The organism is Streptomyces sp. AC512_CC834 (genome assembly GCF_019049325.1).
GTDB lineage: Bacteria > Actinomycetota > Actinomycetes > Streptomycetales > Streptomycetaceae > Streptomyces.
This window is the reverse complement of record NZ_JAGMUO010000024.1, coordinates 113,553-169,669: the sequence shown is the minus strand read 5'-3', so window position 1 is coordinate 169,669 and position 56,117 is coordinate 113,553. Positions and strand designations below refer to the sequence as shown.

The 56,117-nt window shown below is 71.1% G+C and carries 53 protein-coding genes and 2 pseudogenes (1 of these 55 only partly in view); 20 read left to right on the top strand and 35 right to left on the bottom strand.

All coding sequences use genetic code 11. The features are described from left to right. Both KUM40_RS09725 and KUM40_RS09720 read left to right on the top strand, forming a co-directional pair. A protein-coding gene (locus KUM40_RS09725) for a magnesium and cobalt transport protein CorA (protein WP_217165096.1) crosses the window boundary here: on the top strand, positions 1-768 show its 3' portion. 348 nt of this gene lie to the left of the window's left edge; only the last 768 of its 1,116 coding nucleotides appear in the window; the start codon falls outside the window, past its left edge; the stop codon is at positions 766-768. A 40-nt stretch (positions 769-808) separates the two neighbouring features. Next, positions 809-1,330 carry a hypothetical protein gene (locus KUM40_RS09720; RefSeq protein WP_217165093.1) on the top strand — a complete coding sequence of 174 codons (522 nt, stop codon included), beginning with the start codon at positions 809-811 and terminating at the stop codon, positions 1,328-1,330. 21 nt (positions 1,331-1,351) lie between these two features. Here the strand turns inward: KUM40_RS09720 and KUM40_RS09715 are convergent, their stop codons facing one another. Beyond that, positions 1,352-2,053 (bottom strand): hypothetical protein, encoded by a 702-nt coding sequence (locus tag KUM40_RS09715; protein ID WP_254394828.1) that lies wholly within the window; start codon positions 2,051-2,053, stop codon positions 1,352-1,354. Between the two features lie 381 nt (positions 2,054-2,434). Between KUM40_RS09715 and KUM40_RS09710 the strand changes: the two genes are divergently transcribed. Genes KUM40_RS09710 through KUM40_RS09700 form a run of 3 tightly spaced genes read left to right on the top strand, consistent with a single transcriptional unit; the run spans position 2,435 to position 5,508 of the window. Continuing rightward, the gene (locus tag KUM40_RS09710; protein WP_217165089.1) at positions 2,435-3,742 is read left to right on the top strand and encodes a magnesium transporter MgtE N-terminal domain-containing protein; all 1,308 of its coding nucleotides are present in this window, start codon (positions 2,435-2,437) and stop codon (positions 3,740-3,742) included. Next, the gene (locus KUM40_RS09705; RefSeq protein WP_217165081.1) at positions 3,732-4,331 is read left to right on the top strand and encodes a DUF1003 domain-containing protein; all 600 of its coding nucleotides are present in this window, start codon (positions 3,732-3,734) and stop codon (positions 4,329-4,331) included. Before KUM40_RS09710 ends, KUM40_RS09705 begins: the two co-directional genes overlap by 11 nt. A gap of 43 nt (positions 4,332-4,374) precedes the next feature. Then, the gene (locus tag KUM40_RS09700) at positions 4,375-5,508 is read left to right on the top strand and encodes an Mrp/NBP35 family ATP-binding protein (protein WP_217165079.1); all 1,134 of its coding nucleotides are present in this window, start codon (positions 4,375-4,377) and stop codon (positions 5,506-5,508) included. 93 nt (positions 5,509-5,601) lie between these two features. Here the strand turns inward: KUM40_RS09700 and KUM40_RS09695 are convergent, their stop codons facing one another. The 5 genes from KUM40_RS09695 to sigE form a co-directional block, all read right to left on the bottom strand. Then, positions 5,602-6,273 (bottom strand): hypothetical protein, encoded by a 672-nt coding sequence (locus tag KUM40_RS09695; RefSeq protein WP_217165077.1) that lies wholly within the window; start codon positions 6,271-6,273, stop codon positions 5,602-5,604. Between the two features lie 245 nt (positions 6,274-6,518). Further along, positions 6,519-6,977, bottom strand: a complete 459-nt coding sequence (locus tag KUM40_RS09690; RefSeq protein ID WP_217165076.1) for a sec-independent translocase — start codon at positions 6,975-6,977, stop codon at positions 6,519-6,521. Between the two features lie 147 nt (positions 6,978-7,124). Then, complete coding sequence (locus KUM40_RS09685; RefSeq protein ID WP_308401102.1) at positions 7,125-9,467, bottom strand: trypsin-like peptidase domain-containing protein; 2,343 nt, start codon at positions 9,465-9,467, stop codon at positions 7,125-7,127. Between the two features lie 94 nt (positions 9,468-9,561). Further along, the gene (locus KUM40_RS09675) at positions 9,562-10,560 is read right to left on the bottom strand and encodes a zf-HC2 domain-containing protein (protein WP_217165074.1); all 999 of its coding nucleotides are present in this window, start codon (positions 10,558-10,560) and stop codon (positions 9,562-9,564) included. Then, positions 10,557-11,231, bottom strand: coding sequence for an RNA polymerase sigma factor SigE (gene sigE / locus KUM40_RS09670; RefSeq protein WP_217165072.1), 675 nt, complete (start codon positions 11,229-11,231; stop codon positions 10,557-10,559). The genes KUM40_RS09675 and sigE overlap by 4 nt, the downstream gene beginning before the upstream one ends. Before the next feature lie 289 nt (positions 11,232-11,520). Between sigE and KUM40_RS09665 the strand changes: the two genes are divergently transcribed. Further along, on the top strand, positions 11,521-12,219 hold the full coding sequence (locus KUM40_RS09665; protein ID WP_308401103.1) for an O-methyltransferase: 699 nt from the start codon (positions 11,521-11,523) through the stop codon (positions 12,217-12,219). Positions 12,220-12,416: 197 nt separating this feature from the next. On the opposite strand, the gene KUM40_RS09660 is transcribed toward KUM40_RS09665, so the two are convergent. After that, positions 12,417-12,584, bottom strand: coding sequence for a DUF3117 domain-containing protein (locus tag KUM40_RS09660; RefSeq protein WP_003966491.1), 168 nt, complete (start codon positions 12,582-12,584; stop codon positions 12,417-12,419). Positions 12,585-12,933: 349 nt separating this feature from the next. Here KUM40_RS09660 and KUM40_RS09655 point away from each other — a divergent pair, with 349 nt between their 5' ends. Then, the gene (locus KUM40_RS09655; RefSeq protein WP_217165064.1) at positions 12,934-13,737 is read left to right on the top strand and encodes an enoyl-CoA hydratase/isomerase family protein; all 804 of its coding nucleotides are present in this window, start codon (positions 12,934-12,936) and stop codon (positions 13,735-13,737) included. A gap of 79 nt (positions 13,738-13,816) precedes the next feature. On the opposite strand, the gene KUM40_RS09650 is transcribed toward KUM40_RS09655, so the two are convergent. Continuing rightward, positions 13,817-14,401 carry a DNA-3-methyladenine glycosylase I gene (locus KUM40_RS09650; RefSeq protein ID WP_217165062.1) on the bottom strand — a complete coding sequence of 195 codons (585 nt, stop codon included), beginning with the start codon at positions 14,399-14,401 and terminating at the stop codon, positions 13,817-13,819. Beyond that, a complete protein-coding gene (locus tag KUM40_RS09645) occupies positions 14,398-14,766 on the bottom strand; it encodes a DivIVA domain-containing protein (RefSeq protein ID WP_217165143.1) in 369 nt (122 codons plus the stop codon). Before KUM40_RS09645 ends, KUM40_RS09650 begins: the two co-directional genes overlap by 4 nt. A 251-nt stretch (positions 14,767-15,017) precedes the next feature. On the opposite strand from KUM40_RS09645, the gene folP reads away from it, so the two are divergent. Next, complete coding sequence (gene folP / locus KUM40_RS09640; RefSeq protein ID WP_217165141.1) at positions 15,018-15,878, top strand: dihydropteroate synthase; 861 nt, start codon at positions 15,018-15,020, stop codon at positions 15,876-15,878. 44 nt (positions 15,879-15,922) lie between these two features. On the opposite strand, the gene KUM40_RS09635 is transcribed toward folP, so the two are convergent. Both KUM40_RS09635 and dapE read right to left on the bottom strand, forming a co-directional pair. Beyond that, positions 15,923-16,681 (bottom strand): TIGR00730 family Rossman fold protein, encoded by a 759-nt coding sequence (locus KUM40_RS09635; RefSeq protein ID WP_217165060.1) that lies wholly within the window; start codon positions 16,679-16,681, stop codon positions 15,923-15,925. Between the two features lie 132 nt (positions 16,682-16,813). Then, complete coding sequence (gene dapE, locus KUM40_RS09630) at positions 16,814-17,893, bottom strand: succinyl-diaminopimelate desuccinylase (RefSeq protein ID WP_217165058.1); 1,080 nt, start codon at positions 17,891-17,893, stop codon at positions 16,814-16,816. Positions 17,894-17,977: 84 nt separating this feature from the next. Between dapE and KUM40_RS09625 the strand changes: the two genes are divergently transcribed. Continuing rightward, positions 17,978-19,000, top strand: a complete 1,023-nt coding sequence (locus tag KUM40_RS09625; RefSeq protein WP_217165056.1) for a heavy metal transporter — start codon at positions 17,978-17,980, stop codon at positions 18,998-19,000. A gap of 340 nt (positions 19,001-19,340) precedes the next feature. After that, positions 19,341-19,772, top strand: a complete 432-nt coding sequence (locus KUM40_RS09620; protein ID WP_217165054.1) for an ATP-binding protein — start codon at positions 19,341-19,343, stop codon at positions 19,770-19,772. An 89-nt stretch (positions 19,773-19,861) separates the two neighbouring features. Here KUM40_RS09620 and KUM40_RS09615 read toward each other — a convergent pair whose 3' ends face one another. Both KUM40_RS09615 and fdxA read right to left on the bottom strand, forming a co-directional pair. Next, positions 19,862-20,953, bottom strand: coding sequence for a bifunctional succinyldiaminopimelate transaminase/glutamate-prephenate aminotransferase (locus tag KUM40_RS09615; protein WP_217165052.1), 1,092 nt, complete (start codon positions 20,951-20,953; stop codon positions 19,862-19,864). A 135-nt stretch (positions 20,954-21,088) separates the two neighbouring features. Continuing rightward, the gene (fdxA, locus tag KUM40_RS09610) at positions 21,089-21,409 is read right to left on the bottom strand and encodes a ferredoxin (protein ID WP_217165050.1); all 321 of its coding nucleotides are present in this window, start codon (positions 21,407-21,409) and stop codon (positions 21,089-21,091) included. A 140-nt stretch (positions 21,410-21,549) separates the two neighbouring features. Here fdxA and KUM40_RS09605 point away from each other — a divergent pair, with 140 nt between their 5' ends. Both KUM40_RS09605 and KUM40_RS09600 read left to right on the top strand, forming a co-directional pair. Continuing rightward, positions 21,550-22,560 carry a GNAT family N-acetyltransferase gene (locus tag KUM40_RS09605; protein WP_217165048.1) on the top strand — a complete coding sequence of 337 codons (1,011 nt, stop codon included), beginning with the start codon at positions 21,550-21,552 and terminating at the stop codon, positions 22,558-22,560. 79 nt (positions 22,561-22,639) lie between these two features. After that, on the top strand, positions 22,640-23,521 hold the full coding sequence (locus tag KUM40_RS09600) for a transglutaminase-like domain-containing protein (RefSeq protein ID WP_217165046.1): 882 nt from the start codon (positions 22,640-22,642) through the stop codon (positions 23,519-23,521). Between the two features lie 9 nt (positions 23,522-23,530). Here the strand turns inward: KUM40_RS09600 and KUM40_RS09595 are convergent, their stop codons facing one another. The 7 genes from KUM40_RS09595 to mshB all read right to left on the bottom strand — a co-directional run bounded on the left by KUM40_RS09595 (position 23,531) and on the right by mshB (position 31,154). Continuing rightward, positions 23,531-24,145 (bottom strand): response regulator transcription factor, encoded by a 615-nt coding sequence (locus KUM40_RS09595; protein ID WP_217165044.1) that lies wholly within the window; start codon positions 24,143-24,145, stop codon positions 23,531-23,533. After that, positions 24,142-25,332, bottom strand: a complete 1,191-nt coding sequence (locus tag KUM40_RS09590) for a histidine kinase (protein WP_217165043.1) — start codon at positions 25,330-25,332, stop codon at positions 24,142-24,144. Before KUM40_RS09590 ends, KUM40_RS09595 begins: the two co-directional genes overlap by 4 nt. Next, the gene (locus KUM40_RS09585; RefSeq protein ID WP_217165041.1) at positions 25,329-26,069 is read right to left on the bottom strand and encodes an ABC transporter permease; all 741 of its coding nucleotides are present in this window, start codon (positions 26,067-26,069) and stop codon (positions 25,329-25,331) included. The genes KUM40_RS09590 and KUM40_RS09585 overlap by 4 nt, the downstream gene beginning before the upstream one ends. Beyond that, entirely contained in the window at positions 26,066-27,019 is a 954-nt protein-coding gene (locus KUM40_RS09580) for an ABC transporter ATP-binding protein (RefSeq protein WP_217165039.1), read from the bottom strand. The genes KUM40_RS09585 and KUM40_RS09580 overlap by 4 nt, the downstream gene beginning before the upstream one ends. 167 nt (positions 27,020-27,186) lie before the next feature. Further along, complete coding sequence (locus KUM40_RS09575) at positions 27,187-29,685, bottom strand: hypothetical protein (RefSeq protein ID WP_217165037.1); 2,499 nt, start codon at positions 29,683-29,685, stop codon at positions 27,187-27,189. A gap of 156 nt (positions 29,686-29,841) precedes the next feature. Then, on the bottom strand, positions 29,842-30,264 hold the full coding sequence (locus KUM40_RS09570; RefSeq protein WP_217165034.1) for a DUF6113 family protein: 423 nt from the start codon (positions 30,262-30,264) through the stop codon (positions 29,842-29,844). After that, on the bottom strand, positions 30,261-31,154 hold the full coding sequence (gene mshB, locus KUM40_RS09565) for an N-acetyl-1-D-myo-inositol-2-amino-2-deoxy-alpha-D-glucopyranoside deacetylase (protein WP_217165033.1): 894 nt from the start codon (positions 31,152-31,154) through the stop codon (positions 30,261-30,263). The genes KUM40_RS09570 and mshB overlap by 4 nt, the downstream gene beginning before the upstream one ends. A 226-nt stretch (positions 31,155-31,380) precedes the next feature. On the opposite strand from mshB, the gene KUM40_RS09560 reads away from it, so the two are divergent. After that, positions 31,381-32,442 (top strand): intradiol ring-cleavage dioxygenase, encoded by a 1,062-nt coding sequence (locus KUM40_RS09560; protein WP_217165023.1) that lies wholly within the window; start codon positions 31,381-31,383, stop codon positions 32,440-32,442. A gap of 28 nt (positions 32,443-32,470) precedes the next feature. Here KUM40_RS09560 and KUM40_RS09555 read toward each other — a convergent pair whose 3' ends face one another. The 3 genes and pseudogenes from KUM40_RS09555 to KUM40_RS09545 all read right to left on the bottom strand — a co-directional run. Further along, positions 32,471-34,705, bottom strand: a complete 2,235-nt coding sequence (locus KUM40_RS09555; RefSeq protein WP_308401101.1) for a DUF6351 family protein — start codon at positions 34,703-34,705, stop codon at positions 32,471-32,473. Between the two features lie 113 nt (positions 34,706-34,818). Then, positions 34,819-35,178, bottom strand: a complete 360-nt coding sequence (locus tag KUM40_RS09550; protein ID WP_374227361.1) for a hypothetical protein — start codon at positions 35,176-35,178, stop codon at positions 34,819-34,821. Positions 35,179-35,252: 74 nt separating this feature from the next. Next, positions 35,253-35,429: pseudogene (locus tag KUM40_RS09545) on the bottom strand (helix-turn-helix domain-containing protein); the annotation flags it as partial. 76 nt (positions 35,430-35,505) lie between these two features. Here KUM40_RS09545 and KUM40_RS09540 point away from each other — a divergent pair. From KUM40_RS09540 to KUM40_RS41175, 6 genes and pseudogenes are all read left to right on the top strand, one after another. After that, the gene (locus tag KUM40_RS09540; RefSeq protein WP_217165019.1) at positions 35,506-36,078 is read left to right on the top strand and encodes an IS607 family transposase; all 573 of its coding nucleotides are present in this window, start codon (positions 35,506-35,508) and stop codon (positions 36,076-36,078) included. Beyond that, positions 36,079-37,533, top strand: coding sequence for an IS607 family element RNA-guided endonuclease TnpB (gene tnpB, locus KUM40_RS09535; RefSeq protein WP_217165017.1), 1,455 nt, complete (start codon positions 36,079-36,081; stop codon positions 37,531-37,533). It abuts the gene before it with no gap. 606 nt (positions 37,534-38,139) lie between these two features. Next, positions 38,140-38,475: a hypothetical protein gene (locus tag KUM40_RS09530; protein ID WP_217165015.1), complete on the top strand. Its 336-nt coding sequence runs from the start codon at positions 38,140-38,142 to the stop codon at positions 38,473-38,475. A gap of 30 nt (positions 38,476-38,505) precedes the next feature. After that, positions 38,506-38,853, top strand: coding sequence for a hypothetical protein (locus tag KUM40_RS09525; RefSeq protein WP_217165013.1), 348 nt, complete (start codon positions 38,506-38,508; stop codon positions 38,851-38,853). Further along, positions 38,850-39,173, top strand: a complete 324-nt coding sequence (locus KUM40_RS09520) for a hypothetical protein (protein ID WP_217165011.1) — start codon at positions 38,850-38,852, stop codon at positions 39,171-39,173. Before KUM40_RS09525 ends, KUM40_RS09520 begins: the two co-directional genes overlap by 4 nt. Before the next feature lie 240 nt (positions 39,174-39,413). Then, positions 39,414-39,512: pseudogene (locus KUM40_RS41175) on the top strand (transcriptional regulator); the annotation flags it as partial. Between the two features lie 273 nt (positions 39,513-39,785). On the opposite strand, the gene KUM40_RS09515 reads toward KUM40_RS41175, so the two are convergent. Both KUM40_RS09515 and KUM40_RS09510 read right to left on the bottom strand, forming a co-directional pair. Next, entirely contained in the window at positions 39,786-40,196 is a 411-nt protein-coding gene (locus KUM40_RS09515; protein ID WP_217165009.1) for a DUF3592 domain-containing protein, read from the bottom strand. A 79-nt stretch (positions 40,197-40,275) separates the two neighbouring features. Continuing rightward, positions 40,276-40,470: a hypothetical protein gene (locus KUM40_RS09510; protein ID WP_217165007.1), complete on the bottom strand. Its 195-nt coding sequence runs from the start codon at positions 40,468-40,470 to the stop codon at positions 40,276-40,278. 198 nt (positions 40,471-40,668) lie between these two features. Here KUM40_RS09510 and KUM40_RS09505 point away from each other — a divergent pair, with 198 nt between their 5' ends. Further along, positions 40,669-42,792: a S9 family peptidase gene (locus KUM40_RS09505; RefSeq protein WP_217165005.1), complete on the top strand. Its 2,124-nt coding sequence runs from the start codon at positions 40,669-40,671 to the stop codon at positions 42,790-42,792. 80 nt (positions 42,793-42,872) lie between these two features. Here the strand turns inward: KUM40_RS09505 and KUM40_RS09500 are convergent, their stop codons facing one another. The 10 genes from KUM40_RS09500 to KUM40_RS09455 form a co-directional block, all read right to left on the bottom strand. Further along, positions 42,873-43,973, bottom strand: a complete 1,101-nt coding sequence (locus tag KUM40_RS09500; RefSeq protein ID WP_217165003.1) for an ABC transporter ATP-binding protein — start codon at positions 43,971-43,973, stop codon at positions 42,873-42,875. Then, on the bottom strand, positions 43,966-44,949 hold the full coding sequence (locus tag KUM40_RS09495; protein ID WP_217165001.1) for an ABC transporter ATP-binding protein: 984 nt from the start codon (positions 44,947-44,949) through the stop codon (positions 43,966-43,968). The genes KUM40_RS09500 and KUM40_RS09495 overlap by 8 nt, the downstream gene beginning before the upstream one ends. Positions 44,950-44,958: 9 nt before the next feature. Beyond that, the gene (locus KUM40_RS09490) at positions 44,959-45,939 is read right to left on the bottom strand and encodes an ABC transporter permease (protein ID WP_217164998.1); all 981 of its coding nucleotides are present in this window, start codon (positions 45,937-45,939) and stop codon (positions 44,959-44,961) included. Beyond that, entirely contained in the window at positions 45,932-46,855 is a 924-nt protein-coding gene (locus KUM40_RS09485) for an ABC transporter permease (RefSeq protein ID WP_217164996.1), read from the bottom strand. The genes KUM40_RS09490 and KUM40_RS09485 overlap by 8 nt, the downstream gene beginning before the upstream one ends. A 14-nt stretch (positions 46,856-46,869) precedes the next feature. Then, positions 46,870-48,507 carry an ABC transporter substrate-binding protein gene (locus KUM40_RS09480; protein ID WP_217164994.1) on the bottom strand — a complete coding sequence of 546 codons (1,638 nt, stop codon included), beginning with the start codon at positions 48,505-48,507 and terminating at the stop codon, positions 46,870-46,872. An 872-nt stretch (positions 48,508-49,379) separates the two neighbouring features. Further along, positions 49,380-50,525: an ABC transporter ATP-binding protein gene (locus tag KUM40_RS09475; protein WP_217164992.1), complete on the bottom strand. Its 1,146-nt coding sequence runs from the start codon at positions 50,523-50,525 to the stop codon at positions 49,380-49,382. A 27-nt stretch (positions 50,526-50,552) separates the two neighbouring features. Beyond that, a complete protein-coding gene (locus tag KUM40_RS09470) occupies positions 50,553-51,614 on the bottom strand; it encodes an ABC transporter ATP-binding protein (protein ID WP_217164990.1) in 1,062 nt (353 codons plus the stop codon). A gap of 10 nt (positions 51,615-51,624) precedes the next feature. Continuing rightward, positions 51,625-52,602 carry an ABC transporter permease gene (locus KUM40_RS09465; RefSeq protein ID WP_217164988.1) on the bottom strand — a complete coding sequence of 326 codons (978 nt, stop codon included), beginning with the start codon at positions 52,600-52,602 and terminating at the stop codon, positions 51,625-51,627. Between the two features lie 114 nt (positions 52,603-52,716). Continuing rightward, positions 52,717-54,519 carry an ABC transporter substrate-binding protein gene (locus tag KUM40_RS09460; RefSeq protein ID WP_217164986.1) on the bottom strand — a complete coding sequence of 601 codons (1,803 nt, stop codon included), beginning with the start codon at positions 54,517-54,519 and terminating at the stop codon, positions 52,717-52,719. Positions 54,520-54,630: 111 nt separating this feature from the next. Continuing rightward, positions 54,631-55,662: an ABC transporter permease gene (locus KUM40_RS09455; protein WP_217164985.1), complete on the bottom strand. Its 1,032-nt coding sequence runs from the start codon at positions 55,660-55,662 to the stop codon at positions 54,631-54,633. Positions 55,663-56,117 lie beyond the last annotated feature (455 nt).

Sequence of the window (56,117 nt, the reverse complement as noted above, 5' to 3'; positions counted from 1 at the left end):
TTCACGGTCTTCAAGACCATCCACTACGTCGACCACGCCCAGCTCACCGCCAGCAGCGAGGTCGTCGAGACCGGCGAGGTCATGTGCTTCACCGGCCGGGACTTCTTCATCACCGTCCGGCACGGCGGCAAGGGCTCGCTGCGCACGCTGCGGCACCGGCTCCAGGAGGACCCCGAGCTGCTGCTCAAGGGCCCCTCCGCGGTGCTGCACGCCATCGCCGACCATGTCGTGGACGGCTACATCGCGGTCGCCGACGCGGTGCAGGACGACATCGACGAGGTCGAGACGGAGGTGTTCTCGCCGGGCCGCAAGGGCACACCGCGCGGCTCCGACGCCGGCCGGATCTACCAACTCAAGCGCGAGGTGCTGGAGTTCAAGCGTGCGGTGGCGCCGCTGCTGCGCCCCATGCAGTTGCTCAGCGAGCGGCCGATGCGGCTGATCGACCCGGAGATCCAGAAGTACTTCCGGGACGTCGCCGACCACGTGGCGCGGGTGCAGGAGCAGGTCGTCGGCTTCGACGAGCTGCTGAACTCCATCCTCCAGGCCAATCTCGCCCAGGCGTCCGTCGCGCAGAACGAGGACATGCGCAAGATCACCTCGTGGGCCGCGATCATCGCCGTACCGACGATGGTCTGCGGCGTGTACGGCATGAACTTCGACCACATGCCGGAGACGCACTGGAAGTTCGGCTACCCGCTCGTCCTGTCGGTCACGGTCGTCATCTGCCTGGGCATCCACCGCACGCTCAAGCGCAACGGCTGGCTCTGACCGGGCCGAAGGACGAAGCGGGCTGGATAGGCTGACCGGCATGACAAGCGAGCTGCTCGACAAGGCCCTCGTCGAGGAGGCCACGAAGAAGTCCGGCCTCGTCTGGGTCAAGGGCCCCGGCGTGCCCGCGCGGGCGCTGTGGCACATCTGGCACGAGGGCGCGGCCTGCGTCGTCGGCGACGGGCCCGGCGAGCAGCCGCTGCCGGGGCTGGCCGACGGGGCGGCGGCCGAGGTGACGGTGCGCAGCAAGGACAAGGGCGGCCGGCTGGTCTCCTGGACCGCCCGGGTCGTGGAGCTGCCGCCCGGTTCCGAGGCGTGGCAGGCCGCGGTCGCCGACCTCAAGGGCAAGCGGCTGAACGCCCCGGACGGCGAGGCCATGACCGGCCGCTGGGCCCGCGAGTGCCGGGTACTGCGCCTGGAGCCGACGGGGGCCACGGCGCCGTTGTCCGACGCCTCGCTGGCCGAGGCACCGCTGCCGAGCCCGGCGACGACCCGGGAGCCGGCGCCGGCTGGGCTGCCGCGCCTGCTGCTGAAGCGCCGCAAACGCCGCAAACGCCGTTAGAAGACCTGTCCGGCGGATGCCCTACGACGTCGGCAGTTGCTTGCCGTAGTCGAGGGTGTCGTCCTTCGGCGGCTGCTCCAGCGTGAAGTCCTTGTTCCAGTCGGAGAAGCTGAGCGTGCCCGCGCTGCCCGCCCGCACCAGGCGCAGCGGGTACGGCGTGCCCTCCAGGGAGACGTCGAGCGAACTGCCGCGGCCCTGGTCGCCGGTGATCCGGATGGTGCGCACGCCCGCCTGCTCGTGGCGGCCGTCCGTCTTCAGCGTGCCGTGCAGGGTCAGCAGACCGCCGAGGAGGACGTCCTTGTCCGTGAAGCCGCTGAACTTCTTGTACACGGGGTCGCTCTGCGGCACCTTCACGTACTTGCCGGCCAGTTTGTCGGCCGCCTTGGCGTCGCCGCCGTCATGGCTCCAGAACCCGGCGTCGGCCTTGAGGAAGAGCTGGTCGCCGACGCGCAGCAGCCCGAACGTCGTCCCCTCGGCGGCGACCGACCCGGTCCCTCCGTCGGCCTTCAGCCGCATGTCGAGGGTGTACGTGTCGCCGCCGGCGTCCACCGTGCCGTGCAGACGTACCGTGTCGGCGACCTCGGCGGCCGTGCCGGCCTTGGCGTGGATCTTGTCGGCCGGGAGCTTGCCGAGGCCGTTGGTGCCCGCGTCGGGGTCCTCGCTGCTGCATCCCGTCAGCCCCGCTCCCGTCACCGTCACCGCCAGGGCGCACACCGCGCCCATCCAAGCGGCCCTGCGGATTCGGCGCCGGGGAGTCACAGACACAGGTGGGACTGCCTTTCTGACAGAGCTGACAGAGGTTGACACGGCTGACACGGCTGACAGGCACCGGCCCGGAGCTGACCGGGGTCCGAGCGGGCGTACCGCAGCGTACCGGGGCCGCGGACGGCGAACGGAGCCAGTCCGTCCGGACCGGCCGCCGGGGCGAGGGCGATCGGGACGGGCTAGCCTGAAGCCCGTCCGAGCGGGCAATTCGGAGAAGAGACACCGGAAAGAGACACCCGAACAGACACCAGGAAGAGACACCGGCAAGGGACACCGTACGAATCAGCTCTCACGCACCCTGACGCACGCTAACGGAGCTTGAGGAAAGGAGCCGCGGCCATGGCAGCGGGCGCCCCCCGGATCTTCGTCTCGCACCTCTCCGGCATCGCCGTGTTCGACCCGGCCGGTGACCAGGTGGGACGCGTGCGCGATCTGGTCGTCATGCTCCGCGTCGCCCGCAAGCCCCCACGGGTGCTCGGCCTGGTCGTCGAACTCACCACCCGCCGTCGCATCTTCCTGCCGATGACCCGGGTCACCGGCATCGAGTCGGGCCAGGTCATCACCACCGGCGTGGTCAACGTCCGGCGCTTCGAGCAGCGGCCGACCGAGCGCCTCGTCTTCGGCGAGCTGCTCGACCGACGGGTCACGCTCACCGAAACGGGTGAGGAGGTCACCGTGCTGGATTTGTCGGTGCAGCAGTTGCCCGCCCGCCGGGACTGGGAGATCGACAAGGTCTTCGTCCGCAAGGGCAGGAAGGGCGGCGCCTTCCGGCGTGCCAAGGGCGAGACGCTGACCGTGGAGTGGTCCGGCGTCACCGGCTTCTCCGTGGAGGAGCAGGGCCAGGGCGCGGAGAACCTGCTGGCCACCTTCGAGCAGTTGCGCCCCGCCGACCTCGCGAACGTCCTGCACCACCTGTCCGCCAAGCGCCGCGCCGAGGTAGCCGCCGCCCTCGACGACGACCGCCTGGCCGACGTACTGGAGGAGCTGCCGGAGGACGACCAGATCGAGATCCTCGGCAAGCTCAAGGAGGAGCGCGCCGCGGACGTGCTGGAGGCGATGGACCCGGACGACGCGGCCGACCTGCTCGGCGAGCTGCCGGAGGAGGACAAGGAGCGGCTGCTGAGCCTGATGCAGCCCGACGACGCGGCCGACATGCGGCGCCTGATGGCGTACGAGGAGCACACGGCCGGCGGTCTGATGACGACCGAGCCGATCGTGCTGCGGCCCGACGCGACCGTCGCCGACGCCCTGGCCCGCATCCGCAACCGCGACCTGTCCCCGGCGCACGCCGCGCAGGTCTACGTCTGCCGCCCGCCCGAGGAGACCCCGACCGGCAAGTACCTGGGCACGGTCCACTTCCAGCGCCTGCTGCGGGACCCCCCGTACACGCTGGTCGGCTCGATCATCGACGACGATCTGCAGCCCCTGGATCCGGACGCCGCGCTGCCGGTGGTCGCCGGGTTCTTCGCCGCGTACGACATGGTCGCGGCGCCCGTCGTCGACGATTCCGGGGCGCTGCTCGGCGCGGTCACCGTGGACGACGTACTGGACCACATGCTGCCCGACGACTGGCGGGAGACCGAGTACCACCTGGACGAGACGACGACCGGGGAGACGACGGGGGAGGTGGGCGCCGATGGTGCCTGAGCGCGAGACGCCGACCCGTGAGCGCGCCGCGTCGGGGGCCACCGCGTCCTCCCGTGCCCGGACCCGCCTCGACCAGCCCCGCCCGCCGCGCCGCAGGCTGCTGCCCGAGTGGGACCCGGAGTCCTTCGGCAGGCTGTCCGAGCGCGTCGCGCGCTTCCTCGGCACCGGGCGGTTCATCGTCTGGATGACGGTCGTCATCATCCTGTGGGTGGTGTGGAACGTGTCGGCGCCGAGCGGTCTGCGCTTCGACGAGTACCCGTTCATCTTCCTGACGCTGATGCTCTCGCTGCAGGCTTCCTACGCGGCCCCTTTGATCCTGCTCGCGCAGAACCGGCAGGACGACCGGGACCGGGTCAATCTGGAGCAGGACCGCAAGCAGAACGAGCGGTCGATCGCCGACACCGAGTACCTGACGCGCGAGATCGCGTCCCTGCGCATCGGCCTGGGCGAGGTCGCGACGCGGGACTGGATCCGCTCCGAGCTGCAGGACGTGCTCAGGGACCTGGAGGAGCGGCAGAACGGCCATCACCCCGACCGCGGGGTATTCCCGGCGGAACGGTCGCCGGGGCGTGACGTACACGACCGCTGACGGGGCTTTCCGTGTCCCGTGTGCGGCGCCGTACCATCGACCCATGGCTACGGAAGACGCGGTGCGTGAAGCACTGGCGACGGTGAACGACCCCGAGATCAACCGGCCCATCACCGAGCTGGGGATGGTCAAGTCGGTGGAGATCGGCGCGGACGGAGCGGTCGCGGTCGCCGTGTACCTGACGGTCTCCGGCTGCCCCATGCGGGACACCATCACGCAGCGCGTGACGGACGCGGTGTCGAGCGTCGAGGGTGTCACGCGCGTCGACGTCGAGCTGGACGTGATGAGCGACGAGCAGCGCAAGGAGCTGGCCACCGCTCTGCGCGGCGGGCAGACCGAGCGCGAGGTGCCCTTCGCCAAGCCGGGCAGTCTGACCCGGGTGTACGCGGTGGCGTCCGGCAAGGGCGGCGTCGGCAAGTCGTCGGTGACGGTGAACCTGGCGGCCTCGATGGCGGCGGACGGTCTGAAGGTCGGTGTCGTCGACGCCGACATCTACGGCCACTCCGTGCCGCGCATGCTGGGCGCCGACGGGCGTCCCACCCAGGTCGAGAACATGATCATGCCGCCTTCGGCCAACGGGGTGAAGGTCATCTCGATCGGCATGTTCACCCCGGGCAACGCGCCGGTCGTGTGGCGCGGTCCGATGCTGCACCGCGCGCTGCAGCAGTTCCTGGCGGACGTGTACTGGGGCGACCTGGACGTCCTGCTGCTCGACCTGCCGCCCGGCACCGGTGACATCGCGATCTCCGTCGCGCAGCTCGTGCCGAACGCCGAGATCCTGGTCGTGACGACCCCTCAGCAGGCCGCCGCCGAGGTGGCGGAGCGGGCCGGCGCCATCGCCGTGCAGACCCACCAGAAGATCGTCGGCGTGGTCGAGAACATGTCCGGGCTGCCCTGCCCGCACTGCGGCGAGATGGTCGACGTCTTCGGCACCGGCGGCGGCCAGTCGGTCGCCGACGGCCTGACCCGCACCACCGGCGCGTCGGTCCCGGTCCTCGGCTCCATCCCGATCGACGTCCGCCTGCGCGAGGGCGGCGACGAGGGCAAGCCCGTCGTCCTGACCGACCCGGACTCCCCGGCGGGCGCGGCGCTGCGCTCCATCGCCGGCAAGCTGGGCGGACGGCAGCGGGGGCTTGCGGGGCTGTCGCTGGGGATCACGCCGAAGAACAAGTTCTGACGCCTCGTACGGACTCGTACGGACTGGGGGCGCTGTCCGGGTGGACGGCGCCCCTTCGTCGTATCGCCCTGTCGCCGTATCGCCGTATCGGCGTCAGGCGTACGCGGCGATGTCCTTGACGACGGCGAAAGCCAGCCCGTACGCGCTCATGCCCCGTCCGTACGCCCCGAGGTGCACCCCCTGCTCGGTGGAGCCGGCGAGCACCCAGCCGAACTCGGACTCCCGGTAGTGGAAGGACGTCGGCACGCCGTCCACGGGCAGGGACAGGGTCGTCCAGTCCTCGCCGTCGAGGTCGTCGGCGAGGACCCACGCGGTCTCCGTCTGCTGCTCCAGCCAGTCGTCGCGCAGCGAGTGGTCCATCTGGCCGGGCCAGGTGAAGGACAGCAGCCCCACACCGGCCAGCCAGGCCGCCGAGGACACCGAGGTGGCCTCCAGCAGGCCCGTGCCGTCGGCGCTGCGCCGGTCGGGGTTGGCCGCGACGGTCACGACGACCGCGAACTTCTCCTTGGCGTCCTGCTCGTCGCCCGCCACGTGCTCGTTGCGCACCGACGGTTCGTCGCCGTGCCCGATCGAACCGTGCTCCACGGCCCCGTCGGCCGCCTCACCGATCTGCATCAGTCTGCGCCGCCCCGTGAAGGCCTCGTCGAGGCCGTACCACGGGAAGGGCGCGCGCAGGTAGCCGTCGACCGCACTCCGGCCGGGGGCGGACTGTGGTCCACCCTCCGCGGCCGGCGTCTGCGCGACTGCCCGACTCGTCGTCTCCATGTACCCGGACGCCTCCTCGCTCTCGTCGGACCGGCCCGGCCCGCCCCCCTTCGGGCGCACTCGTCCGGTCCGCACAACAACTCGGGCAGCATAGCCACACCACTGGCGGCAGCCGGGAAACGCCCGGCGCGTGGGTCGCGCGAACGTCGCCTTCACGGCTTGTGCGCCCCGTCCGGAGTATGAGACGCGTCACGTTCGCGGCCGGCGGGCCGGAATCAGGAGGGGACGGGATCAGGGGGACGGGATCAGGTGGCGTCCGCGTCGAAGGGCGGGCGGTCGTCGTCGGCCGCGGGCTTCTCGGACTTCTCGGGCTTCTTCGACATGTCGATCCGACCGCTGTCGGAACCGGACGAGGAGGACCCGGACGGCGAGGATTCCGTGTCGCGGCCGTGGACCGCGTCCGTGACCTCGGCCATCTCCTTCTTCAGGTCGAAGCCGTTGCGGAGCTCCTTGAGCCCCAGCTCGTCGTTGTCCAACTGCTTGCGGATGAAAGTCTTGGGGTTGAGATCCTCGAACTCGAAGTCCTTGAACTCGGGGCCCAGCTCCGAGCGGATGTCCTGCTTGGCGCTGTCCGAGAACTCCCGGATCTTCCGGATGGTGCGCGTCACGTCCTGGATAACCTTGGGGAGCTTGTCCGGACCGAAGACGAGCACGGCGAGGACGACGAGCGTCACCAGCTCTAGTGCGCCTATGTCATTGAACACCTGAAGCTCCTTGGGATGTCCGGGCCGCCACCACGGTACCCGCCGACCCCGTCCGACCGGTACCGTCCCGTGAGCCCCGAGTGGGTGTATGCGGGCGCTTTCCGAATTGTTTGCCTTCCTGGTGCCTTGTCGGGCCCGCGCGACGGGTCAGTCGCCGCCGGAGGAGCCCAGCACCAGTGAGACCTTGGTCTCCTTGCCGCCGCGCTCGAGGGTCAGCTCCAGACGGTCGCCGGGGCGGTGGGCGCGGGTCTTGACGATGAGTTCCTCGCCGGAGTGCACGCGTTGTCCGTCGATCGCGGTGATCACGTCCCCGGGCTTGATGCCGGCCTCGGCGCCGGGGCCGCCCTTGGTGACCGCCGGTCCGCCGTCGCTGCCCTTGGCGCCCACGCGGGCGCCGTCGCCCGTGTAGCTCATGTCGAGGGTGATGCCGATGACGGGGTGGGTGGCCTTGCCGGTGTTGATCAGTTCCTCGGCGACGCGCTTGCCCTGGTTGATGGGGATGGCGAAGCCGAGGCCTATGGAACCGGCCTGGCCGCCGTCCGGCTCGGCGCCGCCGCTGTCGGCGGAGCGGATGGCGGAGTTGATGCCGATGGCCCGGCCCTGGGCGTCCAGGAGGGGGCCGCCGGAGTTGCCGGGGTTGATGGGCGCGTCGGTCTGCAGGGCGTCCACGTACGAGATGTCGCTGCCGTCACCCTCCTCGCCGCCCGCGGTGATGGGCCGTTCCTTGGCGCTGATGATGCCGGAGGTGACCGTGCCGGCCAGGTCGAAGGGGGCGCCGATGGCGACGACGGGGTCGCCGACCCGCACGTTGTCGGAGTTGCCGAGCGGCATGGGGGTGAGGCCGCTGACGCCCTTGACCTTCACGACGGCGAGGTCGTATCCGCTGTCGCGGCCGACGACGGTGGCCTCGGCGGTGTCGCCGCTGTTGAAGGTCACGGTTATCTCGCCGCCGGATCCTGCGGGCTCCACGACGTGGTTGTTGGTCAGGATGTGGCCCCGGTCGTCGAGTACGAAGCCGGTGCCGGTGCCGGCCGCCTCGCTGCCGTTCACGTGCAGGGTCACGACGCTGGGCAGGGCCCGCGCGGCGATGCCGGCGACGCTGTCCGGCGCCCGCTTGGCCGCCTCGTGGCCGGCCTGCGGGAGCTCGATCGTCCCCACGCCTCCGTTGCGCTCCAGGTACGCGCCCATGGCGCCGCCGATGCCACCGGATACCAGGGCGACGAGCAGCGCCCCGCCGACGAGCGCCTTCGCCGTCCGCCCGCGTCGCCGCTTCGGCGGCCGGCCGGCCGCGTCGGCGTGGTGAAGGGGCGCGGCAGCGGCCGAGGCGGCCCAGGGGTCGTAACGCCCCCAGGGATCGGAGACGGGCTCGGCGCCCTGCCCCGGGGCCGTCGACCCCGCCCACGGGTCGGAGGCTCCCGTCGGCGACGGGCCGGAAGGCGGGGCGTCCGCCAGAGCCGGGACGGCGGGCGCGGCAGAGGCTGCGTGGGCCACCGCGTCCTGCCCCGGTGGCGCCGCCGGATGCTGCGCCGGCGGTACCGGAGGCGGGGCATCCGCGAACGACGGATCGGCCACCGCACCCGAAGGCGCCACCACCGACCCCGGCGCGAACGGAGCCGACGAGGCCCCGGCCGGGTCGTGCGGCACTGACGCGTCCGGACCCGCCGTCACCGCGCCGGACGCGGGCACAGCCGAGGCGGGCGGCACCGACGCGTGCGGGCTCGAGGTAACCGTGCCGTGCGAGGGCGCGGCCGGGGCCGAGGCGTCCGGCCCCGGCGTCACCATGCCAGACGCCGGGGCGGCCGGGGCGGGCGAGGCCGCCGTCACCGCGCCGGGCGCGGCCGGGGCGAGCGGCGCCGACGCGGGCGGACCCGGCGTCACCATGCTGGGCCCGGGGATGCCCGTGCCGGGCGCCGACGGGGCCGGGGACGTGGACGGGGCGGGCGAGGTGGGCGTCGCCGTGCCGTGTGCCGGTGTCGTCGCCGGGTGCTGGACCGGGGGCGCGGGGGCCCAGGGGCCCGGCTCACCGTAGGGCGGGGTGCTGTACGGGTCGGGTTCGTGCAGCGGCTTGGGACGCTCGGCTGCGGTCTCGACGTCGGGACCGCCCTGCCGGTGCGAGCCCGCACCCTCCGCCGAGGCAGCGTCGGAACCGCCCTGCCAGTTCGAACCCGCACCCTCCACCGAGGCGACGTCGGTGTCCGGCCGTGGTGGCGGAGTGGGGTTCGCGGGGGCGTCCGGGGCGGTCAGGGGGAGGTCCAGCTCGTAGTCCCCGTCGCCGTCCCCGTGCCCGTCCCTGTCCGCCCCGTCGGCGACGCGGGGCGGTGCCGGGCGTTCCAGCTCGAAGTCGCCCCCGTCGGTCTCCCGGGCGCCGGCACTCGTGCCGGTGGCTTGCGTCGGGTCGGGGCGCTTCAGTTCGAAGTCGCCGTCGGGCGTGTCTTCGGACGAGCGGGGACGACTCCACCACTTCGCCTTCGTGGACTTCCCCTCGTTCATGTTCTCCCCCGCACCCGGCCGCAGTTCGTCGGCTCCAAGGGCTCTGGCGCCAACCCGGATTCAATCAGGTTCACGGGCCGGCGCGCAGATCCGGTCAGCGAACCGAAGGGTAGGAGGCGGCCGGGGAAGCCGCCGGGTAGGGGGACGGAGCCGGGCCGGGGGCGGCGAGCAGGCTGGGCGGCCTGACCTCGGGAGCCGCCGACCAGGAGGTCAGGGCGAGCGGCGGAACGGCCTCCAGCGGACGTATCAGCGGGGACATGGCGGCGGCACCGGCCGTCACCGGAGCGGTCAGCGCGCGCATGGCCTGCTCCCGCGCATCGCGCGCGGCGGGGGCCGGCGGCATCCCGGGCAGCAGCGGCGCGGAGGCCGTGGTGGGCGCGACGGCGGCGTCGCCCTGCGACCGCTGGCCCTGTCCGAGCAGCGGACCGCCCGTGCGGCGGCGCTGGCTCTCGGGGCTGGTGGCCGCTCCCGAGCCCTGGGTGCGCATCGGCGTCACATTGCTGCCGCTGCCCGAGCCGCGTGCCTCGGCGGTGGTGGTGTCCGGCGTGCCGAGGGTGACGCCGCCCAGCGCGATCGCGGCCAGCGACACCGCCCCGGCGGCGGCGAAGGCGAACCGCATGCCGCGCGAGGCCGACCGCTCGGACTCCTGCCTGCTCACGTCGTGGATCCGGAAGCCCCGCCCCGGTGCGGACGGCGCCAGTACCGAGGCGTGCGGCGACCGGGCGGGGACGTAGTCGAACTCGAACCGCTCGCCCCGCTTGGTGCCGAAGACGCCAGCGCCCCCGGAGGTGTTGAACCCTCCGGACAGCCCGGCGAGCGGCGAGCCGCCGCCGTCGGTGTCACCGCCCCCGGGGAGCCCCTGGAGGCGGGCCAGGAAACTCTCCGACGGGGCCGGCGGGGCCGACTCCGCGAAGACGTTCTTCAACCGGCGCTGCGCGTCGACCTCCGACTTGCACTTCGGGCAGGTGGCCACGTGCGCCAGTACGCGCTCACGCGCGTCATGACCGAGCTCTCCGTCCACCAGGGCGGAGAGTCGGTCTCCCAGATGCTGCTCTGCGAGGTGTCCCTCGGGCTCAGGCCGTGACCCACTCACGCGCTCGTGCCCCCTCCTCCCAGTGCGGGCACACCGGCCGCGAACGAGCGACGCTCGGCACGCGCCTTGGGCGAACGGTGCGCGAGGGCCTTGCGCAACTGCGAGCGGCCGCGGTGGATACGGGAGCGGACCGTGCCGAGCTTGACGCCGAGAGTCGCGGCGATCTCCTCGTACGACAGCCCCTCGATGTCGCACAGGACGACGGCGGCCCGGAACTCGGGCGCGAGGGTGTCCAGCGCCTGCTGGACGTCCGCGTCGAAGTGGGCGTCGTGGAAGAGCTGCTGCGGGGTGGGCTCCTTGCTGGGCAGGCGCTCGGCCGCGTCGTCGCCGAGCGCGTCGAACCTGATGCGCTGCTTGCGGCGGACCATGTCCAGGAAGAGATTGGTGGTGATGCGGTGCAGCCAGCCCTCGAAGGTGCCCGGCGTGTAGGTCGACAGGGACCGGAAGACGCGGACGAAGACCTCCTGGGTGAGGTCCTCGGCGTCGTGCTGGTTGCCCGTGAGTCGGTAGGCGAGGCGGTAGACCCGGCCGCTGTGGGTGCTGACGATCTCCTCCCAGGTGGGCGGAGTCCACGCCTGCCCGTCCGCGTCGGTGGAGAAGGTCGCGGTCTGGGTGTGTCCCGTGGTGGCGGGACCGTCGGCGTGGCTGTGGTCAGCAGCGGTGTCGTTCACGGATTTCGGCCTGCCTGCCGATCCGAGGAAGCGCCTGAGCACTCCGCCCCGATCCGCGGGTACGGCCGCACCTCCCCTGTCGGCTCTGGTGGTGTCCAGTGGAGCCCCTACCATAGCCACCTCGCCCGTTAGCTCCGGATAAGCGGTTTTACGAGAATTTGATCTGGGCCGGCACGGCTCGTACGGCCGCGCCGGCAGTTGCCCGACACCCTGACCCATGCGCCGCCCCCCGTCGCGGCCCCGGCCGCTCAGTCGCCTCTTCGCTCTCCCCTTTTGAACGACTGGTCCCATCTGCGGGTTCCCGACGGCAGCGGATACAGTCACGCCGAGGCAACAACGGGGACAGGAGAGGGTCATTACCGGCAACCGGCAGACGAGCTGGGCGTTCGCCGACGCCTATGTCGCCGAGGACGACGCGCTGCTCTGGGCACGCGACCGGGCCCGCGAGGCGGGCCTGCGCTCGGTGACCCCCGGCACGGGTTCCGCCCTGGGGTTGCTCGCCGCCACCGTGGACGCCAAGGCGGTCGCGGAGATCGGCACCGGTTGCGGCGTCTCCGGGATCCATCTGCTGTACGGAATGCGGCCGGACGGCGTACTGACCACGGTCGACCCGGAGCCGGAACACCAGCAGTTCGCGCGTCAGGCCTTCCGGGCCGCGGGCTTCGCCAGCAACCGGGCCCGGTTCATTCCCGGGCGCGCCCTGGATGTGCTGCCCCGGCTCGCGGACGCCGGCTACGACCTCGTCTTCTGCGACGGCGACCGGCTGGAGTACCTGGACTATCTCGATGAATCGTTGCGCCTGCTGCGCCCCGGAGGTCTCGTCGCCTTCGAGGGCGTCTTCGGCGCCGGCCGGACGATCGACTCCGGTCCGCAGCCCACCGAGGTGCTGCGGCTGCGGGAACTCCTGCGCGCGGTGCGGGAGAGCCAGGAACTGGTGCCGTCGCTGCTTCCGGTGGGCGACGGGCTGCTGTGCGCCGTCAAGCGCTGAGGCCCGGCGCCGGAGAAACGTGCGGCGCCGAAGAGGCCGTGAACCACTGGAGAGGCGCTGAAGAGGCGCTGACGAAGCGCTGACGAGACGTGAAGAACCGTGAGGCGCTGAAGGAAATCGCCGGGCGCCGAAGAAAACAATCGCCCCGGCACCATGTCCGGTACCGGGGCGACTGAACGGGTATGGTCGCTCGCGCGTCAGCCGACGACCTTCTTGAGGGCGTCGCCGAGCGCGTCGGCCTCATCGGGGGTCAGCTCGACGACGAGCCGCCCGCCGCCTTCGAGCGGAACGCGCATGACGATGCCCCGCCCCTCCTTTGTCACCTCGAGCGGGCCATCGCCCGTCCGCGGCTTCATGGCCGCCATGCTCGTTCCCCTTCCTGATACCAGCTCACCGTCACCGCCGACGGCCCGTGAGGGCACGCGCAGTCCGGCTTGGACGCGCGACACCGGCATCGAACACATTGCTTCCCAGCCATTATCCCGCATCCCAGGACCCGATGACCAACATCGGTCGGCATCGCTTGGGCAACGCGCGCGAGCAAAACCACTCAATTCGGCGATGTGACTGCGATACTGCGCCCCTTCGCGCACTTCCGCCGAATGGATACGGACCGGAATTCTTTGACGCAGGTCACATCTCCCGAGCGATCCGTCGCCGGTGATCTCCGTCATGCTGTCTGCGGACACACGCCACTACGCGGAGGGGATTTCCATGGCCGACACCGTGCTCTACGAGGTGAGCGACGGGCTCGCGACGATCACGCTGAACCGCCCCGAGGCGATGAACGCGCTGAACATCGAGACCAAGGTCGCGCTCCGGGACGCGGTGCGCTCCGCGGCGGCCGACGACGCCGTACGGGCCGTGCTGCTGACGGCGGCCGGGGAGCGGGCGTTCTGTGTCGGTCAGGACCTCAAGGAACACATCGGGCTGCTGGCCGCCGACCGGGAGACCGGCTCGGGGCAGACCATGAGCACGGTGCGCGAGCACTACAACCCGATCGTGCGGGCGCTCGCCGGGGCCGAGAAGCCGGTGGTCGCCGCCGTGAACGGCGTGGCGGCGGGGGCGGGCCTCGGTTTCGCGCTGGCGGCGGACTACCGGATCGTCGCGGACACGGCGGCGTTCAACACGTCCTTCGCGGGGGTGGCGCTCACCGCCGACTCCGGCATCTCCTGGACGCTCCCGCGTGTCGTGGGCCCCGGGCGCGCCGCGGACCTGCTGCTCTTCCCGCGCAGCATCGGCGCGCAGGAGGCGTACGAGCTGGGCATCGCCACCCGGGTCGTGCCCGCCGGCGAGCTGCGCGCCGAGGCCGAGAAGACGGCGCGGGCGCTGGCCGAGGGGCCGACGGTGGCGTACGCGGCGCTGAAGGAGGCGATGGCGTACGGGCTGACGCACTCGCTCTCCGAGACGCTGGACAAGGAGGAGGAGCTGCAGTCGCGGGCGGGCTCCTCGGAGGATCACGCGATCGCCGTGCAGGCGTTCGTCAACAAGGAGAAGCCGCGCTACCTGGGCCGATGAGCGGCAGTCCCCAGGCCGGGCAGCCCTGGTTCGGCCTGGTCCGGCCCAGTCCCTACCCCCCGGCCCTTAGCCCCTGGCCCTAGCCCCGGCGGGCCACGCACGTCGCCAGGTGGTCGTCGACCAGTCCGCACGCCTGCATCAGCGCGTACGCCGTCGTCGGGCCGACGAAGCGCAGGCCCCGCTTCTTCAGGGCCTTGGACAGCGCCGTGGACTCGGGTGTGACGGCCGGGACGTCGGCGAGGGTCTTCGGGGCCGGTCGCCCGGCCGGGTCCGGGGCGTGCGACCAGATCAGCTCGTCCAGGTCGCCGGGGACCCACTCGGCCAGCACGCGCGCGTTGGCGAGGGTCGCGTCGATCTTGGCGCGGTTGCGGATGATGCCGGCGTCGGCGAGCAGGCGCTCGCGGTCCTCGTCGGTGAAGGCCGCCACCTTGACGATCTCGAAGTCGGCGAAGGCGGCACGGAACCCGGTGCGGCGGCGCAGGATGGTGATCCAGGACAGGCCCGACTGGAAGGCCTCCAGGCTGAGCCGCTCGAACAGGGCGTCGTCACCGTGGACCGGGCGGCCCCACTCGTCGTCGTGATACGTGACGTAGTCCGCGGTGGACAGGGCCCACGGGCAGCGCGGCGCGCCGTCGGGGCCCGCGACGGCCTCCCCGGCGCTCACTGCTGCTCCTCCTGGGCCGGCTTGTCCATGACGACGTGGCGGTCGTGGCGGTGGGCCACCGCGGCCCGGGCGCCCGCCAGCGCGGACTCCAGGTCGGCGATCCGGGCGTCGCGCTCGGACAGCTCGGCGCCGAGGCGGCCGAGGGCGTCGTCGACCTCCGCCATGCGGTAGCCGCGGACCACGAGCGGGAAGCGCAGCCGCTCCACGTCGCCGCGGCCCACCGGGCGGTCCGGGGGCAGGGAGTCCCGCAACCGCTCGGGTTCGGCGTCGGGCAGCGGCCCGCTGTCGCCGCCGCCCACCACGGCGAGCGTCACCGCGGCCACCACCACGGCCAGCGCGATGACGAGGAACAGGAACATGACCATCGCTGGGGCCCCCATGGTCGGGTCGGGTCGGATCGGGTCGAGCGCGGCGACCGCGTCGACCGCGTCGGTGCGGCGCATCGCCTGCTGGTTGGTCTGAGTCGGAGTCGAGTCGGAGTCGGTTGTGCCGGGTCCGATCGTGCCATGCGAGTCTGACAGTCGGGGCCGCGGCCGTCGAAGGACGTGTATCCGAGGTCGAGAGCGGGACGAGAGTACGACGAGAGAACGGTGTGGACGAGGAGATGTCACAGGGGATGCTCAGGCTGGGCAGGCGTGAATTCGCGGCGCACGAGCCGGTGATCATGGCGATCGTGAACCGGACCCCGGACTCCTTCTACGACCAGGGGGCGACCTTCCGCGACGAGCCCGCCCTCGCGCGCGTGGAGCAGGCGGTGGCCGAGGGCGCCGCGATCATCGACATCGGCGGCGTGAAGGCCGGCCCCGGGGACGAGGTGTCGGCCGAGGAGGAGGCGCGGCGGACGGTGGGGTTCGTCGCGGAGGTGCGGCGGCGCTTCCCGGACGTCGTGATCAGCGTGGACACGTGGCGGCACGACGTCGGCGAGGCCGTGTGCGAGGCGGGGGCGGACCTGCTGAACGACGCGTGGGGCGGCGTCGACCCGAAGCTCGCGGAGGTCGCGGCGCGGTACGGGGTGGGGCTGGTGTGCACGCACGCCGGCGGCGCCGAGCCGCGCACCCGGCCGCACCGGGTGACGTACGACGACGTCGTGGCCGACATCCTCGAGGTGACGTCGGGCCTGGCGGAGCGGGCGGTGGGGCTGGGGGTGCCGCGGGAGTCGGTGCTGATCGATCCGGGGCACGACTTCGGGAAGAACACGCGGCACAGCCTGGAGGCGACCCGGCGGCTCGAGGAGATGGTGGAGACGGGGTGGCCGGTGCTGGTGTCCCTGTCCAACAAGGACTTCGTCGGGGAGACGCTGGACCGCCCGGTGAAGGAGCGGGTGATCGGCACGCTGGCGACGACGGCGGTGTCGGCGTGGCTGGGGGCGCGGGTGTACCGGGTGCACGAGGTGGCGGAGACGCGGCAGGTGCTGGACATGGTGGCGACGATCGCCGGTCACCGGGCGCCCGCGGTGGCCCGGCGGGGGTTGGCGTAGGCAGGCGGGAGCACCGCCCCCGCCACGCCGCCGGTGTGCTCCCGCTACCGGCCCGCCTCCTTGGAGACCAGGGCCACCGCCTCGTCGACGTCGTCCGTGACGTGGAAGAGCAGGAGGTCCTTCTCCGCGGCCTTGCCCTCGGCCACCAGGGTGCCCCGGAGCCAGTCGACCAGGCCGCCCCAGTACTCGGAGCCGAACAGGACGATGGGGAAGCGGGTCACCTTCTGGGTCTGTACCAGGGTGAGGGCCTCGAAGAGTTCGTCGAGCGTGCCGAGGCCGCCGGGCAGGACGACGAAGCCCTGCGCGTACTTCACGAACATCATCTTGCGGACGAAGAAGTACCGGAAGTTCAGGCCGATGTCGACGTAGGGGTTGAGACCCTGCTCGAAGGGCAGTTCGATACCGAGGCCGACCGAGGTGCCCTTGGCCTCCAGGGCGCCCTTGTTGGCCGCCTCCATGGCGCCGGGCCCGCCGCCGGTGATGACGGCGAAACCCGCCTCCACCAGGCCGCGGCCCAGCCGCACGCCCGCCTCGTACTCCGGTGAGTCCACCGCCGTCCGGGCGGAGCCGAAGACGCTGATGGCGGGCGGGAGTTCGGCCAGCGTGCCGAAGCCCTCGATGAACTCCGACTGGATGCGCAGGACCCGCCAGGGGTCGGTGTGCACCCAGTCCGTCGGCGCACGCTCGTCCAGCAGCCGCTGGTCCGTGGTGCTCTTCTGGACCTGACCCCGCCGCCGGAGGACAGGGCCCAGGCGCTGCTCCTCCGGTGGCCGCTTCTTGCCCTCGGGGTTGCCGGTAGCCATGCGCGCTCCCTCCAGTTGCAGGTTCTTCCACCTCAGCGTAGATCTACGCGGGTTACGTACGAGGGACCTCAGCATGTCCGCCACGCAGCGACATAAACCCACAGTGGATCACGCCGTGAGTCATGCCGTGAGTCATGCCGTCAGCCACGATCGCAGGCGCTCCTCCCCCGCGAGGATCTTCTTCACCTCGACCCGCTCGTCGCGCTTGTGCGCCAAGTGCGGGTTGCCCGGGCCGTAGTTGACCGCCGGGACGCCGAGCGCGGAGAAACGCGACACGTCCGTCCAGCCGTACTTGGGCTGCGGGGTGCCGCCCACCGCCTCGATGAAGGCCGCCGCGGCCGGGTGGGACAGGCCGGGCAGGGCCGCGCCGCTGTGGTCGTCGACCACGAAGTCCGTCACCCCGCAGTCGGCGAAGACCTCACGCACGTGGGCGAGGGCCTCCTCGGGGCTGCGGTCCGGGGCGTAGCGGAAGTTGACCGTGACCACGCACGCGTCGGGGATGACGTTGCCCGCCACACCGCCCGTGACACCGACCGCGTTGAGGCCCTCGCGGTACTCCAGGCCGTCGATCACCGGGTAGCGGGGCTCGTACGCGGCGAGGCGCGCGAGGATCGGGGCGGCGGCGTGGATGGCGTTGGAGCCCATCCAGGAGCGCGCCGAGTGCGCCCGCTCGCCGGTCGTCTTCAGTAGCACCCGCAGCGTGCCCTGGCAGCCGCCCTCCACCTGGCCGTCGGACGGTTCGAGGAGCACCGCGAAGTCGCCCTCCAGCCACTCGGGGTGTGCCTCGGCGACGTGCTTCAGGCCGTTCAGCTCGGCGGCGACCTCCTCGTTGTCGTAGAAGACGAAGGTCAGGTCGCGGTTGGGGGCCGGGACGGTCGCCGCGATGCGCAACTGGACCGCGACGCCCGCCTTCATGTCGCAGGTGCCGCAGCCCCACAGGACGCCGTCCTCGTCCAGCCGCGAGGGGACGTTGTCGGCGATCGGCACCGTGTCGATGTGACCGGCCAGGATCACGCGTTCCGCGCGGCCCAGCTCCGTGCGGGCGACCACGTTGTTGCCGTACCGCTCGACCGACAGGTGGGGCAGCGCGCGCAGGGCGCTCTCGACCGCGTCCGCCAGCGGCTCCTCGGTGCCGCTCTCGGACGGGAAGTCGACGAGCCGCGCGGTAAGCTCGGCGGCGTCCAGCGTGAGGTCAAGCGGGGTATCGGCCATGGGCCCGACCCTAACGCCCGTGCCCTTTCGGGCACTGTGCCTACCCGGCGTACACCGGACGCTACCCTCCAGTACCTTGTACGCGTGCTTCAGCCGTCCCCACCCCGCAAACGCCATGGCCGCCTCGCCCGTTCCGGTGCCGCCTCCATGGTCCTGCTCGCGGTCGCCGGTTATCTGGTGGTGCAGTACGTCACCGGGGGCGCGGGCGCTCCGGGGTGCAAGGTGACCTCCGTCGGCGGGGGCAGCGCCCGGACGACCTACGAGTTCACGCCGGAGCAGGCGGTGAACGCGGCGACGATCACCGCCGTGGGCACGGCACGCAAGCTGCCGGAGCAGGCCGTGACGATCGCGCTGGCGACCGCGCTCCAGGAGTCGGCGCTGCGCAACCTCGACCACGGCGACAAGGACTCCCTCGGCCTGTTCCAGCAGCGGCCCTCGTGGGGGTGGGGCACGCCGGAGGAGATCATGGACCCGGCGTACTCGGCGGGCGCGTTCTACGACCACCTGGTCAAGGTGCCCGGCTACCTCGACCTGCCGGTGACCGACGCCGCCCAGCGCGTGCAGCGCAGCGGCTTCCCGGACGCGTACGCCAAGCACGAACCGGACGCCGAGCTGCTCGCCGCCGCGCTCACCGGACGGTCCGCGGCGACGCTGACCTGCGACGGGCGCCCCGGCGCGACCCGCGAGAAGGGGCCGGACGCGATACGCGCGGCGCTGGTGCGGGACTTCGGGCACACGGTGCTCCAGCCGGCCGGCACGGACGTGGACGCCGACGGCAACGGCAACGCCTCCACCGGGACCGCGGCCGGGTCCGGGTCCGGGTCCGGGTCCGACGAGCGGACCGTGACGGTGCCCGTGACCGGCGGCACCGGTGCGGGAGCCGAGCGGGAGGCCGGGCGGCGCGGCTGGCAGCTCGCGCACTGGGCGGTGGCGAACGCCTCCGCGCTGCACATCCAACGGGTCTCCTACGCGGGCCGGGAATGGACCGCGGGCAACACCGACAGCAAGTGGTATCCGACGACGGCCACCGAGGACAAAGGGGCCGACGAGGGCGGCAAGGGCGCGGAGCGGACGGCCGGGTCGGTGCGGATCACGTCAGCCCGATAGCGCTCGCCCGTCCGCGAGCGCTCGCCCGTACGATCCGTCACCCTCACGAGTTACCCGCACAGGCGCGAGGTCGACGCGGTGCACGCGTATTCGCGCCGTCACCTCCGAATGCGTGACAGCCCAGAAGACTCAAGGGGCGTAAGGATTCAGCAGACTTTCCGACCGGCGCCCTTTTGCCCGTTTTTCTGTGCACCTGATAATGCGATGCATTACCAACTCTTTACGTTGGGTCGCCGCAACCTTCGTGGCCCTCGAGCGGTAGTCACTGCGTCCGGGCCCGGTCGATCACTCGCCGGGCACGGTCGAAACACCCATCGTTGACTTCCGTCGAAGGAGCATCATGTCCCTCCCCCTGACCCGCCGGATCGCCCGTGCCGCGCTGCTCGTCGCTGCGGGAGCGGCTGCCGGGGTCGGTGCGGCCGGCTCCGCCAGCGCGGCTCCCGAACTGCCGGCCACCCCGAACCTCGGGGGACTGACCGCCCTGGACGGGGCGAATCTCGGCAACACGGTCGACTCCGCGGCCCAGAACGCCACCGGGCTCGCGGGTGAGACCGGCGGCAAGGCCGTCGAGAAGGCCGTGCCGACCGCGGGCAAGGCCGGTGGTTCGGTCGTCAAGAAGGCCACGCCGGCGGCGCAGAACGCCGCCGGGGACGCGGCGGGCTCCGCCGGGGACATCGTCGGTGACACGACGAAGACCGCCACCAAGGGCGGCCTGCCGACGGACGCGCTGGGCAAGGGCGGCCTGCCGGTTCAGGGGCTGCCGCTCGGCTGACGGCGGTCGCGCCGCGCTCGTACGGCGCCGGGGCCCGGGGTTCGTTCCCCGGGCCCCGGCGTCTCGCGTACGGCTACAGGCACTGCCGGTTACAGGCGTCGCACCGCCTCGGCGACGCGCTCGTCCGTCGCGGTCAGGGCCACCCGGACGAAGTGCTCGCCGGCCGGGCCGTAGAAGTCGCCGGGAGCCACCAGGATGCCGCGTTCGGCCAGGTGGGCGACCGTGTCCCAGCAGGACTCGTCGCGGGTGGCCCAGAGGTAGAGGCTCGCCTCGCTGTGCTCGATGCGGAAGCCGTGGCCGAGCAGGGCCTCCCGCAGCACCGCGCGGCGGGCCGTGTAGCGCTCGCGCTGGACGCGGACGTGCTCGTCGTCGCCGAGGGCGGCCACCACGGCCGCCTGGGTCGGCGCCGACGTCATCATGCCGCCGTGCTTGCGGATCTCCAGGAGCGGCCCCAGGACCGCCGGGTCGCCGGCCAGGAAGGCCGCGCGGTAGCCCGCGAGGTTGGAGCGCTTGGAGAGGGAGTGGACGGCGACCAGGCCGTCGTAGGAGCCGCCGTTGACGTCTGGGTGCAGGACCGAGACGGGGTCGGCCTCCCAGCCCAGCTCCAGGTAGCACTCGTCGGAGACGACGAGGACGCCGTGCTCGCGGGCCCAGGCCACGATCCGGGTCAGGTCGGCCTTGGACAGGACCCTGCCGGTCGGGTTCGACGGGGAGTTCAGCCACAGGAGCTTCAGCCCCGCCGGGTCCAGCTCTGTCGGGTCCTCGTACGCCTCGTACTGGGCGCGGGCCAGGCGCGCGCCGACCTCGTAGGTCGGGTAGGCCAGGCGCGGAAAGGCCACCCGGTCGCCGGGGCCGAGACCGAGCTGGGTCGGGAGCCAGGCGACGAGTTCCTTGGAGCCCACGATGGGGAGCACGTGGCGGTGGGTGACGTCGCGGGCGCCGAGCCGCCGCCGCACCCAGCCGGTGATCGCGTCGCGCAGCGCCGGGGTGCCCCAGACGGTCGGGTAGCCCGGGGAGTCCGCCGCGTCGACCAGGGCCTTCTGGATCAGCTCGGGGACCGGGTCGACCGGGGTGCCGACCGAGAGGTCGACGATGCCGCCGGGATGGGCTGCGGCCGTCTTCTTGTACGGCTCCAGCTTGTCCCAGGGGAAGGTGGGAAGGCGCTCGGAGACTGCGGACACGGTGGGTGGCTCCCTTTCCTGCTCGGCTTCCTGGTAGGCGCGGCGCCCGGTACGGCAAACGCCTCGGCCCCGTACCGCGCCGATCGAGGACGATCGGGCCGTACGGGACCGAGGCGGCGCGCGTGCGGGCCGCTCTTACTGGTTCTGCGGCGGCAGCGCGGCGACGAAGGGATGGTCGCGCTCGATCAGCCCCAGCTTGCTGGCGCCGCCCGGTGAGCCGAGCTCGTCGAAGAACTCGACGTTCGCCTTGTAGTAGTCCTTCCACTCCTCCGGAGTGTCGTCTTCGTAGAAGATCGCCTCGACCGGGCAGACCGGCTCACAGGCACCACAGTCGACGCATTCGTCCGGGTGGATGTACAAGGACCGCTGGCCCTCGTAGATGCAGTCGACCGGGCACTCCTCGATGCACGCCTTGTCCTTCAAGTCGACACAAGGCTGCGCGATGACGTAGGTCACGCTGTCGTTCCTCCTCGATTGGGCGCCGGCGGGCCTCCTCAGGCTCCGCCGCCTGGCGCGCGGGAGCGCGGCGTCGTCGATGCCCGCCCCTAGTATCTCCGTTCTTGGGCATGATCCGAACAGGAGGGGTGAACCGACCCGTGGAAATCTCCGCCGCAGGGCGTCTTGAGGTCCGTATCACCACTGCTGACGTGGGCAAACGGGTCTCCGTGCGGTCCTTGAGCGAACCGGGTGTCGCGAGTGAGAAGTTCACCGACACGGTGGGCGTTCTCACATCATGGACCGAAGGTGTGCTGCTGATCACACGGAAGAGTGGCGAATCCGTCCGTGTCGCCCAGTCCGCGCTGGTCGCCGGGAAGGTCGTGCCGCCCGCTCCCGCCCGCCGTCGCGGCACTCCCGCCGCGTCCTACGAGGAGCTGGCGCGGGTCGCGGCGCGGGCCTGGCGGCCGGTGGAGAGCGAGCGGCTCGGCGAGTGGGAGCTGCGGGCGGCGGCGGGCTTCACCCGACGGGCCAATTCCGTACTGCCGCTCGGCGATCCGGGGCTGCCCCTCGACGAGGCGCTGACGGCCGTACGGCGCTGGTACGGCGAGCGGGGGCTGCCCGCCTACGTCCAGACCGCGACCGGCGCCGAGGGCACGCAGGAGCTGCTGTGCGCGGAGCTGGAGCGGCGGGGCTGGGTGCGGGAGGTGACGGCCGAGCTGTGGACCGGGGGGCTCGCAGCGGTCGCCGACACGGCCGAGGGCACCGGTGTGCTCCTGTCCCGGGAGGCGGACGAGGCCTGGCTGTCGCGGTATCAGCGCAAGGGCGTCGGCGAGGTGGCCCTGCGGGTGCTGGGCGGCGGGCCGTCGGTGTGGTTCGCGACGGTGCCCGGTGCGGACGCCCCGGCGGCGATCGGGCGGTGTGTCGTGGACGGGCGGTGGGCCTCCTTCGCCGCCGTCGAGGTCGACCCGGCGCAGCGGCGTCGGGGGCTCGCGACCGAGGTGATGGCCGCGCTGGCCCGGCGGGCGCTCGAGGAGGGCGCCTCGGCGGCGTGGCTCCAGGTGGAGACGGACAACGCGGGGGCCCGCGCGCTGTACGCGGGGATGGGCTTCACCACGCACCACGCGTACCACCACTACCGGGAGCCCGCGAACGCCGGGACGGACCGGTAACCAGTCGCCAGGACGGACCGGGTGACGAGACGCCGGGACGGACCGGTAGCCGATCGCCGCGAAAGGGCAAGAGCCAGCCATGCATCACTCCCAGCCCCCTCACCCCCCGTCGCCGGAACGCTCGGCCGAACTGCGGCGGCGGTTCGCCGAAGAGGCGCGCTCCGAGCGGCCCGACCTGTCGACGCTGTGCCTGCTGGTGGGCGGGGAGGGCGACGGGACGCTGGACGAGGCGGGTCTCGACGCCGCGCAGGTGGAGCTGGACCGGCTGGCCGGAGAGCTGCCGTTCCGGCCGGGCACGCCGCAGGCCTGGGCGACGGCGCTGCGGGACCTGCTCGGCGGGCGGTACGGGTTCCACGGGGTCGCCGCGGACTATCAGCGGCTGGAGTCGTCGTTGCTGCACGAGGTGCTGCGGCGGCGGCGCGGGCTGCCGATCCTGCTGTCGGTGGTGTGGCTGGAGGTGGCCCGGCGGGCGGGGGCGCCGGTGTACGGGGTCGCGTTGCCGGGGCACTTCGTGATCGGGTTCGGGGAGGAGTTCGGTCCGGAACTCGGGGCGGAGGAGCGGGTGCTCGCCGATCCGTTCGACGGGGGGCGGCTGCTCAGCGGGAAGGACGCGGAGGTGCTGGTCGCCGGGGCGACGGGGGCGGAACTGCGGCCGTCCATGCTGGAGCCCGCGGCGCCGTTGGACGTCGTGTCGCGGATCCTGAACAACATCCGGGCGTGGGCTGCGGGCCGGCCGGAGCAGTCGGCGATCGGGCTGTGGGCGATCGAGCTGGCGCTGCTGCTGCCGGCGCATGCGGCTCGGTTGCGGTACGAGCGGGCGCGGTTGTTGGTGCAGCGGGGGGAGTTCTCGGCGGGGGCCGGGGAGTTGGAGGCGTATGCGGAGGTTGTGGGGGCGGTGGACGACGAGGCCGCGGAGCAGGTGCGGGGGGAGGCGCGGGTGGCTCGCGCGATGCTGAACTGAACGCGTGTTCTACAGCCAGCCCTTGTTTCTGGCTGTCTGGACTGCTTCTGCCCTGTTTCTGACCGCCAGTTTCTGGATGGCCGTGGAGAGGTAGTTGCGGACCGTGCCCTGGGACAGGTGGAGGGCGGCGGCGAGTTCGGCGTTGGTGGAGCCGTCGGCGGCGGCGCGGAGGATCTCGCGTTCGCGGTCGGTGAGGGGGTTGGCGCCCTCGGCGAGGGCCGCCGCCGCGAGGGTGGGGTCGATGACCCGCTCCCCCGCCAGCACCTTGCGTACGGCTTCGGCGAGTTGGGCTGCCGGGGCGTCCTTGACCAGGAAGGCGTCGGCGCCGGACTCCATGGCGTCGCGCAGGTAGCCGGGGCGGCCGAAGGTGGTGAGGACGACCAGCTTCACGGCCGGGAGCTCCCGGTGGAGCAGAGCCGCCGCCTCGATGCCGGTCGCGCCGGGCATCTCGATGTCCAGCAGGGCCACGTCCACGCCGTGGGCACGGGCGGCGTCCAGCACCTCGTCGCCGCGGGCCACCTGGGCGACGACCTCGATGTCCTCCTCCAGGCCGAGCAGGGCGGCCAGGGCCTCGCGGACCATCGCCTGGTCCTCCGCCAGCAGGACCTTGATCGTGCGGCTCATGCCCCGGATCCTACGTCGGTTCCTACGTCGGTGGATGAGCCGGCCGGCACGCGGGCGACCAGCCGGAACCCCTGGCGGATCCGGCCGGCCTCCAGGGCGCCGCCCGCCTTCTCCAGCCGCTCGGTGAGGCCGGTCAGGCCGTTGCCGGGGTCGTTCGCGGGGCCGGGGCCGGGGCCTGGGCCGCCGGAGCCGTCGTCCTCCACCGACAGTTCCAGCACCGCCCCGTCCAGCGTCTGGCGGTCGAGCAGTTCCACGACGCAGCGCCGGGCGCCGCTGTGCCGTACGACGTTGGTGACCGCCTCGCGCAGCGCCCAGGCGAGGGCCGCCTCGGAGTCCTCGGGTACGCCGGTCAGGTCCGGTTCGCCGGGCAGTTCGGCGACCACCCCGGCGGCGGACAACGCGACCTTCGCGCCCGCGAGTTCGGCGGCGAGCCGCGGGCGGCGGTAGCCGGTGACGGCCTCCCGGACATCGACGAGGGCCTGGCGGCTGACCTGTTCGATGTCGGCGACCTGCTGGGCGGCCTCGTCGGGCTGGGCCGGAAGCATGCGGCCGGCCAGCTCGCTCTTCAGCGTGATCAGGGAGAGCGAGTGGCCGAGCAGGTCGTGCAGGTCGCGGGCGAGGCGCAGCCGCTCCTCGTTGGCGGCGAGCTGGGCGACGGTGGCCCGCGCCTCGCGCAGCGCGACGGTCGTGCGGATCAGTTCGCGTACGCCGGTCATGGCGAAGCCGCCCAGCAGGGCCGGGATGAGCAGCGCGCCGATGAAGGACGTGCCCTCCGGCACCACCAGCGCCAGCACCGTCATCAGCGCCGAGGCGCCCGGGATCGTCCAGCGTGCCATGCTCAGCGGCAGGGCGGCGCCGGACGCGATCGAGACGTAGACGAAGAGGACCAGCCACTCGCGGCCCAGGGTGAGGGCGAGGACCGTGGACTGGGCCGCGAGGACGGCGAGGGAGCCGAGGACGAGGTTGGTGCGGTCGCCGCGGCCGGTGCGGAAGAGCAGCAGCATGTACCAGACGACGAAGGCGACGAGGCCGGTCCAGCCGAGGACCTGGACGCCGAAGGCGTGACCGCCGTGCAGCAGGTCGCTGACGGGGGCGCTCAGGTAGACCAGCCAGATGCCGGTCCACAGGGCCTTGACGGCCCTCTGCCTGCGATTCTCCGGGCGCTGCCCGATGCCGACGCCGCTCACGCCTTCAGCGTGTCCTTCCGGTACAGCCAGGCCGCGCCGCCAGCGAAGAGCACGAAGTAGACGGCGAGGACGGCGAGGTCCTGTGCGTGCGGGGCGTGACTCTGTTCGATCGACTGCCCGAGGGCAGCGTACGCGTGGGTGGGCAGCCACTCGGCGATGTCGCGCAGCCACTGCGGGAAGGTGGTGGTGGGCATCCACAGGCCGCCGAGCATGGACAGGCCGAAGTACACGATCATCGTGATCGGGCGGACCGCGTCCCCGCTCGCCAGGTAGCCGATGGCGACGCCGAGCGCGGCGAAGACCAGGCTGCCGGCCCAGATCACGCCGGTGAGGGCGAGCCACTGCCAGGCGTCCAGGCGTACGTCCTTCACGGCCGCGGCCACGACGAAGACGACCACGATGGAGGGCAGGCTGACGACGGCGGCGCTCGCGGTCTTGGCGAGGACGTAGCCGCGGCCGGGGAGGGTGGTCAGCCGCAGTTGCCGTACCCAGCCGCTCTCGCGCTCCTTGGCGATGCGTTCGCTGTTGCCCATCAGTACGGCCGTCAGGGCGCCGAAGGAGGCCATGGAGACCATGAAGAAGGTGGGCAGGGTCAGTCCGGTGCCGTCGACCTCGCTGGTGCCGTCGGCGCTGCCAGCGATCAGCAGGAACAGGGCCGAGGGGTAGATCACCGAGAAGAAGAGGAACTTGCGGTTGCGCAGGGCGCGGGTGAGTTCGAGTTTGATCAGGCTGTTCACGGCTGCTTGGCCTCCTCGGCGGCGGTGAGGGCGACGAAGGCCTGCTCGAGTCCGAGGCCGACGACTTCGAGGTTGCGGGGGTAGAGGCCGAGTCCGTACACGGCGTGCACGGTGGCGTCGGCGTCGGCGGACTGGATGCGGACGGTCTGGCCGGAGCCCGCTGCGGAGCCGCTGTTCGACACCGTGAGGGAGGTCAGGTGGGGCAGGGCGCGCAGCGCCGGCTCGTCGATCGTGCCGTCCGGGCCGCCGTCCAGGTCGAAGGAGATCCGGCGGGCCCCCGCCCTGGCCTTGATCTCGGCGGCGGTTCCGTCGGCCAGCAGCCGGCCGCGGTGCAGGACGAGCACCCGGTCGGCGATGGCGTCGGCCTCCTCCAGGTAGTGCGTGGCGAACAGCACGGTGCGGCCCCGGTCGGCCTGTTCGCGCATGGTGGCCCAGAAGGCCTGGCGGGAGGTGACGTCCATGCCGGTGGTGGGCTCGTCCAGGACGATCAGGTCGCTGTCACCGGCGGTGGCGAGTGCGAAGCGGACGCGCTGGGCCTGGCCGCCGGAGAGCTTGTCGACCTTGCGGTCGGCGATCTTCGTGAGCCCGGCGCGGGCCAGCACGTCGGCGACCGGGTAGGCCTTCGGGTGCAGCGCGCAGGCGAGCCGGACGAGTTCGGCGACCGTGATCTCGTCCATCAGGCCGCCGCTCTGCAGCATGGCGCCCACCCGTCCGGCGACGATGGCCTCGCGCGGTTCGGTGCCGAACACGTGCACGGTGCCGCCCGTTCCGGTGTCGGGACGCCTGAGGCCGAGCAGCAGGTCGAGGGTGGTGGACTTGCCTGCCCCGTTCGGGCCGAGGAGGGCCACGGTCTCGCCGGGGTGCAGGGCGAGCGTCAGGCCGTCGACGGCCCGGACGTCGCCGTAGCTCTTGGTCACCTGGTCGAACCCGACCACTGCTGTCGTCGTCATGCCACCATCGTGGCCGCGGCGGGCGGGCGCCCGGCAGTGTCGGCGGTCCTGAGCGCCGGATGACAGATGTCATGCGGCCGTCGTACGACGTGAGACACGACGTGAGATACGCCACGACAAGGGCGCCCGGCGGGTGCCGGGCGCCCCTGTCGTGGCGTGACGTCGGCTCAGTTGGGGGTGGTGTCGATGACCGCCACCCGGTCGGTCTTGCTCTTCAGGGCCTGGCGCAGGGCGCCGTAGACGTCCTGGGGAGTGACGGCCGTCTTCTCACCGTTGCCGCGGGTGATGCGGACGCCGTCGAACGTCCCGCCGTACAGCTCCTTGAGGGCGTTGAAGTCGGGCTTCTCGACGAGCTTGCCGTCCACGGCCGTGACCCTGAGGAACTTCCACAGCGACTTCTCCGGGCTCATCGCAATGGTGTGCGCGGCGTCCGTCTGCACCGTCACCTTGGCCGACATGGCCGGCTGGGCGAACTCCTTCAGCATCCGGTCGACCTCGGCCTTGGAGACCGTGGGCTGCTTCGTGGTCGTCGGCACGTTCACCTGGGTGGCGGTGCCCGTCTCCACCTGCTCGCGGTAGGCGGCCGTCACGGCCTCGGTGGACTTGGCGACGTCTATGCTCTTGCCTGCCTTGCCGTAGACGGGGACGGCCTTGCCGGACTCGAACTTGATCGTGCCCTCGGTCATCGACCCGGCCCCGTCGGCGGCGTCCTCCAGGGCGGCCTGCAGCTTCTCCTCGTCGACGGGCATGACCGGGTCGACGACCCGCTTCTGGCCGAAGAGCGAGCCGATCACGGACACCGGGTTGTAGTCGCTCGTCGCCGCCGCGCTGGCCGTGGCCTGCGTGTCGAGCTGGAGGCCCGCCTGGTCGGGCTTCAGGGAGACGGTGTCGCCGCCCACCGTGAGCTTGAGCGGCTTGGCCGCGCCGGCGCCGAGGGCGTCGTCCAGCTTCTCCACGGCGTCGTCGCTCGTGCCGCCGCCGATGTCGACGCCGAGCACGGTGGTGCCCTTGGGCACGTCGGAGCGGTTCATGAGCAGGCCGGCGCCGTAGGTGACACCGGCGACGACGACCAGGCCGCCGACGAGCAGCGGGAGCTTCCTGCGCCCCTTCTTCTTGGCGGGCCTGGCGGAGCTCGCCGGCGGCGCGGAGACCGGCTCGGGCAGTTTGGGCGCCGTGTGCGGCGTGTGCGGTGTGTGCGGCAGCGGTCCGTCGCCGGGCGCGGCCTGGAAGGGCGCGCCGGGCTCGCTCGGTACGACGGGGATGCCGCTGGTGACGGTGTTGCCGGAGATGTTGTCCGGGTTGCCGTGGCCGGGGGGAACCGGGCGCTGCGGGGTGAGGATCGCGGTGTCGTCGCTGAGACCGCCGCCGGGGCCGGGGCGGGCGGCGTCGGGTCCCGCGCCGGGACCGGTACCGGGTCCCGCGCCGGGACCACCGGTGCCCTCCGGCCTGCCCGGGCCACCTGGGCCGCCCGGGCCACCTGGGCCACCTGGGCCACTGAGACCACCCAAGCCACCGGGAACACCCGGACCGCCGGGGCCACCCGGGCCACCGGAACCGCTGGGGCCACCCGGGCCACTGAGACCACCCGGGCCGCGCAGGGCGTTCGGTGCGGGCTCGCGTCGGCCGCCCGGCGCTCCGGGGCCGCCGGGCGTCCCGAGGCCGCCGAGGTCACCGAGGTCACCGACCGGGGGCGGCGTCAGTCGGCTGTCGCCGGTGGCCGGGCCGCTCGTCGGGCCCGCGGGGCGCTGGGTGCCACCGTACGGGGACTGCCCGTTCACGCCGTTGTGCTGGGCGCCCTGTTGGCCGTTGTAGGCACCGGGGGCCTGGTTGCCCTGTCCCTCTCCCGCGCCCTCCCCCGCGAAGTACGAGAGGTCGTCGCGGCGCGGCTCGGGGCCGGCGTCGGTACCCGGCCGGGTGCCGTTGCCGTTGCCGCCCAGCGGACCGGCGGCCAGCGCCTCGGTCACGTCGAAGGAACCGGTGCCGCCACCGTGGCCGGGCGCGACGGGCCCGCCGGTCGGCCCGGTCGGCCCGGTCGCCCCGGAGCGGCCGGCGCCGCCCGCGGACCCGGGCCGGGAGGCGCCGGGTGCGGGCATGGAGCCGACGACGCCACCGGGACGGCCACTCCCGCCGCCCGGTCGCGCACCGGCACCGGCACCGGAAGCACCCGCACTCCCGCCCGCGGGACCACCGGGGCCCGCGCCCGAACCGCCGGGCAGCCCGGCGCCGTTGGTGGATCCGCCGCCCTGAGCGCCCTTGGCCGGGCCGGACTTGCGCGGCGCGAACCAGTCACTGGTCGGCTTCTCCTCGGCCGGCCGCGCGGGCTCGGCGGGAGCCTCGGGGGCGCCCGTGGACGCGGCGGCGGCGCCCGGCGCCGGCGGCGCGGGTCGCTCGGCCGTCGTCTCCACGTCACCGGCGGCGCCCTCGGCGTCCGCGACGGGCTTGCGCACGACGACCGGCGGAATGGGCCGCGACCCGGGGATGTTGATCCGGATACGGGTCGTCAGCGTCGTCTCGGTCTTGCGCTCCTCCGGGCGCGCGGCCGAACGGCCCGCGTCCGCACCGGCGTCGGAAGCCGTGGGTGTCCCGTAGGGCGGGGTGCCCGACGGGTATGCGGCTCCGCCGCGCCCGTGGGGCCCGGAGGACGAACTGTCAGTTTCACGACTCAAGGCAGGTTCTCCCGGTTGGCTCCGCCGCCCGCCACACCAGCATGCGGGCGGCTCGGCGGCGCGCACCACCATACTGGCCACTTGTCGCGTGTATCCCGTGACCGCCGGGGAAACCCACACCGGACTCGCACGCCCGCGGCACGGCGAAGTAGTACGTCACTTGCGAAGTCGGACAGAGTCCCCGTCCGGTTGCCGCACCGGCGCGAGGGTGGCGCAGATCACAGCAACGGCGATCCCGCCGAGCAGGAAGAGATGGGAACCGCTGCCGGCGGCGAAGAGGAAGTCGCCCTCCGGACGGCTGGTGGTGAGCAGCACCACGGCGAGCGCCCACCCGACGGCCGGCGCGACGGCTCCTCCCCGGCGCCCCACGGCCCGGCCCGCGCCGACGCACAGCCCCGCCTCGGCGGCCAGCGCGAGCAGCAGCCCGCCCGGGAACCAGGCCGGCTGCACCAGCGCGCCTGCCACCCCGACGACGGCGCCGAGCACGAAGAGCCCCAGGTAGAGCGCGGCCCGTCCGAGTGAGGGCACGCCCAGGGGCTGGGCCAGCGCGGAGGTCGTCGGCTCGGTACGCCCGCTCACGAGGCCTCCCCGGTCTCGGCGATTCCGGCGAACAGATCACTCTCGCGCCCGTCCCCGTCCCCGCCGCCGCGCTCAGCGCGTTCACCGCGCACCAGCTCGTAGTACTCGGTGGTGAGGATCGGCTGGGCCAGTTCGTTGGAGAGGACGAAGTACGGTTCGGCGACCGTGATCTGCGTGGCGTGCGCGCGCATCGCGGCGGCCTTGGCGGCGGCGTACGCGGTGCCCTCGCCGTGGATCTCGGTGGTGATCCGCTCGTCGTCGACGACGCCCGGCACGTCCTCGGCACCTGCCGCCTTCTCGAACGGCAGGCCGGGCAGGTCGTCACGGAGGCGGGCGAAGGCGTCCTCGGCGTAGGAGCGCGGCACGCGGTTCCAGTAGACCTTCGCGATCGGGCACCCGGCCTCGGCCGCCAGTTCCGCCGCGCGCATGGCGATGCGGTGGGCCTGGATGTGGTCGGGGTGGCCGTAGCCGCCGTCCGGGTCGTAGGTGACCAGCACCTGGGGACGCACCTCGCGGATCACCTCGACGAGCAGTTCGGCGGCCCGGTCGACGTCGCCCTGCCAGAGGCAGCCGGGGTCGTCGTTGTCGGACAGCCCCGTCATTCCGGAGTCGGCGAACCGTCCCGGCCCGCCGAGCAGCCGGAAGTCGTCGACGCCGAGCGCGCGCATCGCGGCCGCCAGCTCACCCCTGCGGTGTCCGCCGAGGGCGGCTCCGGACAGGTGGGCCAGCTCGGGCGGGATGACCTCGCCCCGTTCACCGAGGGTGCAGGTCACCAGCGTCACGTGCGCGCCCTCGGCCGCGTACCGGGCCATGGTGACACCATTGTTGATCGACTCGTCGTCCGGGTGCGCGTGCACCAGCAGCAGACGCCGGCCGGGCAGTTCCGTCATGGGCTCCACCCTATGAGGCCGCGGGGCCGTCCTTGTCACACGGGAGGGCCCTTCGTGGCCCCGCACGTCGGAGCAGCGGGGCGACAGCCTTTCACAGCCGACGCACAACCCGCGCAGAGCCGGGTCATGGGTAGCGTTGCCAGGCTGACCGACAGGTCGGCACCGGCGCCCCGCTCCAGGAGCTCGGTGCGACCCCACGGACCTGTCACCTGACGGAAGGCGCCCCATGCGCAAGCCGAAAGCCAATCAGACGCCCGACGGCCCCGCCTACCAGGGGCGTCTGCTGCCGAACCCCGGGGAAGAGGTCGTCGACCAGGGACTCAACTTCGACCTGGGCACCCTGTCCCGCAGGCGGGCCCTGTCCTTCCTCGGAGGGATCGGCGGCATGGCGGCGCTGGCGGCGTGCGGCTCGGACTCCGGCAGCGGCACCAGCACGGGCAAGGCCACCGCCTCCGCGTCATCATCATCGTCATCGTCATCGTCGTCCGGCCTCACCGAGATCCCCGACGAGACCAACGGCCCCTACCCCGCGGACGGCACCAACGGAGTCCAGGTCCTGGACCAGGACGGAATCGTGCGCCAGGACATCCGCTCGAGCTTCGGCGACTCGACGACCACCGCTCCGGGCGTCCCCCTCACCTTCGAATTCACCCTGCTGGACGTCGTCGAGGACGGCCAACCGCTGGCCGGAGCGGCCGTCTACGCCTGGCAGTGCGACCGGGACGGCAACTACTCCCTGTACTCCAGCGGGATCGAGGACGAGAACTACCTGCGCGGCGTGCAGGTCGCCGACGACGACGGCAGGGTGAAGTTCGTCAGCGTCTTCCCCGCCTGCTACCCCGGCCGTTGGCCCCACATCCACTTCGAGGTCTACCCCGACCTCGACTCGGTCACCGACTACGACAAGCGACTGTCGACGTCCCAGATGGCCATCCCCAAGAGCGCCTGCGACACCGTCTTCGCCACCGACGGATACGAGTCCTCCGTCGACAACCTCGCCAAGCTCACCCTCAAGACCGACAACGTCTTCGGCGACGACGGCGGCGTCCACCAGCTCGCGACCATGAGCGGCTCGGTGAAGTCCGGCTACACGGCGAAGCTGACCGTCCCCATCGACACCAGCACCGAGCCCACCGCGGGCAACGCGCCCGGCGGCGGTGGCGGTGGCGGCCCCGAGGGCGGCGGTCGGCCCCCCAGCGGGGCACCGACCGGCGCACCGCCCAGCGGGGCACCCTCGGGAGCACCGGGCAACCCGGAATCGTCGGCACCGTCGGCGTCCGGCGGCTGACCTGGACCGATTCTCGTGAAGCCCGAGGTCAGGGCTGGTGGGCGCGGTTCGGCAGGGCCTGCCAGGTGCCGGCGAGCGGCTGTTGCTCACGTCCGGGACGGCTCCAGTCGCAGACGCCCGAGGGGAACGCGGCACGGAGCGCGCGCAGCTCGGCACGGCTGAAGTCGACCGCGTAGTCCGCCCTGTCGACCGGCCGCAGCCGACAGGCGATCACGTCGTCCGCGAGCGGGGCTCCCGCCGCGAGGCGGGGGGTCTCGTACGCCGGGTACAGCTCGCCACACTTCCCCCGGTTGTCCTGGTCGAGCCGCTGCTCGATCTTGCGGGGCTCGTCGTCCCGGGTCCAGCACGCGTCGGTCAGACCGGCCGGTTTGTGGGCGATCACCGCGTCTGCGGAGGGCCGCGCGGAACCGGCCGCCTGTCCGGCCCGACCGTCCCCGGTCAGCGAAGTCAGCGAGGTCAGCCAGGCGTCCATCTGCGTCAGCGCGTAGCGCAGGGCGGGGCTGCGCAGGCTGAAGCCGTACCGGTTGTCCTCCTCCAGCATGACCTGGTTGGCAGCGGTGCCGTTCGCCGCGATCAGCCGTGCCCGGGTCGAGAATCCGTGTACGGCCATGTGGATGTCGCCGCCGGGCAGGTCGTCCGTGTAGGAGCGGTGGCCGATGATCGGCGTGCTCGCCAGACCGCCGCCGCCCGACAGGATGCGGCCCGTGCGGTAGGCAGCGCTCGTCGCCGAGGCGTCCGCGCGCACGCGGCCGGTGGTGAAGTCGGCGTCCCGGTCGATGCCGCCGATCCTGGTGTTGAGGTCGATGAACTGAGCCTTGTCGATCTGCCCGGCGTTCAGCGCGTCGAGACCGTACTGCACGCCGACGTTGTCCAGGGGGCGCAGCGCGGCTCCGGTGCGTGCGTCGGTGCCGTACACGTTCACCGTGTGGTCGAAGACCGTGCCGCGCGCGCCGTCGGGGTTGGTCTGCGCGTCGTAGCGCAGTTCGGCGGGCAGGTTGGCGGGGAACTCCGCGTCCGGGTCGAGGCGTTTGGCTCCGTCACTGAGGTTGGCGATGCTCGCGTGCTCCCGGAATCCGGAGACGGCGCGTTGCTGTTCGAGGGTGAACGGTCGGGGAGTGCCGGCGTGGTCCTCCACGGACTCGCCCGTCGACGTGCGTGCGGCAGCCGTCCGCGTGAAGTAGTGATGCAGCAGCCGGGAGTCGAGAAGGGAGAGGTTCGTCGCCGAGGTGACGTCCGGGAAGCTGCATCCGACGATGATTCCGTCGAGCAGTCCGGGGTAGTTGTCGGCGATCTGGTGGCTCTGGTAGGAGCCTCCGGAGCAGCCCCAGCCGATGGTGAAGCGCGGCGTTCCGTAGCGTTCGGCGAAGTGTTCCTTGACCATCATCGTGGTCTCGGCGGCCAGGAGATCGTTGCAGTTGTTGCCGAAGACGTTGAGCGACGACGATGCGACGGCGTATCCACGGCCGAGCATCTCGGTGTCCAGGACCCCGCCGGTACGGGAGCCCTGCGTGTACCAGCCGCCCCGGCAGCCGCCGCCGAAGGTGTAGATCAGCCGTTCGTTCCAGCCCGGGCTGCGGTCGCTGCGGCTCGGTGCGGACGCTGCCGGGTCCGCCAGCATGGATATCTGGTAGACGGCGCGGTTGACGGTGCCGGTCTCGATGCGGATGAGGAAGGGCACGCGCAGCCCGGCGGTGGTGGTGGTCGTGGCCAGGTCGGCGGGTTCCCGCGCCGGGTCGGGCAGCGGTTTCACCGTGCCGTCCGTCGAGCGGTACGCGTAGTCGACGCGGGTGCGGATCGAGCAGTCCTCGTCGAGGGCGCGGCCGAGGGTCGAACCGTCGACGAGTTCGAAGTCTTCGGTGGAGCAGACGAAGGGCTGCTCGTGCGGTCCGCTGATCACCGGACCGGTCGTCGGATGGTTGGTCACCCGCACGGACGCTCGCCGGGCGGGCGAGCCCTCGACGGCGGCCGTGATCCGGTTCTGGCCGGTCCGCAGTCCGGTGACCAGGCCCGTGAGGGTGCGCGGGTCCCCGTCCCGCGCCGAGAACGCGTCGGTCACGTCCACGCCGTCACGGGCGACCCGGACCTGCCCGACGTCCGCCCCGCGCCCCACCTTCACCTGGACGAGCACGTCGCCGCCCGTGACCATGTCGGCTCGCGTGGACACCGTGTCGATGGAGAGCCCACGGCCCGGCGTCCCCGCCTCCGCCCCGGCGTCGGCGACGGAGGCGTTGGGCAGCAGGACCATCAGAAGTGCGGCTGCCACTAACGCCGGGATCACAACAGACCGTATCCGAACGTAACTTGACGGCTCAGCAGCACCTTTGCCAACAATTCTTCTCATCGTTGACTTCTTCCCCTCGTGGACGAGGGTGACTCTCACGCTTCCGCGTCGGCGTCCCGGTAGCGCGGCAGGCCGCTCGTGGAAATGGTCCACTCTCCGATGGTGACGTCCTCGCCGTAGACGAAGCTCTTGCGCACCGCGTAGCGGGGCCCCTCCGGGGTGGAGTGGATGTCGGTGAAGACGGCGCCGGTGCCCGTGCGGGGGTCGAACGACCCCTCGATGTTCATGTCCTCCTCGGCGATCACCATCAGATCGGGTCGCCGCATCACACCTTGGGGCTCGTCCTCCACGTCCGGCTCACCGGTGTGCGCCACGATCTCTTCCGGCATCACCTTTTCCAGGCGCTTCCGGAGCCGCAGTGTGGTCAGCTCGTGGCCACCGCTGGGCGACGTCATGTCGTGGACAATCCCTTCCTTGGTGATCTCGAACTTGCCGGGCAGCGTGTCGTCCGAGGACTGAACAAAGTCACGCGCAGTGCGGCCGCGATACGGGTGGCGCCCTCGGGGAACCGGGCAGCGAGGGTCTTGATGTCGGCGGGGGCGCCCTTCGGCAGCGACTGGAGGTGCGTGCCGAGGCCGATGGCGAGGAGCGAGAGCTTCTGGTGCTGGGCGAGGTGGTTGCCGATCACCGTGAAACGGGTGGTGTGGGGGGGTGAATGCTGCTACAGATGTTCTAGTCATTCATAGTCATTTCTAGTTATGTGTCTCGCGTACTTTGGTCTTGTGAAGCTTTCGGAGTGGGCCCGTCGGCAGGGCGTGAGCTACCAGACCGCCTGGCGGTGGGTGAAGGACGGGAAGATGCCCGTCCCGGTCCGCCAGGCGCCTTCCGGTACGTGGCTGGTCGACGAGGTCGCCGTCCAGCCGTCCGGGCGTGTGGTGGCGTACTGCCGCGTGTCGTCCGCCGACCAGAAGGCCGACCTTGAGCGGCAGGCCGCCCGGGTCGTGTCCGGCGCGAACGGGCTGGGTCTGGCTGTCGCCGAGGTCGTCGCCGAGGCCGGCTCGGGGTTGAACGGTCGGCGCCGCAGGCTGCACCGGGTACTGTCCGACCCGCAGGCGGCGGTGATCGTGGTCGAGCACCGTGACCGGCTGGCCCGGTTCGGGGTCGAGCACCTCGAAGCCGTGCTGTCGGCGTCCGGGCGGCGCCTGGTCGTCCTCGACCCCACCGAGACCGCTGACGACCTGGTGCGGGACATCACCGAGGTGCTGACGTCGATGTGTGCGCGCCTGTACGGGCGCCGCGCGGCGAAGAACCGCGCTGCCCGCGCGGTGGCCGTGGCGACCGGCGAGGCCGCTTAAGTGAAGAAGTTCCGGCCGCAGCCCGGGTTCGTGGTGCAGGCGTTCCGGTTCGCGCTGGACCCGAACGCCGTCCAGGAGGCCGCGTTGCGCTCGCACTGCGGTGCGGCGCGTGCCGCCTACAACTGGGCTGTCGGCTGGGTGACCGCCTCCTGGTGGCAGCGCCGAGCGGAGGAGACGTACGGCATCGGCGAGGAGGAGCTGACCGAGTGGCGGCCGTGGTCGCTGCCCTCGCTGCGGAAGGCGTTCAACGCCGCCAAGCACACCGATCCGAGGTTCGCCGTCTGGTGGGAGGAAAACTCCAAGGAGGCGTACTCCACCGGGCTGGCAGGCGCCGCTGCCGCGTTCGACAACTACGCGAAGTCCAAGCAGGGCAAGCGGCGCGGCAAGCGCATCGGCGCGCCCCGGTTCAAGGTGAAGCGGAAGGCGCGCCTCGCCTGCCGGTTCACCACCGGCACCATCCGTGTCGACGCCGACGGCCGGCACGTCACCCTGCCCCGGCTCGGCACGCTGCGCACCCACGAGCCCACGGTGAAACTCCTCGCCCGCATCCAGGCCGGGACCGCTCGAATTCTGTCCGCGACCGTCCGCCACGAGCGGGGACGCTGGCTCGTCTCGTTCCAGGCCGAGGTCAAGCGCGACCTCGAACGCGTGGCGCGCCCGGACGTGGCGGTCGGCATCGATCTCGGCGTGAAGAGCCTCGCGGTCATGGCCGACAGCACGGGCGAGATCCGCACCGTCGCGAATCCCGGGCACTACGACGCCGCGCGCAAGCATCTGCGCCGCGCATCCCGCGTCGTCTCCCGCCGCCAGGGCCCCGACCGCAGGACCGGACGCAAACCGTCGAAGCGGTGGGAGAAGGCCAACGCCGCACGCAACCGCGTGCACCACCGGGTGGCGAACCTCCGCGAAGACGCCCTGCACAAGCTCACCACCACGGTGGCTGCCGAGTACGGCACCGTCGTGGTCGAGGACCTCAACGTCGCCGGCATGCTCCGCAACCGGCGCCTCGCCCGCCATATCGCCGACGCCGGATTCAGGGAGATCCGCCGCCAACTCGAGTACAAGACCCGCCAGCGCCACGCCACCCGCCTCGTGGTCGCCGACCGCTGGTACCCCTCCTCCAAGACCTGTTCCGGGTGCGGCGCGGTGAAAGCCAAGCTGCCGCTGCACGTGAGGACCTACCAGTGCGACCTCTGCGGCCTGGTCATCGACCGGGACGACAACGCCGCACTCAACCTCGCCGCACTCGCGGCAGCCAGCACCACTGGTACCGGAGTGGCCGGAGACCAGGACACCCCCCGGGTGTCGAAGCCTCGTGGAGCCGACCAGAAGACCCGCGCCAACCGCCCCCGCCGCAAGGCGGGAGCGGGGCGGGCAGGTGGCGCAACCCTGCCGCAGCAACGGCAGACAGAAGCGAGAGACCGTACTCAAACCGAAGCCCTCACGCTCTGGTGACGAGACGGACCTTCCCGGGCAGAAATGCCCGGAATGCTGAGACCTGACTACGGTCTCGGTAACGGTGTTGTCGTGCTGGAGCCCCCCGCCCGAGTACGGGGCGTGCCGGGGCGCCGGTTCGGGTGTTTGTTACCTGCGGGGCGGGCCTCGGCGCGCGGGGGCACGCTAGGGTTCTGAACAGCCATTTGGGAAGCTCTTCTCTTCCTCGGTGGTGAGGCCCTCGCATTGGGATTGCTGTCCCGGCGGGGGCCGTCTCATGTCTGCGGTCGTGGTGGTGCGTTGCCCTGAGCGTCGGGCCTCTCGTGCCCGGAAATCCAGCCGGACCGGCGATGTTCACCCGCCCGAGTGAGTGCGGCCACGGGCGGGAGGGTCGGGTTTGGTGGGGTTGCTTTCCCCCGGGTTTTTTGTCTTTCAGTCGTCGACGCCACCGAAGCGCGAGGACTCGGGTTCCGGTGTCGAGCAGCCCAGTGTGCAGCCCCGGCATCGGCTGGTCCTTGGCGCCGTTTCCTGCTCCGTGGCATGCGATGACACAGGGACAGGCATACGAGAGTGCATCCTCGCGGGATTGACTGTTGGGTGTGTTGCTCGTGTGCAATCCTCGGACGTATGAGTGCCGAGGACCTGCGATACGCACGCGATCTCAAGACGCCGGCGCTGACGGCCGTCGCCCATCAGCAGGAGGTGGTCCGACAGCTCGAGCAGGACGTGCGCCGGGAGCGGGAAAGGCTCGCCGAACTCGTATGCGCGGCCACCTCCAGCACGCCCGACCATCCGATTCCGTACGGCCGCATCGAGCACGTCGCACGACTCCTCGGCGTCAAGCGTGACCGTGTGGCCAAGATCCGCGCCGCGATCGCGGCTCGCCGGACCCGGGCCGGACGACCGTCACAGCAGACCACGCCGGAAGCAGCCGAGCCGTCCGTGCTCCGCACCGCCGCCTGACCGGCGCCCCGAAGGGAAACATCGCTCCTCATGACCACCGCATCCCTGAACAGCGGATCGTCCGTCCCCCCCATGCCCGAACGGACCCCGAAGGCCCTACGGGCCGCCATCGCACAGCACGCGCCGCAGCTCCTGGTCGACTTCGACCGGCACTGGCGCCGCGACATCGCCGACGCCTACGACCTGGCCCCCGTCCCCGCCTTCATGGCCCGCTGGTGGGGCGAGTACGCCCTCTGCCGCGATTCCGCGCTGGAGGCGCATGTCCACCGCCTGGAGGACGATGCGACACAGGAACCCGACTACACCCGCGCGAAGGCGATGATCGAGGAAGCCGGACGCATCCGCCGCGCCGCCGCCAAGGCGGAGCCCGGCCAGTGACCAACGACTTCATGGGCCCGCCCTGGCAGGCTGACTGGACCCAGGAAGCCGAGGACAACCGCAACGCCCTGCCCGACGAGGGCCGCGATCTGGTGGACGCCGCCCGCGCCGAACTCGTCACCGCGCACGACCCGTACTTCCGGGGCATCGACACGGACCGGGACCTGCCGCCGGGCATGAGCGTGGAGCCCGTCCAGTCGACCCGTCCCGGCGGCGAACACGTCCTCTACTTCGGCCACGGCCGAGGCTGGCTGCGCTACCACTTCACACCGCGCGCCACCGACCCGCAGATCATCATCGACGAGTGCTTCTGGCGGTGACGTCAATGGGCGGCTGACGGCCGGCAGGCCCCTCCCCGACTCACCCTCCGCCTCCGGTACTTGTGGGGCAGGCGGCCGTGGGTGGGTGGCTGCGTTGGCAGCCAGTTCCGCGATGACATGACTCGCCCGCTCGTGCGGGAGCCCACAGCTCCGGAGCGTGTCCATGGCGAGCGGGCGGGCGAGGTGGGCACCGCGGGGTGGACGACGGCAGCATGCTGAAGTTCCGGACGACACTGTCGGGCACTGGCCGTTGTGGCCACGGCGGGACGGCAGTTGAGGCTACGTCGGGAGGCGGCCGGCCTACGGGTCAACGACTTCGCCGTGGCGGCCGGGTACGGGGCGCAGCGAGGGCGACTCCTGCGTGGAGATCGCCGCCGCCGCGTGGGCCGGATTCCTGCCGTACGCGGCCGAGGACTGACACACCCTCCCGAAAGCGTGAGCAAGTGGCATCTTACTGTCATCCAGACGCTCAGGTGAGCGCCCGGATGACAGTAGGGGCGGGAGTGCTCACGCGTTTGCAGGAGACCCCCGGTACGTCCACTTCGCCGCCCAGGATGTCGAGGTTGACCTTGCCACGGGCGATCAGGTCGCGTAACGCAACTTCCCGGGCCGTCAGGCCGTCACGGCGATCACTACGGCGACGCCCAGGAAGACCAGGGCCACGGCCAGCATGAAGTACACCGGGCCGGTCATGTGACGCCGCATGAACACGCGGGCCGCCTGCGGGTCTTGGGGCAGATAGATCACGGTGACCTCGCGGCCGGTCGCGAGCCCCATCCCGGATCCGCGCATGCTCGGCGTGAACTCCACGCGGTAGCCGCGCTGGTCGGCGAAGGCGATGATCGGCGCCCACGAGGGGCTGCCCTGAGCGCCGCGCACCCGTACGTTGTCGACCACCATGCCGGAGGCGAGGACCCCGTGCCGGCGCAGTCGGCGTACCCGTGCGGCGTCGTGCAGCGCGGCCCACAGGAGCAGCGCTCCGACCAGGCCGCACACCAGGATGCCCAGCACGCTGTTCGTCATGTGTCGGCGTCTCCGTCTCCCCGAAGTTCTCTGCGCTCCGGGTACAGGGACGCCACCGGCCCGCCGGTCGGTTGCGGAGTCAGAAGCTGATGCTTCCGATCATCCCCGCGATGTTCGTCGTCAGCTCACTGATCGTGGGAGCCATCGTCGACGAGGCCAGGTAGAAGCCGAGGAGCATGCAGACCACCGCATGCCCCGCCTTCAGGCCTGACTTCTTGACCAGCAGGAAGACGATGATCGCCAGCAGCACAACCGCCGAAATCGAGAGTGCCACGGCGGCTCACCTCCAAAAAGGCCCAGGGACATGGGGGGGGTCGGTCGCAGTCGGAGCTTGGGACAGGGCACGCAGATAAATCCACGCGGCGGGCACCTGGTTGATACCCACTATGCGCTAGTGATCATAACTATCCGTGCGTGCGCATCTCTCGGCGCACGGCCGCACAAGGGGGCGCATGGCCAATATGGTCAAGGCATGACGACCGAGCCCGACTCCTTCCCCAAACGGCACGCGCGCACCCAGCGGTTCACGCTCGGCGCGCCGCGTTCGTTCACCGTGGCGCCCGATGGTTCACGGGTCGCCTTCCTGCGCTCCGATACCGGCACGGACCGGGCCAATTCGCTGTGGGTCCTCGATGCCGGGACGGGCGAGGAACGCGTCGCCGCCGACCCGCGCGCCCTTCTGGGCGGCGCCCAGGAGCGTCTGTCGTCCCAGGAGCGGGCGAGGCGTGAACGCAGCCGCGAGGGCGGCGCGGGCATCGTCGGCTATGCCACCGACTCGGCGGTCGAGCTGGCCTCCTTCGCGCTGTCGGGGCGGCTCTTCACGGCCGAGTTGCGGGTCGGCACGGCGCGCGCACTGCCCACCCCCGGGCCGGTGATCGACCCGCGCCCCTCCCCCGACGGCCGGCACGTCGCCTACGTCGCCCGGGGCGCCCTGCGGGTCGTGGGCGCCGAGGGGGACGGGGACAGGGCGCTGGCCGAGTCGGACGGCGAGGGCGTCACGTACGGGCTCGCCGAGTTCGTCGCGGCCGAGGAGATGGCGCGCAGCCGGGGCTTCTGGTGGAGCCCGGAGTCGGACCGACTGCTGGTGGCCCGGGTGGACGACACACCGGTCCAGCGCTGGTGGATCTCCGACCCGGCCCACCCCGGACGTGATCCACAACACGTGCCGTACCCGGCGGCCGGCACTCCCAACGCGGACGTACGGCTGTTCGTGATCGGTCTCGACGGGGGGCGCACGGAGGTCCTCTGGGACCGGGCGCGGTATCCGTATCTGGCGCGAGTGCACTGGTCAGCGGCGGGTGCGCCACTCCTTCTCGTACAGGCGCGCGACCAGCGCAGCCAGTTGTTCCTGGCCGTGGACACCGAGTCCGGGACGACCCGGATGGTGCACGCCGACGAAGATCCAATTTGGCTGGAACTCTTCCCCGGCGTGCCCTGCTGGAGCCCTTCCGGGCAGCTCGTGCGGATCGCCGACGAGGGCGGTGCGCGCGTCCTGGCGGTCGGTGAACGCCTGCTCACCGGCGCGCAGTTGCACCTGCGGGCGGTGCTCGACGTCTCCGCCGACGACGTGCTGGTATCCGCGTCGGCGGGCGAGGAGGCGGCCGACCCGGAGACCGGCGAGGTGCACGTGTACCGGGTGAACGAACTCGGCGTGGAGCGCGTGTCGCAGGAGCCCGGCGTGCACTCGGCGGTGCGCGCGGGGGGCGTGACCGTTCTCGTCTCCGCCACCCTCGACCGGGCGGGGGCGCGGGCACAGGTGCTCCGGGACGGGAAGCCGACGGCGGTCATCGCCTCGTACACCGAAGACCCCGGTTTGTCCCCGCGCGTGACGCTCACCCAAGGGGGCGCACGACGTGTCCCGTGCGCCGTGCTTATGCCAACGGACTACCACGATGACACCCTCCTCCCCGTGCTCCTGGACCCGTACGGTGGCCCGCACGGACAGCGAGTGGTGGCCGCGCACAACGCGTACCTCACCTCGCAGTGGTTCGCCGACCAGGGGTTCGCGGTGGTCGTCGCCGACGGGCGGGGCACTCCGGGGCGCTCCCCCGCCTGGGAGAAGGCCATCAAGGACGACGTGGCCGCGATCGTCCTCCAGGACCAGGTCGACGCGCTGCACGCCCTGGCCGCCGACTTCCCGCTTGACCTGAACCGCGTCGCCATCCGCGGATGGTCCTTCGGTGGCTATCTGGCCGCCCTGGCCGCGCTGCGCCGGCCCGACGTCTTCCACGCCGCGGTCGTCGGCGCCCCGGTCACCGACCTGCGGCTCTACGACACGCACTACCAGGAGCGGTACATCGGTCACCCCGGCGAGCAGCCCGACGTCTACCGCCGGAACTCGGTGATCGACGACACCGGACTGGTCGACGCCGCCGAGCCGCACCGGCCCATGATGGTCATCCACGGACTGGCGGACGACAACGTCGTCGTCGCCCACTCCCTGCGCCTGTCCTCGGCCCTGCTGGCGGCCGGCCGCCCGCACGAGGTGCTGCCGCTGTCCGGCGTCACCCACATGACCCCGCAGGAGTCGGTCGCCGAGAACCTGCTGCTGCTCCAGGTGGACTTCCTCAAGCGGTCACTGCCCGCACCGTCCTAGCCACTGCGGGCCGTTGACTACCGCTCCGACTGGCACGCAGTGGCACGGAGGACCGTGTCGCCCCGGCCCGACCCGCCGTGTCATCCGCCCTCGCCGTCCTCCCGGTGCGAACCGTGGGGGCCGTGGGGGCCGTGCGGGCCGGGCTCCTCCGGTGGGACCACCTGTTTCTCCTCCGCGAAGTGGCACGCCGAGTCGTGGGCCGCGGGGCCGGAGACGCCCCGGAACTCGGCGGGCACCGCCAGCGCGGGCACCTCCAGGGCGCAGCGTTCCTGGGCCTTCCAGCAGCGGGTGCGGAAACGGCAGCCGGAGGGGATGTTGGTCGGGGAGGGGACGTCACCGGCGAGGATGATCCGCTCGCGGTGTTCCCGGGCCTCCGGGTCGGGCACCGGTACGGCGGACAGCAGCGCCTGCGTGTAGGGGTGCGTGGGATGGTCGTAGATCTCCGCGTCCCTGCCGGTCTCCACGATGCGGCCGAGGTACATCACGCCGACCCGGTCGGAGATGTGCCGCACGATCGAGAGGTCGTGGGCGATGAAGATGTAGGAGAGGTCGAACTCGTCCTGGAGCCGGGCCATCAGGTTGATCACCTGTGCCTGGACCGACACGTCGAGGGCCGAGACGGGCTCGTCGGCGACGATGATCTCCGGGCGCAGCGCCAGGCCGCGCGCGATGCCGATGCGCTGGCGCTGGCCGCCGGAGAACTGGTGGGGGTAGCGGTTGATGTACTCCGGGTTCAGACCGACCACGTCCAGGAGTTGCTGGACGCGTCCGCGCCGGTCGCCCTTCGGCGCGACCTCCGGATGGATGTCGTAGGCCTCGCCGATGATGTCGCCGACGGTCATGCGGGGGTTGAGGGACGTGTACGGGTCCTGGAAGACCATCTGGATGTTCCGGCGTACGGACTTCAGGGCCTTGCCCGACAGGCGGGTGATGTCCTCGCCCTTGTAGCGGATCTCGCCGGCCGTCGGCTTCTCCAGGTTGACCAGCATCTTGGCGACCGTGGACTTGCCGCAGCCGGACTCGCCGACGATGCCCCGCGTTTCGCCGCGGTCGAGGTGGAAGTCGACGCCGTCGACGGCCTTCACCGCGCCGACCTGCTTCTTGAAGAGGATGCCGGAGGTGAGCGGGTAGTGCTTGACCAGCCCGCGCACTTCGAGGATCGGATCCGTCGCCTCAGCCATGCAGGCACTCCCTCCAGAAGTGGCAGGCGCTGCCCCGCTCCGCGTCGGAGTCCGTGACGTCGTAGAGGGGTGGTACGTCGGTGCGGCAGACGTCCTGGGCCATCGGGCAGCGGGGGTGGAAGGCGCAGCCGGGCGGGATGCGGGTGAGGTTGGGCGGCAGGCCCTTGATGGCGTACAGCTCCTGGCCCTTCTGGTCCAGGCGCGGGATCGAGTCCAGCAGGCCGCGGGTGTAGGGGTGGGCGGGGTTCTTGTAGATGTCGTGGACGGGTGCCGTCTCCACGATCCGGCCCGCGTACATGACGGCGATCTTGTCGGCGACGTCGGCGACCACGCCCAGGTCGTGGGTGATGAGGATCAGGCCCATGTGCAGTTCGCGCTGGAGTTCCGCGAGCAGCTCCATGACCTGGGCCTGGACGGTGACGTCCAGGGCGGTGGTCGGCTCGTCGGCGATGATCAGCTTGGGTTCCAGGGCCATCGCCATCGCGATCATGATGCGTTGGCGCATGCCGCCGGAGAACTGGTGCGGGTACTGCCGCACCCGCTCCTTGGCGGCCGGGATGCGGACGCGGTCCATCAGCTCGACGGCCTTGGCGTGGGCGTCCTTGCGGGACATGCCGCGGTGCACGGTGAACATCTCGGCGAGCTGGGCGCCGACGGTCAGGACCGGGTTCAGCGACGACAGCGCGTCCTGGAAGATCATCGCCATCTCGGCGCCGCGGACCTTGCGGCGTTCCTCCTCCTTCAGCTTCAGCAGGTCCCGGCCCTCGAAGACCACCTCGCCCGCGGTGATCCGGCCGGGTGGGACGTCGAGGATGCCCATGACGGTCTGGGCGGTGACGGACTTGCCGGAGCCGGACTCGCCGAGCACCGCGAGGGTCTCGCCCGCGTCCACGCCGTAGCTGACGCCGTTGACGGCCTTGGCCACGCCGTCCCGGGTGTGGAACTCCACGTGCAGGTCGCGCACTTCGAGCAGCATGGCGGCGGCTCACCTCAGCTTCGGGTCGAGGGCGTCGCGCACCGCGTCGCCGAGCATGATGAACGCGAGGACCGTGATGGCGAGCGCTCCGGACGGCCACAGCAGCGCGTGCGGGGCGTTGCGGACGTAGGGGGCGGCGGCGGAGATGTCGATGCCCCAGGACACGCTGGGCGGCTTCAGGCCGACGCCGAGGAAGGACAGGGTCGCCTCCAGGGAGATGTACGTGCCGAGCGCGATGGTCGCCACGACGATGACGGGGGCTACGGCGTTGGGCGCGATGTGGCGCAGCAGGAGGCGGGAGTTGGAGGCGCCGAGGGCTCGGGCCGCCTGGACGTAGTCGTTCTGCTTGGCGGTGATGACGGAGCCGCGGGCGATGCGGGAGATCTGCGGCCAGCCGAGCAGCACGATGAAGCCGATGACCGGCCAGACGGTGCTGCTGGTGATGACGGAGAGCAGGACGAGGCCGCCGAGGACGACCGGGATGGCGAAGAAGACGTCGGTGATCCGGGACAGGATCGCGTCCCAGGCGCCGCCGAAGAACCCGGCGAGTCCGCCGAGGACGCTGCCGAGGACGGCGACGCCGAGCGTGGCGAGGATGCCGACCGCCACCGACGTACGGGCGCCGTAGACGGTACGGGTGTAGACGTCGCAGCCCTGGCCGTTGAAGCCGAAGGGGTGGCCGGACTGGGAGCCCTCCTGGGCCTTGGCGAGGTCGCACTTCAGCGGGCTGCCCGACGCGATCAGGGACGGCCACAGGGAGATGACGATCAGGAAGAGGATCACCAGCGCGGAGATGATGAAGACGGGGTTGCGGCGCAGGTCGTGCCAGGCGTCGGACCAGAGGCTGCGGGGCTTGTCCCGCGGGTCCCCGCCGTCCGGTCCAGGCGGCTTCTCCAGCGTGACCGCCTCGCTCGCGCCCAGGTCCATCGTCCCGCCCATGCCGGTGCCGGCGACGGCGCGCTCGGGCTCGTAGGGCTCCTGATCAGGCATAGCGGATCCTCGGGTCGAGTACGGCGTACAGGAGGTCGACGACGAGGTTGGCGACGAGGAAGACGAGGACCAGGACGGTGACGAAGCCGACCACGGTCTGGGTGTTCTGGCGCAGGATGCCCTGGTAGAGCTGGTAGCCGACGCCGTGGATGTTGAAGATCCGCTCGGTGACGATGGCGCCGCCCATCAGGGCGCCGATGTCGGTGCCGATGAAGGTGACGACGGGGATGAGGGAGTTGCGCAGCAGGTGCCGGGTGATGACCCGGTGGCGGGGCAGGCCCTTGGCGATGGCGGTGCGGACGTAGTCGGAGCGCCGGTTCTCCGCGATGGAGGTACGGGTCAGCCGGGTGACGTACGCCAGTGACACCGAGGCGAGGACCAGGCCCGGGACGATCAGCTCGCCGAAGAGCGCCTCGGAGGAGACCGCCGGGTCGATCCAGCCCCACTTGACGCCGAGCAGCAGTTGGAGCAGCAGGCCGGTGACGAAGGTGGGGACGGAGATGACGACCAGGGTCAGGAGCAGGACCCCGGTGTCGACGGGGCGGCCGCGGCGCAGGCCGGTGACGACGCCCAGGATGATGCCGACGACGACCTCGAAGAGGATCGCGACGAGGGTGAGCCGGATGGTGACCGGGAACGCCGTGCCCATCAGCTCGGTGACCGGCTGGCCGTTGAACGCGGTGCCGAAGTCGCCGGTGAAGACGTTGCCCATGTAGGTGACGTACTGCTGCCACACGGGCTGGTCGAGGCCGAACTCGTGCCGTAGCTGCGCGGCGGTCGCCGGGTCGCACTCACGGTCGCCGCACAGGCCCGCGATGGGGTCGCCCATCACGTTGACCATGAGGAAGATCAGCAGCGTGGCCCCGATGAAGACCGGGATCATCTGGAGCAGCCGCCGGACGACGTAGCGTCCCATGGAGCCCGCCCCCCTCAGCCGACCTTGATCTCGTTGTAGACCGGGACGCTGAACGGGTTGAGCTTCACGTTGGAGAGCCGGTCCGAGTAGCCTGCGCTGCCGTTCTGGTACCAGAGCGGGATGGCCCCCATCTCGTCCCGAAGGACCTCCTCGGCCTGCTGGAAGAGGTCGATGGCCTTGGCGGTGTCGGTCTGGGCGTTGGCCTGGTCGACGAGGTCGTCGAACTTCTCGTTGGACCACTTGCCGTCGTTGGAGGAGGCGTTGGTGTAGTAGAGCGGCTGGAGGAAGTTCTGGATGAGCGGGTAGTCCATCTGCCAGCCCGCGCGGAAGGGGCCGCTCATCTTCTGGTCGGTGATCTGGTTGCGGAAGTCGGCGAACGTGCCGACCGGGTTGCCGGCGCAGGCGCGGTCGTTTTCCAGGGCGTTGTTGATGGAGTTGCAGACCGCGTCGATCCACTGCTTGTGGGAGCCGGTGTCGGCGTTGTACGTGAGCTTGACCTGGCCGCCGGGGAGTCCGCCGCCCTCCTTGACCAGTCTCCTCGCTTCCTCCGGGTTGTACTCGCAGGCCTCACCGCACAGGCCCGGCTTGTAGCCGCCGTCCTCGCCGAGGACCGGTGAGGTCCAGTCGGTGGCGGGGGTGCGGGTCTGCTGGAAGATCGTGTCGGTGATCTGCTTGCGGTTGATCGCCATGGACAGGCCCTTGCGGACCTTCTCGGAGCCCGGCTTGCTCCAGTCGTTGTCGTAGAACGGGAAGGCGAGGGTCTGGATGATGCCCGCGGGGGTGTTGATGTACCGGTCGCCGAGGTCGTTCTTGACGTTCTTGAGCTGGGAGGCGGGGACGTCGTCGACGAGGTCGAGGTTGCCCGCGATCAGGTCGGTGTAGGCGGTGTTGTTGTCGGTGTAGACCTTGAGGTCCACGCCGCCGTTCTGCGCCTTGTCCGGGCCGGGGTACTCCTCCCACTTACGCAGGGACATCTGCGAGCCGCGGGTGTAGTTGTCGACCTTGTACGGGCCGTTGCCGATCGGCTTCTTCAGCCAGGCGTCGTGGTCGTCGAAGAACGCCCGGGGCAGCGGGGCGAAGGCCGGGTAGCCGAGGGTGTCGGGGAACGTCGAGAACTTCTGGCTGAGCTTGATCGTGAAGGTGAGGGGGCCGGTGACCTTCAGCCCGGAGAGCGTGTCTGCGCTCTGCTTGCCGCCGCCCTCGGGGTGCACCTTGTCGTAGCCGTCGATGTACGCGAAGAAGTACGCGTTGCGCTGGTTGTTCTTGAGGCTCGCGCCGTAGTTCCAGGCGTCCACGAAGGACTGGGCGGTGACCTTCTCGCCGTTGCTGAAGGTCCAGCCGTCCTTGACGGTGACGGTGAAGTTCTGCGAGTCGGAGGTCTCGATCTTCTCGGCGAGCATGTTCTTCGCCTCGCCGGTCTCCGGGTCGTACTTCTTCAGCCCCCGGAAGATCATGTCGAGGACCTTGCCGCCCTGCACCTCGTTGGTGTTGGCCGGCTCCAGCGGGTTCTGGGGGTCGCCCCAGGAGGAGCTGAGCACGGCGCCACTGTCCCCGCCGCTGCCTCCGTCCCCGCCCCCGCCGCCGCAGGCCGTCGCCGCGAGGACTACCGCCGCCGCGCAAGCGGCCCATTTGGCGTGCGTGGCTCCGCGCATGGAGTGCCTCCTCGTGCCCTGACTCGTCCGCTGGTCCGTTCCCGGCCAGCTTCCGGGGGCGTACTGCACGGCGCACACCCGTACGGTCCGTACGGGTTGCGGATGTCCTCCGGACGGGTTGCCGAGTGCCAGGGGCCGGGTGACTGGAGCCGGGGGCAGGAGAGCGGGGCGAGGAAGCCGGGCGGGGCTCAGGCTGCCGGCCCTGACGAGGCTCAGGAGGCCAGCCCGGGCGGGGTGCCCGCGGCGGCGACGCGGGCGTGACTCCGGCAGTCGGCCCGGATGAGGCCCAGGCAGCCAACCCGGCCGTAGCTCAGGCGCCCAGCCCCGACGAGGCCCAGGCAGCCAACCCGGGCGAAGCTCAGCCAACCAACCCCGGACCTGGCCCCGGCACCCAACCCGGGCGGGGTGCCCGCGGCCGCGACGCGGGCGTGACTCCGGCAGTCGGCCCCGGCGAGGCTCCGGCAGTCGGCCCGGCCGTAGCTCAGGCGCCCAGCCCCGACGTGGCGCAGGCGGCCAACCCGGACCTGGCCCCGGCCGCCGACCCCGGCGAGGCTCAGCCAGCCAACCAGCCCGGGCACGGTACCGGCAGCCAACCCCGGCGCGGCGCAGCCAACCAGCCCGGGCACGGTACCGGCAGCCAACCCCGGCGCGGCGCAGCCAGCCAGCCCGGGCGGGGTGCCTGCGGCCAGGCCGAGCGCAGCGCAGGCGGTCAGCCCGGGCGCGGACCCGGCGGCCGGCCCGGGCAGGGTACCGGCGGCCGACTCGAGCGGGGCCCCGGCGGCCGGCCCGAGCGGGGCGGCGGCGGTGGGGTTTTCGGCATGCCGAAGGGCGGCGGTGGAAGTTTTCCTTCCGCCGCCGCCCTTCGGGTCGGCTCAGCCCTTGGAGAGCGCGGCGCCGCCGTCGGCGTCGTCCTCCATCCCCTTCAGGCCCGGGTCCATGACGACGTCCTCGGCCCTGGCCTCCGTCGAGCCCGCCTCCGGGAAGTGGCAGGCCGTCAGGTGGCCCTCACGGTTGCCGGAGAGCTGCACGAGGGGCGGCTCCTGGGTCGCGCACTTGTCCTGCGCCTTCCAGCACCGGGTACGGAACCGGCAGCCGGAGGGCGGCGAGATCGGCGAGGGCACGTCGCCCTCGAGCCGGATCCGCTCCCTCTTGTCGGCGTCGATGTCCGCCTCGGGCACGGCCGACAGCAGGGCGTGCGTGTACGGGTGACGGGGGCGCTCGTAGAGCGAGTCGCGGTCCGCGATCTCCACGATCTTGCCCAGGTACATCACCGCGACGCGCTGCGAGAAGTGCCGCACGATCGCCAGGTCGTGGGCGATGAAGACGAACGCGATCCCCATCTCCCGCTGCACCTCCTGCAGCAGGTTCACCACCTGGGCCTGGATCGACACGTCGAGGGCCGAGACCGGCTCGTCGGCGACGATCAGCTTCGGCTCCAGGGCGACGGCGCGCGCGACGCCGATGCGCTGGCGCTGGCCGCCGGAGAACTCGTGCGGGAAGCGGTTGTAGTGCTCGGGGTTGAGACCGACGATCTCCAGCAGCTCGCGGACGCGCTTCTCCCGGCCGCCGGGCGGGTCGATCCCGTTGATCTCCATCGGGCCCGAGATGATCGTGCCGACGGTCTGCCGCGGGTTCAGCGACGCGTACGGGTCCTGGAAGATCATCTGGATCTCGGACCTGATCGGCGCCAACTGACGCCGGTTGGCGCGGCTGATGTCCTGGCCCTTGTACTCGATGGTGCCCTGGGTGGGCTCGTACAGGCGGGTCAGCAGCCGGCCGGTGGTCGACTTGCCGCAGCCGGACTCCCCGACGAGGCCGAGGCTCTCGCCCGGGTAGACCTCGAGGTCGACACCGTCGACGGCCTTGACGTGGCCGACGGTGCGTTTGATCGGGAAGCCGCCCTTGATCGGGAAGTGCTTCGTCAGACCGCTGACCTTGAGGAGCGGTGTGCCGTCGCCGTCCCGCTGCTGCGGGAAGGAGTCGGCGACCGCTGTGGTGGTCTTGCTCTTGTCGCTCATGGTGATGCCCCAGTCGCCGGTTTCCGCTCAGCCCAGCCGGGGCTGAATCTTGTCGATGAACACCTGCTGCCGCTGGTCTCCCGTCAGGTGACAGGCGGCGGCGCGTCCCTGCGGGAGCACCGGCCGGTCGCCCGAGCAACGGCCGCCGGAGACCAGGTCGGTGAAGCCGCACCGCGGGTGGAACGCGCATCCCGAGGGCGGGTTCATCAGCGAGGGCGGCGATCCCGGGATCGGCAGCAGCGGCTCGTTGACGTCGGAGGACAGGTTCGGCATCGAGCCCAGCAGTCCCCAGGTGTACGGATGCTGGGGCGACTTGAGCACCTCGCGCACCGTGCCGCGCTCGACGGCCCGGCCCGCGTACATGACCAGGATGTCGTCGGCCATGTTGCCGACCACGCCCAGGTCGTGGGTGATCATGATGATCGCGGAGCCGAACTCCTGCTGGAGGTCCTTGAGCAGGTCGAGGATCTGCGCCTGCACCGTCACGTCGAGCGCCGTGGTCGGCTCGTCGGCGATGAGCAGGTCCGGGTTGCAGGAGAGGGCCATCGCGATCATCGCGCGCTGCCGCATACCGCCGGAGAACTGGTGCGGGTAGTCGTCGACCCGCTTCTCCGGGGTCGGGATGCCGACCTTCTGCAGCAGGTCGATGGCGCGCACCCGGGCGTCCCTCTTGGACGCGCCGTTGTGCTTCATGAACGGCTCGCCGATCTGCCGGCCGACCGTGTAGTACGGCGACAGCGCGGTCAGCGCGTCCTGGAAGATCATCGCCATCTTCTTGCCGCGCAGCTTCTCGAGCTGCTTCTCACTGGCGTCGGTCAGCTCCTGGCCGTCCAGCGTGATCGATCCCTCGACGGCGGTCTTGCGGCGGTCGTGCAGGCCGAGGACGGACAGGTTGGTCACCGACTTGCCGGAGCCGGACTCGCCGACGATACCGAGGGTCTTGCCCCGCTCCAGGTCGAAGGAGAGTCCGTCCACCGCCTTGACGACGCCGCCCTCGGTGGAGAAGTGGACCTTGAGGTCGCGCACCGAGAGAAACGAGTCCCCCGCGGCGGCGGCCGGGGTCTCTTCGGGCTTGGTCAGAGTGGTCACGGTGGTTCTCCTAGGACAGGCGCACGCGCGGGTCGATGACTGCGTACATGGCGTCCACGATCAGGTTGAAGAAGATGATGAGCGCGGCACTGACAAGCATGACGCCCATCAGCATCGGCAGGTCCTTGTTGGTGACGGAGTCCAGCGCGAGCCGGCCGATACCGGCCAGGCCGAACGTCAGCTCGGTCACCATGCCGCCGCCCATGAGCGAGGACAGGTCGATGCCGAGGATGGTGACGATGGGAACGAGGGAGCCGCGCCAGGCGTACCGGAAGAAGGTGTAGTTGCCCGACATGCCCTTGGCGCGGGCCGCTCTCACATGTTCTTCCTGGAGTTGCTCGATCATCGACGATCGGCTCATACGCGTGTACTGCGCGGTGAAGATGGTCGCCATGACGAGCCATGGGATCAGCAGACCCGCGAACCAGCCGCCCAGATCCTCGGAGAACGGCACGTACTTCGGCTTCTCCAGCCAGCCGGTGCTGTAGACGAAGAGGAGCAGCACGAGCGGGCCGAGGAAGTAGATCTGCAGGGAGCTGATGACCAGCGAACCCGAGGTGAAGACCTTGTCGATCCAGGAGCCGCGGTACTTGGCGGCCAGCAGGCCGGCGCCGAGGCCGACGATGAGGAAGACGATCAGGCTGCCGACGGTCAGCGAGACGGTCACCGGGAAGCGGTCGAGGATCGTGTCCCAGACGTTCTGGTCGTTGGCGAAGGAGACGCCGAAGCAGGGGGCGGCGCAGTGGCCGACGGCGAAGTCGCGACCGGCGAAGATGCCGATGAAGAAGTCCCAGTACTGGACGGTGACCGGCTGGTCGAGGCCCATGTTCTTGTGGATGATCTCCAGCGCGTCCGGAGTGCAGTTCTTGCCACAGGCCAGCAGGGCCGGGTCCTGCGGGATCGCGAAGAACATGAAGAAGGTGAAGGCACTGATCAACACCAGGATCAGCACCGCGCCGAAGGACCGGCGAATGAGGAATTGAAGCATGGCAGACAGCTGCTCTCAGGACTGCGGCAGTCGGATGGGGAGGGCTGGAGGGGATCCGGGCCCGGTGGTGGGCGCTCCGCCGCGCGCCCACCACCGGTTTCCCGACCGAACGGACTACTTCTTGAGGAAGATCCGGGTCACGTCCACGTAGCTCGTGTCGTGGCTGTAGCGGATGCCGCCGATGTTCGAACCGAAGATCTGGAAGACCTTGGTGTAGTACAGCGGGGCGGCCGGGTTGACCTCCGTGGCGATGTACTCGCTCAGCTCGGCCCAGGCCTTGGTGGCCTCTTCAGTGTTCGTGATCTTCTGGATGCGCTGGATCTCGGAGTTCACGTGGTCGTCGTTGATGTGCGAGTAGTTCGACGAACCGTCCTGGATCTGCGTGCCGTCGTACACCGGCGGGATGACCGTGGAGGCGGACGGCCAGTCCTGGCCCCAGCCGGTCATGTACAGGTCGTAGCCGTTCTTGACCTTGCCGACCTGCTCGTACCAGGTGGCGGAGTCGATCTCCTTCTTCTGGATGTCGAGACCGATCTTCTCCAGCGCGGTGGCGATCAGGACCGCCTGCTTCTGGCGGGTCGGCGTGTTGCCGTAGGCGTAGACGAGGCTCTTGCCCTCGAAGCCGCCTTCCTTGATCAGCTTCTTGGCGGCCGCGATGTCACCGTTGGGCTTCTTCAGCCGGTTGAACGGGTCGAACTTGGCGTCGTAGCCCGGGGTCGTGGGCGACAGCAGCGAGTTGGCGACCTCACCGCCGTAGGCACCGCCGTCGGCCTTGAAGACCGAGGCGGAGGGCAGCGCCAGGGTGATCGCGTCACGGAGCTTCTTGTCCTTGATGCGGTCCATGTTGAAGTTGAGCTGCCACACGTAGGGGGCGTAGCCCTGGATGGTGCGGTTCTTCATCGCCTGCTTGTCGCCGACGACCTTCTGCAACTGCGTGGTGGCGACCTGGCCCGTGAACATCATGGCGTTCTTGGCCTCGCCCTGGTCGGCGAGGAGGGTCTTGGTCTGGTCCTCGTCGTCGTGGTTCATGGTGATGTTGAACCCGTCGACGTACTGGTGACGCACCGAGTCGGACTTGGGGTCCCACTGTGTGTTCTTGACCAGCTTCATGGACTTGCCCGGCTTGAACTCGGCGATCTTGTACGGACCGACGGCGACGGGGGCGGAGTCGTACTTCGCCTTGGTGTCCGTCTCCTCCGGGACGAGGCTGTAGCCGGGCATGGTCAGCATCTGCGGCACGTCGGGACGCGCGTCCTTGAAGTGGAAGACGATCGTCTTGTCGTCCGGCGTCTCCAGGACGGAGTCGGGCAGGTGCTTGCCCTTGTCCGGACCCGCGTAGGCGTCACGGTAGGTGGTGCCCTCGCCGGACAGCCACTGCTGGAGGTACGTCGGGCCGTCGGTGATGTAGTTGGAGTACATGCGCTCGACCGTGTTGCGGACGTCCGCCGCGTTGATCGGGTTCCCGTTCGCGTCCTTCAGGTTGTCCTTGAGGGTGTACGTCCAGGTCTTGCCGCCGTCGGACGCCTTGCCCGCGTCGGTGGCGAGGTCGCCCACGACGGTCAGGTTGCCGTTCTCGTCCTCGGAGTACTGGGTCAGACCGCGGAAGATGAGGCGGCCGAGCAGCTTGCCGTCCGAGACGTAGATCTGGCCCGGGTCCAGGTGCGAGAAGTCCGCCTCCTGGTAGACGTTCACGGTGCCGCCCGACTGGGCGCCCTCGACGTCGGGGGCCGGCCCGGTGGACGCCTGCGCGTCGCCGATCTGGACCGGCTGCGACTGCGACTTGGCGTCCTTCTTCTTCTTGCTGTTGTCCTTGGCGGAGCTGTCGCTGTCGCCACCACCGCAGGCGGTGAGGGTCAGGGCGCCTGCCGCGACCGCGACTATGGCGGCCGTGGCGGTGCGGTTACGGAGAATGCTCATAGGGACGAATCCACCTGCCTGTGAGTAGTGAGCTGCTGGTACGTGGCCGGGGCCGGGCTGAGCGGCACCGAACCGGCCGGGCGAAGCTGTGGGGGGCGTTTCCCCTGAGCCTCAGCGGTTTCCCTTGGGATCGAAGGCGTCCCGCACCGAGTCGCCGAGGAGGTTGAAGGACACGATGAAGATCACCATGGCCACTCCGGGGAAGAGCATGTAGTACGGGTCCTGCTCCACGATGTTGGCGCCGATGGAGAACATCCGTCCCCAGTCCGGGGTGGGCTCGACGTATCCCACACCCACGAAGGACAGGAAGGCGATGTTCAGGATGGTGCTCGGCAGCGTGAGCGTCGCCTGTACCAGCGTCGGGGTGACGATGTTGGGCAGCAGTTCCTTGCGGATGATGCGCCAGGGCGAGGCCCCGGAGATGCGGGCCGCCTCGATGAACTCCCGGTCGCGCAGGGACAGCGTGGCGCCCCTGACGATGCGGGACATGCTCATCCAGCCCAGGAAGGCCAGCACGATGATGATCGCGGAGGCGCGCACATAGGTGGGCGTCTCCTTGTCCGGGGCGACGAAGACCGTGGTGATGACGGGCATCGCCGCGACGAAGAACAACTGGCTGGGCAGGGCCATGAAGAAGTCGGTGATCCGGCCGAGCCAGTAGTCGATCTTCCCGCCGAAGTAGCCGCCGGCGAGGCCGATCAGGACACCCAGCACCGTCATGATGATGGTCGCCGCCAGCGCGGTGGCCATCGAGTTGCGCATCCCGTACAGCAGTTGGGTGAACACGTCCCGGCCCAGGCCCGGTTCGATGCCGAACCAGAAGTCGCCGCTGATGCCGCCGAAGGGCGCGGCGGGCATGGTGAACATGTCCAGGAGCTCGGGGTTCTCCTGCCCGTACAGCGTGTACGGGTCCTTGCCGTAGACCTTCGAGATCAGCGGCGCGGCCGCGGCGATCACGAAGAAGAACAGGACGACGAAGGCAGAGATCACACCGGCCCGGTCGCGCTTGAAGCGCGCCCACATCAACTGTCCGGGCTTGCGCCCTTCCGGCTCCTTGGGCTTCGGGGCGTCGCCTTGCGGCGCGCTCTCTTTGTCCAAGACGGAAGAGGCTTCAGCACCCTCAATCTCGATTGGACTCGTCATGATTCGTCCATTTCACAGGTTGGAGGTCGTCGGGAGTGCACGGGGCCGACGGCCTTCGCACGGCGTACGTCTTTTCGCAGCGCGCGAGGGGAACAACGACGGAGGGGCGGCACCGCCCCCGGAGAACCCTGGCTCACGGTCGGGTCGACCGACCGACGGCACACGACGTCAAGGAAGTTCGCGACGCCGGGCCGCTGCCGTATCAACTTCAACCGTGACGGCACTGAACGCACCCGCGGGGCCTACACCTGCCATCGGGGACGACACGACCCATATGGCGCTTGTGGCACCTCGCATGGGTTCCTCCTCATGAATCCGCTGGTTCACCGCAAAGAGGAGCACGCGACACATTCCGGCCACCGGCCGGTGATGTGATCGTCGTGCACCCTCACGCTCGCGAGTCTGCGCCCCGTCAGCGCGTGACCCGTCTGTCCGAGCTCTACGCGCCTAACTAT

Excerpts from the sequence above, each read along its gene's own strand:
- KUM40_RS09655 (WP_217165064.1), top strand. The coding sequence starts at position 12,934 with ATGGCCGACACCGTGCTCTACGAGGTGAGCGACGGGCTCGCGACGATC.
- KUM40_RS09645 (WP_217165143.1), bottom strand. The coding sequence starts at position 14,766 with ATGGTCATGTTCCTGTTCCTCGTCATCGCGCTGGCCGTGGTGGTGGCC.
- KUM40_RS09695 (WP_217165077.1), bottom strand. The coding sequence starts at position 6,273 with ATGGAGACGACGAGTCGGGCAGTCGCGCAGACGCCGGCCGCGGAGGGT.
- KUM40_RS09595 (WP_217165044.1), bottom strand. The coding sequence starts at position 24,145 with ATGAGCCGCACGATCAAGGTCCTGCTGGCGGAGGACCAGGCGATGGTC.
- KUM40_RS09710 (WP_217165089.1), top strand. The coding sequence starts at position 2,435 with ATGGCAGCGGGCGCCCCCCGGATCTTCGTCTCGCACCTCTCCGGCATC.
- KUM40_RS09705 (WP_217165081.1), top strand. The coding sequence starts at position 3,732 with ATGGTGCCTGAGCGCGAGACGCCGACCCGTGAGCGCGCCGCGTCGGGG.
- KUM40_RS09685 (WP_308401102.1), bottom strand. The coding sequence starts at position 9,467 with ATGAACGAGGGGAAGTCCACGAAGGCGAAGTGGTGGAGTCGTCCCCGC.
- KUM40_RS09700 (WP_217165079.1), top strand. The coding sequence starts at position 4,375 with ATGGCTACGGAAGACGCGGTGCGTGAAGCACTGGCGACGGTGAACGAC.
- KUM40_RS09460 (WP_217164986.1), bottom strand. The coding sequence starts at position 54,519 with ATGAGCATTCTCCGTAACCGCACCGCCACGGCCGCCATAGTCGCGGTC.
- KUM40_RS09620 (WP_217165054.1), top strand. The coding sequence starts at position 19,341 with ATGTCCCTCCCCCTGACCCGCCGGATCGCCCGTGCCGCGCTGCTCGTC.
- KUM40_RS09485 (WP_217164996.1), bottom strand. The coding sequence starts at position 46,855 with ATGGGACGCTACGTCGTCCGGCGGCTGCTCCAGATGATCCCGGTCTTC.
- KUM40_RS09455 (WP_217164985.1), bottom strand. The coding sequence starts at position 55,662 with ATGACGAGTCCAATCGAGATTGAGGGTGCTGAAGCCTCTTCCGTCTTG.
- KUM40_RS09525 (WP_217165013.1), top strand. The coding sequence starts at position 38,506 with ATGACCACCGCATCCCTGAACAGCGGATCGTCCGTCCCCCCCATGCCC.
- KUM40_RS09660 (WP_003966491.1), bottom strand. The coding sequence starts at position 12,584 with ATGGCGGCCATGAAGCCGCGGACGGGCGATGGCCCGCTCGAGGTGACA.
- KUM40_RS09720 (WP_217165093.1), top strand. The coding sequence starts at position 809 with ATGACAAGCGAGCTGCTCGACAAGGCCCTCGTCGAGGAGGCCACGAAG.
- KUM40_RS09495 (WP_217165001.1), bottom strand. The coding sequence starts at position 44,949 with ATGCTGCTCGAAGTGCGCGACCTGCACGTGGAGTTCCACACCCGGGAC.
- folP (WP_217165141.1), top strand. The coding sequence starts at position 15,018 with ATGCTCAGGCTGGGCAGGCGTGAATTCGCGGCGCACGAGCCGGTGATC.
- KUM40_RS09600 (WP_217165046.1), top strand. The coding sequence starts at position 22,640 with ATGCATCACTCCCAGCCCCCTCACCCCCCGTCGCCGGAACGCTCGGCC.
- KUM40_RS09490 (WP_217164998.1), bottom strand. The coding sequence starts at position 45,939 with ATGCCTGATCAGGAGCCCTACGAGCCCGAGCGCGCCGTCGCCGGCACC.
- KUM40_RS09530 (WP_217165015.1), top strand. The coding sequence starts at position 38,140 with ATGAGTGCCGAGGACCTGCGATACGCACGCGATCTCAAGACGCCGGCG.
- KUM40_RS09580 (WP_217165039.1), bottom strand. The coding sequence starts at position 27,019 with ATGACGACGACAGCAGTGGTCGGGTTCGACCAGGTGACCAAGAGCTAC.
- KUM40_RS09505 (WP_217165005.1), top strand. The coding sequence starts at position 40,669 with ATGACGACCGAGCCCGACTCCTTCCCCAAACGGCACGCGCGCACCCAG.
- KUM40_RS09515 (WP_217165009.1), bottom strand. The coding sequence starts at position 40,196 with ATGACGAACAGCGTGCTGGGCATCCTGGTGTGCGGCCTGGTCGGAGCG.
- KUM40_RS09480 (WP_217164994.1), bottom strand. The coding sequence starts at position 48,507 with ATGCGCGGAGCCACGCACGCCAAATGGGCCGCTTGCGCGGCGGCGGTA.
- KUM40_RS09635 (WP_217165060.1), bottom strand. The coding sequence starts at position 16,681 with ATGGCTACCGGCAACCCCGAGGGCAAGAAGCGGCCACCGGAGGAGCAG.
- KUM40_RS09475 (WP_217164992.1), bottom strand. The coding sequence starts at position 50,525 with ATGAGCGACAAGAGCAAGACCACCACAGCGGTCGCCGACTCCTTCCCG.
- KUM40_RS09465 (WP_217164988.1), bottom strand. The coding sequence starts at position 52,602 with ATGCTTCAATTCCTCATTCGCCGGTCCTTCGGCGCGGTGCTGATCCTG.
- KUM40_RS09550 (WP_374227361.1), bottom strand. The coding sequence starts at position 35,178 with ATGACGTCGCCCAGCGGTGGCCACGAGCTGACCACACTGCGGCTCCGG.
- KUM40_RS09715 (WP_254394828.1), bottom strand. The coding sequence starts at position 2,053 with ATGGGCGCGGTGTGCGCCCTGGCGGTGACGGTGACGGGAGCGGGGCTG.
- KUM40_RS09500 (WP_217165003.1), bottom strand. The coding sequence starts at position 43,973 with ATGGCTGAGGCGACGGATCCGATCCTCGAAGTGCGCGGGCTGGTCAAG.
- KUM40_RS09560 (WP_217165023.1), top strand. The coding sequence starts at position 31,381 with ATGCGCAAGCCGAAAGCCAATCAGACGCCCGACGGCCCCGCCTACCAG.
- dapE (WP_217165058.1), bottom strand. The coding sequence starts at position 17,893 with ATGGCCGATACCCCGCTTGACCTCACGCTGGACGCCGCCGAGCTTACC.
- mshB (WP_217165033.1), bottom strand. The coding sequence starts at position 31,154 with ATGACGGAACTGCCCGGCCGGCGTCTGCTGCTGGTGCACGCGCACCCG.